51 protein-coding genes (2 of these 51 cut by a window edge) are annotated in these 57,671 nt (G+C 49.6%); 19 read left to right on the plus strand and 32 right to left on the minus strand.

Features of this window, described 5'->3' with window-relative positions; translation table 11 throughout:
- The 6 genes from astD to fabR all read right to left on the minus strand — a co-directional run.
- Nucleotides 1-512, minus strand: partial view of a succinylglutamate-semialdehyde dehydrogenase gene (gene astD / locus QNM19_RS22855; protein ID WP_049864901.1) — the 5' end (the start) only. Its footprint begins 961 nt before the window's first position; only the first 512 of its 1,473 coding nucleotides appear in the window; the start codon lies at nucleotides 510-512; its stop codon lies beyond the left edge, outside the window.
- A 13-nt stretch (nucleotides 513-525) separates the two neighbouring features.
- Nucleotides 526-1,554, minus strand: coding sequence for an arginine N-succinyltransferase (gene astA / locus QNM19_RS22860; RefSeq protein ID WP_049864902.1), 1,029 nt, complete (start codon nucleotides 1,552-1,554; stop codon nucleotides 526-528).
- A gap of 76 nt (nucleotides 1,555-1,630) precedes the next feature.
- Complete coding sequence (locus QNM19_RS22865; RefSeq protein WP_049864903.1) at nucleotides 1,631-2,842, minus strand: aspartate aminotransferase family protein; 1,212 nt, start codon at nucleotides 2,840-2,842, stop codon at nucleotides 1,631-1,633.
- Between the two features lie 322 nt (nucleotides 2,843-3,164).
- Nucleotides 3,165-4,340: an HDOD domain-containing protein gene (locus tag QNM19_RS22870; protein WP_049864904.1), complete on the minus strand. Its 1,176-nt coding sequence runs from the start codon at nucleotides 4,338-4,340 to the stop codon at nucleotides 3,165-3,167.
- A 45-nt stretch (nucleotides 4,341-4,385) separates the two neighbouring features.
- A complete protein-coding gene (locus QNM19_RS22875; protein ID WP_049864905.1) occupies nucleotides 4,386-4,967 on the minus strand; it encodes an anthranilate synthase component II in 582 nt (193 codons plus the stop codon).
- Between the two features lie 73 nt (nucleotides 4,968-5,040).
- Nucleotides 5,041-5,685, minus strand: a complete 645-nt coding sequence (fabR, locus tag QNM19_RS22880; protein WP_049864906.1) for an HTH-type transcriptional repressor FabR — start codon at nucleotides 5,683-5,685, stop codon at nucleotides 5,041-5,043.
- A gap of 114 nt (nucleotides 5,686-5,799) precedes the next feature.
- On the opposite strand from fabR, the gene QNM19_RS22885 reads away from it, so the two are divergent.
- Both QNM19_RS22885 and sthA read left to right on the plus strand, forming a co-directional pair.
- Nucleotides 5,800-6,933, plus strand: coding sequence for an acyl-CoA desaturase (locus QNM19_RS22885; RefSeq protein ID WP_049864907.1), 1,134 nt, complete (start codon nucleotides 5,800-5,802; stop codon nucleotides 6,931-6,933).
- 40 nt (nucleotides 6,934-6,973) lie between these two features.
- A complete protein-coding gene (sthA, locus tag QNM19_RS22890; protein WP_284027250.1) occupies nucleotides 6,974-8,410 on the plus strand; it encodes a Si-specific NAD(P)(+) transhydrogenase in 1,437 nt (478 codons plus the stop codon).
- 25 nt (nucleotides 8,411-8,435) lie between these two features.
- Here sthA and QNM19_RS22895 read toward each other — a convergent pair whose 3' ends face one another.
- On the minus strand, nucleotides 8,436-9,686 hold the full coding sequence (locus tag QNM19_RS22895; RefSeq protein WP_284027251.1) for a hypothetical protein: 1,251 nt from the start codon (nucleotides 9,684-9,686) through the stop codon (nucleotides 8,436-8,438).
- Nucleotides 9,679-10,344, minus strand: coding sequence for a methylamine utilization protein (locus tag QNM19_RS22900; protein ID WP_049866246.1), 666 nt, complete (start codon nucleotides 10,342-10,344; stop codon nucleotides 9,679-9,681). The genes QNM19_RS22895 and QNM19_RS22900 overlap by 8 nt, the downstream gene beginning before the upstream one ends.
- A gap of 172 nt (nucleotides 10,345-10,516) precedes the next feature.
- Here QNM19_RS22900 and QNM19_RS22905 point away from each other — a divergent pair, with 172 nt between their 5' ends.
- Nucleotides 10,517-12,574 (plus strand): glycoside hydrolase family 97 protein, encoded by a 2,058-nt coding sequence (locus tag QNM19_RS22905; protein ID WP_049866247.1) that lies wholly within the window; start codon nucleotides 10,517-10,519, stop codon nucleotides 12,572-12,574.
- Between the two features lie 53 nt (nucleotides 12,575-12,627).
- Here QNM19_RS22905 and QNM19_RS22910 read toward each other — a convergent pair whose 3' ends face one another.
- A complete protein-coding gene (locus tag QNM19_RS22910; protein ID WP_049866248.1) occupies nucleotides 12,628-13,791 on the minus strand; it encodes an MFS transporter in 1,164 nt (387 codons plus the stop codon).
- An 80-nt stretch (nucleotides 13,792-13,871) separates the two neighbouring features.
- Here QNM19_RS22910 and QNM19_RS22915 point away from each other — a divergent pair, with 80 nt between their 5' ends.
- Nucleotides 13,872-14,678, plus strand: coding sequence for an AraC family transcriptional regulator (locus QNM19_RS22915; RefSeq protein WP_049866249.1), 807 nt, complete (start codon nucleotides 13,872-13,874; stop codon nucleotides 14,676-14,678).
- Here the strand turns inward: QNM19_RS22915 and QNM19_RS22920 are convergent.
- Nucleotides 14,675-15,982, minus strand: coding sequence for a M43 family zinc metalloprotease (locus QNM19_RS22920; RefSeq protein WP_197094406.1), 1,308 nt, complete (start codon nucleotides 15,980-15,982; stop codon nucleotides 14,675-14,677). The two genes, QNM19_RS22915 and QNM19_RS22920, sit on opposite strands and share 4 nt — an antisense overlap.
- Before the next feature lie 246 nt (nucleotides 15,983-16,228).
- Between QNM19_RS22920 and QNM19_RS22925 the strand changes: the two genes are divergently transcribed.
- Nucleotides 16,229-16,882 carry an XRE family transcriptional regulator gene (locus tag QNM19_RS22925; protein WP_284027252.1) on the plus strand — a complete coding sequence of 218 codons (654 nt, stop codon included), beginning with the start codon at nucleotides 16,229-16,231 and terminating at the stop codon, nucleotides 16,880-16,882.
- 60 nt (nucleotides 16,883-16,942) lie between these two features.
- On the opposite strand, the gene trpS is transcribed toward QNM19_RS22925, so the two are convergent.
- The 3 genes from trpS to rpe are packed head-to-tail and all read right to left on the minus strand — an operon-like array spanning nucleotide 16,943 to nucleotide 19,327.
- Nucleotides 16,943-17,947 carry a tryptophan--tRNA ligase gene (gene trpS / locus QNM19_RS22930; protein ID WP_049866584.1) on the minus strand — a complete coding sequence of 335 codons (1,005 nt, stop codon included), beginning with the start codon at nucleotides 17,945-17,947 and terminating at the stop codon, nucleotides 16,943-16,945.
- Between the two features lie 25 nt (nucleotides 17,948-17,972).
- Nucleotides 17,973-18,638, minus strand: coding sequence for an HAD-IA family hydrolase (locus tag QNM19_RS22935; RefSeq protein WP_049866585.1), 666 nt, complete (start codon nucleotides 18,636-18,638; stop codon nucleotides 17,973-17,975).
- A complete protein-coding gene (gene rpe / locus QNM19_RS22940) occupies nucleotides 18,638-19,327 on the minus strand; it encodes a ribulose-phosphate 3-epimerase (RefSeq protein WP_049866586.1) in 690 nt (229 codons plus the stop codon). Before rpe ends, QNM19_RS22935 begins: the two co-directional genes overlap by 1 nt.
- 176 nt (nucleotides 19,328-19,503) lie before the next feature.
- Between rpe and QNM19_RS22945 the strand changes: the two genes are divergently transcribed.
- Nucleotides 19,504-19,803 carry a hypothetical protein gene (locus QNM19_RS22945; RefSeq protein ID WP_284027253.1) on the plus strand — a complete coding sequence of 100 codons (300 nt, stop codon included), beginning with the start codon at nucleotides 19,504-19,506 and terminating at the stop codon, nucleotides 19,801-19,803.
- A gap of 110 nt (nucleotides 19,804-19,913) precedes the next feature.
- On the plus strand, nucleotides 19,914-20,099 hold the full coding sequence (locus tag QNM19_RS22950) for a DUF2970 domain-containing protein (protein WP_058796919.1): 186 nt from the start codon (nucleotides 19,914-19,916) through the stop codon (nucleotides 20,097-20,099).
- A gap of 21 nt (nucleotides 20,100-20,120) precedes the next feature.
- Here the strand turns inward: QNM19_RS22950 and QNM19_RS22955 are convergent, their stop codons facing one another.
- The 9 genes from QNM19_RS22955 to QNM19_RS22995 form a co-directional block, all read right to left on the minus strand.
- Nucleotides 20,121-20,951: a Dam family site-specific DNA-(adenine-N6)-methyltransferase gene (locus QNM19_RS22955; protein WP_010386213.1), complete on the minus strand. Its 831-nt coding sequence runs from the start codon at nucleotides 20,949-20,951 to the stop codon at nucleotides 20,121-20,123.
- A 37-nt stretch (nucleotides 20,952-20,988) separates the two neighbouring features.
- Nucleotides 20,989-22,461 carry an SPOR domain-containing protein gene (locus QNM19_RS22960; protein WP_284027254.1) on the minus strand — a complete coding sequence of 491 codons (1,473 nt, stop codon included), beginning with the start codon at nucleotides 22,459-22,461 and terminating at the stop codon, nucleotides 20,989-20,991.
- Nucleotides 22,461-23,531 carry a 3-dehydroquinate synthase gene (aroB, locus tag QNM19_RS22965; RefSeq protein ID WP_284027255.1) on the minus strand — a complete coding sequence of 357 codons (1,071 nt, stop codon included), beginning with the start codon at nucleotides 23,529-23,531 and terminating at the stop codon, nucleotides 22,461-22,463. The genes QNM19_RS22960 and aroB overlap by 1 nt, the downstream gene beginning before the upstream one ends.
- Nucleotides 23,532-23,561: 30 nt before the next feature.
- Entirely contained in the window at nucleotides 23,562-24,080 is a 519-nt protein-coding gene (gene aroK / locus QNM19_RS22970; protein ID WP_010386209.1) for a shikimate kinase AroK, read from the minus strand.
- Nucleotides 24,081-24,231: 151 nt separating this feature from the next.
- Nucleotides 24,232-26,280, minus strand: coding sequence for a type IV pilus secretin PilQ (locus QNM19_RS22975; protein WP_284027256.1), 2,049 nt, complete (start codon nucleotides 26,278-26,280; stop codon nucleotides 24,232-24,234).
- Nucleotides 26,281-26,293: 13 nt separating this feature from the next.
- Nucleotides 26,294-26,833, minus strand: a complete 540-nt coding sequence (locus QNM19_RS22980; RefSeq protein WP_049865188.1) for a pilus assembly protein PilP — start codon at nucleotides 26,831-26,833, stop codon at nucleotides 26,294-26,296.
- Nucleotides 26,830-27,435, minus strand: a complete 606-nt coding sequence (locus QNM19_RS22985; RefSeq protein WP_049865187.1) for a type IV pilus inner membrane component PilO — start codon at nucleotides 27,433-27,435, stop codon at nucleotides 26,830-26,832. The genes QNM19_RS22980 and QNM19_RS22985 overlap by 4 nt, the downstream gene beginning before the upstream one ends.
- 3 nt (nucleotides 27,436-27,438) lie before the next feature.
- Complete coding sequence (locus QNM19_RS22990; RefSeq protein WP_049865186.1) at nucleotides 27,439-28,035, minus strand: PilN domain-containing protein; 597 nt, start codon at nucleotides 28,033-28,035, stop codon at nucleotides 27,439-27,441.
- Entirely contained in the window at nucleotides 28,023-29,102 is a 1,080-nt protein-coding gene (locus QNM19_RS22995) for a pilus assembly protein PilM (RefSeq protein ID WP_284027257.1), read from the minus strand. The genes QNM19_RS22990 and QNM19_RS22995 overlap by 13 nt, the downstream gene beginning before the upstream one ends.
- A 224-nt stretch (nucleotides 29,103-29,326) precedes the next feature.
- Between QNM19_RS22995 and QNM19_RS23000 the strand changes: the two genes are divergently transcribed.
- Nucleotides 29,327-31,774, plus strand: coding sequence for a penicillin-binding protein 1A (locus QNM19_RS23000; RefSeq protein WP_049865185.1), 2,448 nt, complete (start codon nucleotides 29,327-29,329; stop codon nucleotides 31,772-31,774).
- Between the two features lie 57 nt (nucleotides 31,775-31,831).
- On the opposite strand, the gene metL is transcribed toward QNM19_RS23000, so the two are convergent.
- Complete coding sequence (gene metL / locus QNM19_RS23005) at nucleotides 31,832-34,180, minus strand: bifunctional aspartate kinase/homoserine dehydrogenase II (protein WP_049865189.1); 2,349 nt, start codon at nucleotides 34,178-34,180, stop codon at nucleotides 31,832-31,834.
- Nucleotides 34,181-34,185: 5 nt separating this feature from the next.
- On the minus strand, nucleotides 34,186-35,409 hold the full coding sequence (gene metB, locus QNM19_RS23010; protein ID WP_010386200.1) for a cystathionine gamma-synthase: 1,224 nt from the start codon (nucleotides 35,407-35,409) through the stop codon (nucleotides 34,186-34,188).
- A gap of 300 nt (nucleotides 35,410-35,709) precedes the next feature.
- Here metB and metJ point away from each other — a divergent pair, with 300 nt between their 5' ends.
- On the plus strand, nucleotides 35,710-36,030 hold the full coding sequence (metJ, locus tag QNM19_RS23015) for a met regulon transcriptional regulator MetJ (RefSeq protein WP_010386199.1): 321 nt from the start codon (nucleotides 35,710-35,712) through the stop codon (nucleotides 36,028-36,030).
- 73 nt (nucleotides 36,031-36,103) lie between these two features.
- Here metJ and QNM19_RS23020 read toward each other — a convergent pair whose 3' ends face one another.
- Together QNM19_RS23020 and rpmE are read right to left on the minus strand one after the other, a co-directional pair.
- The gene (locus QNM19_RS23020) at nucleotides 36,104-37,345 is read right to left on the minus strand and encodes a malic enzyme-like NAD(P)-binding protein (RefSeq protein ID WP_010386198.1); all 1,242 of its coding nucleotides are present in this window, start codon (nucleotides 37,343-37,345) and stop codon (nucleotides 36,104-36,106) included.
- A 629-nt stretch (nucleotides 37,346-37,974) separates the two neighbouring features.
- A complete protein-coding gene (rpmE, locus tag QNM19_RS23025) occupies nucleotides 37,975-38,190 on the minus strand; it encodes a 50S ribosomal protein L31 (protein ID WP_010386197.1) in 216 nt (71 codons plus the stop codon).
- 309 nt (nucleotides 38,191-38,499) lie between these two features.
- On the opposite strand from rpmE, the gene priA reads away from it, so the two are divergent.
- The 5 genes from priA to QNM19_RS23050 all read left to right on the plus strand — a co-directional run bounded on the left by priA (nucleotide 38,500) and on the right by QNM19_RS23050 (nucleotide 43,552).
- Nucleotides 38,500-40,671: a primosomal protein N' gene (priA, locus tag QNM19_RS23030; protein WP_049863792.1), complete on the plus strand. Its 2,172-nt coding sequence runs from the start codon at nucleotides 38,500-38,502 to the stop codon at nucleotides 40,669-40,671.
- A 9-nt stretch (nucleotides 40,672-40,680) separates the two neighbouring features.
- Nucleotides 40,681-41,214 carry an SPOR domain-containing protein gene (locus QNM19_RS23035; protein WP_049863791.1) on the plus strand — a complete coding sequence of 178 codons (534 nt, stop codon included), beginning with the start codon at nucleotides 40,681-40,683 and terminating at the stop codon, nucleotides 41,212-41,214.
- A gap of 76 nt (nucleotides 41,215-41,290) precedes the next feature.
- Entirely contained in the window at nucleotides 41,291-41,809 is a 519-nt protein-coding gene (hslV, locus tag QNM19_RS23040) for an ATP-dependent protease subunit HslV (protein ID WP_010386191.1), read from the plus strand.
- Nucleotides 41,810-41,820: 11 nt separating this feature from the next.
- Nucleotides 41,821-43,149: an HslU--HslV peptidase ATPase subunit gene (hslU, locus tag QNM19_RS23045; RefSeq protein ID WP_049863790.1), complete on the plus strand. Its 1,329-nt coding sequence runs from the start codon at nucleotides 41,821-41,823 to the stop codon at nucleotides 43,147-43,149.
- A 40-nt stretch (nucleotides 43,150-43,189) separates the two neighbouring features.
- A complete protein-coding gene (locus tag QNM19_RS23050) occupies nucleotides 43,190-43,552 on the plus strand; it encodes a gamma-butyrobetaine hydroxylase family protein (RefSeq protein ID WP_284027258.1) in 363 nt (120 codons plus the stop codon).
- A gap of 75 nt (nucleotides 43,553-43,627) precedes the next feature.
- Here QNM19_RS23050 and QNM19_RS23055 read toward each other — a convergent pair whose 3' ends face one another.
- The 3 genes from QNM19_RS23055 to QNM19_RS23065 all read right to left on the minus strand — a co-directional run bounded on the left by QNM19_RS23055 (nucleotide 43,628) and on the right by QNM19_RS23065 (nucleotide 47,188).
- The gene (locus QNM19_RS23055) at nucleotides 43,628-45,508 is read right to left on the minus strand and encodes a methyl-accepting chemotaxis protein (RefSeq protein WP_284027259.1); all 1,881 of its coding nucleotides are present in this window, start codon (nucleotides 45,506-45,508) and stop codon (nucleotides 43,628-43,630) included.
- 109 nt (nucleotides 45,509-45,617) lie between these two features.
- A complete protein-coding gene (locus tag QNM19_RS23060) occupies nucleotides 45,618-46,670 on the minus strand; it encodes an MJ1255/VC2487 family glycosyltransferase (protein WP_284027260.1) in 1,053 nt (350 codons plus the stop codon).
- Entirely contained in the window at nucleotides 46,667-47,188 is a 522-nt protein-coding gene (locus tag QNM19_RS23065) for a phosphatase PAP2 family protein (RefSeq protein WP_049863789.1), read from the minus strand. The genes QNM19_RS23060 and QNM19_RS23065 overlap by 4 nt, the downstream gene beginning before the upstream one ends.
- Before the next feature lie 161 nt (nucleotides 47,189-47,349).
- Between QNM19_RS23065 and rraA the strand changes: the two genes are divergently transcribed.
- Together rraA and QNM19_RS23075 are read left to right on the plus strand one after the other, a co-directional pair.
- A complete protein-coding gene (gene rraA / locus QNM19_RS23070) occupies nucleotides 47,350-47,856 on the plus strand; it encodes a ribonuclease E activity regulator RraA (RefSeq protein ID WP_049863788.1) in 507 nt (168 codons plus the stop codon).
- Nucleotides 47,857-47,931: 75 nt separating this feature from the next.
- Nucleotides 47,932-48,993 (plus strand): formimidoylglutamase, encoded by a 1,062-nt coding sequence (locus QNM19_RS23075; protein WP_284027261.1) that lies wholly within the window; start codon nucleotides 47,932-47,934, stop codon nucleotides 48,991-48,993.
- On the opposite strand, the gene QNM19_RS23080 is transcribed toward QNM19_RS23075, so the two are convergent.
- Nucleotides 48,990-50,855: a GGDEF domain-containing phosphodiesterase gene (locus QNM19_RS23080; RefSeq protein ID WP_049863787.1), complete on the minus strand. Its 1,866-nt coding sequence runs from the start codon at nucleotides 50,853-50,855 to the stop codon at nucleotides 48,990-48,992. The two genes, QNM19_RS23075 and QNM19_RS23080, sit on opposite strands and share 4 nt — an antisense overlap.
- Before the next feature lie 24 nt (nucleotides 50,856-50,879).
- Nucleotides 50,880-52,100 (minus strand): imidazolonepropionase, encoded by a 1,221-nt coding sequence (gene hutI / locus QNM19_RS23085; protein WP_197094248.1) that lies wholly within the window; start codon nucleotides 52,098-52,100, stop codon nucleotides 50,880-50,882.
- 151 nt (nucleotides 52,101-52,251) lie between these two features.
- On the opposite strand from hutI, the gene hutC reads away from it, so the two are divergent.
- Nucleotides 52,252-52,962, plus strand: a complete 711-nt coding sequence (hutC, locus tag QNM19_RS23090; RefSeq protein WP_284027262.1) for a histidine utilization repressor — start codon at nucleotides 52,252-52,254, stop codon at nucleotides 52,960-52,962.
- A 6-nt stretch (nucleotides 52,963-52,968) separates the two neighbouring features.
- Here hutC and QNM19_RS23095 read toward each other — a convergent pair whose 3' ends face one another.
- Complete coding sequence (locus QNM19_RS23095; RefSeq protein WP_284027263.1) at nucleotides 52,969-53,730, minus strand: Rossmann-fold NAD(P)-binding domain-containing protein; 762 nt, start codon at nucleotides 53,728-53,730, stop codon at nucleotides 52,969-52,971.
- Nucleotides 53,731-53,986: 256 nt separating this feature from the next.
- On the opposite strand from QNM19_RS23095, the gene QNM19_RS23100 reads away from it, so the two are divergent.
- Together QNM19_RS23100 and QNM19_RS23105 are read left to right on the plus strand one after the other, a co-directional pair.
- Entirely contained in the window at nucleotides 53,987-56,017 is a 2,031-nt protein-coding gene (locus QNM19_RS23100; RefSeq protein ID WP_049863785.1) for a methyl-accepting chemotaxis protein, read from the plus strand.
- Nucleotides 56,018-56,149: 132 nt separating this feature from the next.
- Nucleotides 56,150-57,671, plus strand: partial view of a methyl-accepting chemotaxis protein gene (locus tag QNM19_RS23105; RefSeq protein WP_049863784.1) — the 5' portion only. It continues 428 nt past the right edge of the window; 1,522 of the gene's 1,950 nt are visible here — the first part of the coding sequence; the start codon lies at nucleotides 56,150-56,152; the stop codon falls past the right edge of the window.

Genomic DNA, 57,671 nt, shown 5'->3' on the forward strand with positions numbered 1-57,671 from the left:
AAGATCACTGTGTTACCTGCAAGCAATGCCGGCACGATATGGCCATTAGGCAGGTGACCCGGGAAGTTATAAGGACCAAAAACGGCAACTACACCATGGGCTTTGTGACGAATAACAGCGCGGCCCACTGGCATTGGGTTTTCAACCACACCCGTGCGCTCGTGGTAGGCTTTTTCAGAAATGGCAATTTTACCGACCATGGCACCCGCTTCAGTACGCGTTTCCCACAGTGGTTTACCCGTTTCCTGAGCAATGGCGACAGCCAGGGCTTCACTGTTTTCTTTCAATAGCTCGGCAAAGCGCTTAACTACGGCCAGGCGCTCTTCAAACGCCAGCTCGCTCCAGGTATAGAAGGCTTCACGTGCTGCTTTAACGGCACTGTCAACTTGCGCTGCCGATGCCGCGTTTGCACGCCAGATCTCTTCGTTGTTTGCCGGGTTTACCGACGCAAACGCTGCGCCTTCACCTAAGCGCCACTCACCATTGATAAACTGTGCTGCGTGTGTTGTCATAATTCTTTCCCAATTATAGAGTTGCAATACTAACGGTGTCACCGTCAGCGATCTGAAGGGCCTTAGCTACCGCACCAGGGATAGCAACTTCCGTTGCTTTTTCTGGTAACGTTAACGTCAGTGCCGTCGCACGATATCCCGCTAGTTTATCATTAGCTATCATCACGGGGGAACCTTCTGCGTCGATCTTAACCTGATCATCAATGCGGACTGTATACTTGCGCACTTCACGCACGGTACGGATATTGTCGACTTTGGCTTCTACGGTTGGGCCGGCATCGAAAATATCAACGTAGCCATTGAACGTAAAGCCTTCGCTCTTAAGTAACTCAATCGCCGGGCGGGTATTGTCATGTACTTCACCGACCACAGACTGCGCTTCTTTGCTAAGCAGATTGACGTAGATCGGGTACTTTGGCATCAACTCAGCAATGAATACTTTTTGACCAATACCAGTCAGGTAATCTGCGGTTGGAAAATCCATCGAGAAAAAGTGCTCTTCCAGCCACTGCCAAAACGGACTGTCGCCATTTTCATCAGAGACACCGCGCATCTCAGCAATCACCGTTTCTGCAAAGCGATCACGATGCTGGTTGATAAACATGAAACGTGACTTTGACAATAATTTGCCATTTAATCCGCGACGGTATTTATCGCGCAGGAATAACGTGCACAACTCAGTGGCACCGGTGTAGTCATTACACAGGGTAAGAATATCCACTGCTTTGTAAACATTCAAAGTCCGCGATGAGTGGATCACTTTACTTAAGTGGTAGTGATAGAAGGCATCATCAAGACCCACTGCGGCTTCGATGGCACTGGTGCCAACGACTTCGCCTGTTTCACTGTCTTCAAGTACAAATAAGTAGCCTTCATCAAAAGGTACATCTGTTTCTTTAGCAAATGAAGCAACTGAACGTTCGATCTTGTTTTGCAGCAATTCTTCATTGACCGGCAATGAAGTAAAGCCATGCCCCGACTCCTGGGCAATGTTCAAAAGCGCTGAATAATCGCTTTTCTGGATTGGGCGAAGGATCATCATGAGCCCGCTTACTCCTCAAAAAATGTAGATAGCTGAGTCGCACACACAGGTGCGACCCACATGTCACCAACTGAAATTAGGCGTTGTTTGCAACCACACGTGCTACAGCCACCTCAAAGCGTGCCATACCTTCACGGATATCCGCATCAGGAATAACCAAAGACGGCGTGAAACGCACTACGTTGGCACCGGCAACCAAAGACATGACGCCTTGATTAATGCCTTCAACCAGGAACTCTTTTGCTTTACCCTGATACTTGTCGTTCAGTACGCCACCCAGTAGCAAACCTTTACCACGGATCTCGCTGAATACCTGGTGCTTCTCGTTGATGTCGTTTAATAGCTCACGGAACAAGGCTTCTTTTTCTTTCACGCCATTGAGCACTTCAGGTGTATTTACTGTGTCCAGCGCAGCTTCTGCAACCGCACATGCCAGCGGGTTACCACCATAGGTCGAACCGTGCGTACCAATTTTAAGGTGCTCTGCAATCTCAGCAGTTGTGATCATTGCGCCAATAGGGAAACCACCACCCAGCGCTTTTGCCGTTGTCAGGATGTCAGGCGTTACACCTAGTCCCTGATAAGCATATAAGTCACCAGTACGGCCGACACCCGTTTGCACTTCATCAAAGATCAACAATGCGTTGTGCTTGTCACACAGTGCACGTACACCCTTCACAAAGTCTGCTTCTGGAGAAATGATACCGCCTTCACCTTGTAGTGGTTCCATCATAACGGCACATGTGTTGTCTGAGATCAGCGCTTCCAGTGCCGCCAGGTCATTGTAGTCACTGTGTACAACATCGCCCGGTTTAGGACCGAAGCCATCAGAGTACGCAGCCTGACCACCGACAGTCACAGTGAAGAAAGTGCGGCCATGGAAGCCTTTATTGAATGCGATGATTTGTGATTTTTGCTCACCGAACTTGTCCAAAGCCCAACGACGCGCCAGTTTTAATGCTGCTTCGTTTGCTTCTGCACCAGAGTTTGCAAAATAAACTTTGTCTGCGAAGGTCGCATCAGTCAGTTTTTTCGCCAGGCGAAGTGCCGGCTCATTGGTCATTACGTTAGACAGGTGCCAGATTTTCTCGCCCTGCTCTTTCAGCGCTGCAACCAGTGCCGGGTGACAGTGACCCAGACAATTTACTGCGATACCGCCCGCGAAATCGATGTATTCTTTGTCATTTTGGTCCCATACGCGCGCACCTTCACCCTTAACCGGGATTACTGCAGAAGGTGAATAGTTAGGCACCATTACCTGATCGAAAAGTTCACGATTGATAGTCATTTTGATTCCTCATTTTGGTGAGTACAGCACTCAACCGGGGCAGGCAGTGATACATGAAATCTCAGCGACAGCGATGTAAAAGACCTGAATTTTTCCCAATTGGTGCAAAATTCATACGCTCATTATTTCAAAAAAAAGCGCATTTGTCTCATATTAAACACCGTGCTAGCCCTTTATATTCAAGGGATTAGTATATAATTTCATTCTCAGTGAATAACTATTAAGGCGCTTAAAATTAACGCCCCTATAACTTCAAGGTGTTTACTGAGATCCTCCGCTTACCCGGGATGAATGAATAAGCGGGAAAAAAGTGTGGCTTTTTTTACAGGATAGTCAATTGTAGGCTTTGCAGTGCTGTTTTTGACAGCAGATCTTGCTCTTCGCGAGTGAGTTGATTGAAGGCAAGCCAATCTTTGGCTTCATCCGCTTCTAATAAATGGGTGTCTTTTAGGACCTGATACTGTGCATAGCAATACGCTTTACGCACCACCTGAGTGAGTGGTAATTGATCGGTAGCATGATTATTCGCCTTTGGCAGATAGCTTTGCGCAAACTCTTCAATCGCAGCATTAAACGGCAAATAACGAAACTCCATCCGTTCAATCAGATACTGAGACACGGTAGCGGAGTGTTCCAGCAGTAAGTTACGCAGGAACAGCGGATCCGGCTCCAGACCAACCAGAGCGGTATGCAAGTCTTTTTGTTTTTTGTCACGGGCTATCTTTACCTTACCTTGCCAGACCCGCTCAAAAGTGCGCAAATATAATCGCGTCAGGGCTATTTTGCCAACATCCAACAACATCCCCAGCGTAAACGCATGCTGCTCTTTTACGCCATACAGCGGAGCCAGGGTTTTAGCCGCAATGGAGGTTGCCATGCTCATATCACGCAACTTGCGCTTTAATAATGGAAAAGGTTCGGTTGAGTGAGGCATCCAATGACGCACGGCAAATGTGGGGATCACCATTTGCAGGTTTTCCAGTCCCAGATATCGTAATGCCAATGCTGGCGTATCCACCTTCACCGCTGTGCCTTTTACGCTCTTTTTACGATACTGAGGGAGATTCACCAAAGACACCAAATCTCTGCCCATCCAGGACAAGTCGTTAACCAATGGTTCCAAGCGCCCGACTGATGCCGACTTCACAGCCAGAATGTCTAACACCGTTGGCACGGCCTCCTGAATGCCCACCACTTCATGATAAATCGTATCCAAATCTTCCAGCTGGGTATTAATGGCAGCTTCGATAACCTGATGCAAATGAGTACTGGCTTTGGCAATATATTTATGATGACTGGTACTGCGCTCCTGACGTTTGGCGGCCGCAGCAAGCTCTACCTCAAGCATAGTGCGTTGTGGTATCCGCTCGCCAAAATTCATATCAAAGGTATGAATGTAGCCAATCTGCTGTTGCGCAAAGTTATGGCTAATTAGTACATCATGAGCACGCTCTGCCAGCGCTTGTGCGATCCTAAGTTGCCTAATGTCATCAGTCATCAATTATGTTCTTTTCCGGTATTGTCGGGGGTTACTTTTCTAAGGTTAGAAGCGACTTATAAAGTTATCAAGTAGCCGCAGACCATGCTCGGTCAGAATGGCCTCAGGGTGAAATTGGACACCTTCCAACGCCCGCTCAGTATGGCATAAGCCCATGATTTCATCTAGTTCACCCGAACTATTTTGCGTCCAGGCTGTCACCTCAAGGGAGTCTGGTAGACTCGCTTGTTGCACAACCAAAGAGTGGTACCGACAGACCTCAAAGCGTGTAGGTAACCCTTTGAATGAGCCCCGCTGATTATGCACCAGCGTTGAGGTTTTACCATGCATGACTTGCCTGGCACGTACGACGCGTGCTCCCGTTGCCTGAGCAATTGTTTGGTGCCCCAGGCAGATGCCCAGAATGGGAATTTGCCCCTGAAATGCATCAACTACCGACAGGGACACACCCGCTTCATTAGGCGAACAGGGGCCAGGAGAAATCACAATATGATCCGGGTTAAGTGCACGAATGTCAGAGATCGATAGCGCATCATTACGATGCACCACAACTTCCTGATCAAGACGTTGAAAATATTGCACCAAATTGAACGTAAAAGAATCATAATTGTCTATCATAAGTAGCATACTGCGCTATCCTTGTGATGTCGTATTAAAGCGGTTTAAATCTGATTATATCATGCCATTAAGCCGGGTCAGGCTACTGACCCGATGCTTTGGTGGTAGCCTGTATCTGACTCTCTTTTTGATAACCCGACGCCCCTTTAACGATATATCTGAGTTGCCAGATCAACCGCTCGGTCAACTCTGCTCGCTGCTGTGCATCCTGATCTAATGCCTCCGCACCGGAACTAAACACCAAGGTCACCATCGCCTCCGCCTGCATGTATGCATGATTGGCATCACAAGGCGTTTCGGTCTCCAGATAATGAGACAACTCCATGATGAAATGTTTGATCTCTCTGGCGACAGCAGCCCTGAACGCCGGAGACGTGCCAGAGCGTTCACGTAATAACAATCGAAACTGGTTGCTGGAGGTTTCTATGAATTCCATAAAGGTGAGTACTGAAGTATGGATCACGCTTCCACCCCCTTTGGCAATTCTGCGTCGAGCCTGACGCATTAGCTGACGCAAGGTCAGGCCGGCTTCATCCACCATTGTCAGGCCCAGCTCATTCATGTCTTTAAAGTGGCGATAAAAGGAAGTAGGCGCGATCCCCGCCTCACGGGCAACTTCACGTAAACTGAGGTTGGTAAAGCTATGCTCAGCACTGAGCTGATTAAACGCTGCCTCTATCAACGCCTGGCGCGTTTTTTGTTTTTGCTGGGCACGAACACCTGACATGGACGCAATTCCTATAATTTATTGGCTCAGATCGACAATAGTGGGAGTCTAATACTTGACGACGCAAGTTTGAAATACTATTTTAGCGTACAAGTGTACGCTGAGATTTAAAAAATGAAAAAACCGCCTTTGTTGTGGACTAATGTCTTGTTCTTTAGTCTGTCCTTTCTTGCTGCTATAACGCTAGTACCCTGGTATGGGTTCGAATATGGATACAGCGCAACGCACTGGATTGCGTTTGTTGGATGTATGTTTTACGCCGGTATGTCGATCACTGCAGGCTATCATCGCCTGTGGGCTCATAAAGCCTATGATGTTCATCCTGTTATTCAGGTTTTCTTTGCCCTGGGTGGCGCGTTTGCGCTGCAAAATAGCGCGTTACACTGGAGCAGTGACCACCGTATTCACCATGGTCAGGTCGACGACCCAATCAAAGATCCCTATGCCGCAACACGTGGCTTCTGGTACAGCCACATCGGCTGGATGCTCAGAGACTACCAGGGAGACAATTACGGTGACTACAGCAATGCCCGCGATTTACAACGCAACAAAATCGTGATGTGGCAACACAAGCACTACCTGAAGCTGGTGCTACTTACCAATATCGGCATCCCCTTGTTGCTGGGTCTGATGCTGGGCGACATCCTGGGTATGCTGCTATTAGCCGGCGTATTGCGGCTCGTGCTCAGTCAGCACTTTACTTTCTTTATCAATTCCCTGGCACACATCTGGGGAAAACGCCCATACACCGAGAAAAACACCGCACGAGACAACGGTTTTCTGGCGCTGCTCACCTACGGTGAAGGCTATCACAATTTCCACCACATCTTTGCCAGCGATTATCGCAACGGCATTCGCTGGTATCATTATGATCCAACCAAGTGGATGATCCGGGGTCTTTCATACCTGGGACTGGCCAGCAAGCTGAAACGAACACCGATTGAGCGGATCGAAAAAGCCAAAGCAGAAACCTTATTGAATAAGACTAAAGTTACCCTGGCGAAATTGCCTTTGGCGCAGGATAAGCTTACATTGTTACAACAAGAGTATGATTTACTGCTGAAAAAGCTTCAGCACTTCTGTGCCGTGCAAAAGCAGGTACTGGAAACGAAAAAGCATGCCATGCGCGAACAATGCGAGCAATCGGCCCTGTTAAAACAGTATCAAGAACTGGAACAGGCCTGGGAAGCGCAAAAACAGGCATGGCTGGCATTAAACTCGAGGTTGTTAAAGGGCGCCACCAGCTAACCCAGTAACGGCCTCACAAGTCATTATGTAAGGTGAGGCCGTGAGTAAAAAAACCGCCACAAAAACCCCCAGTCAAAGCGCATCATACCAATATGATGCGATCATCATTGGTACAGGCCCCGGCGGTGAAGGGGCCGCCATGAACCTCTCTAAAAGCAATCGTAAAGTCGCCGTGATTGAGCGACAAAAAGATGTCGGGGGTGGCTGCGTGCATTGGGGAACTATCCCTTCTAAAGCGCTGCGTCACTCTGTCAGTCGTTTGATTGAGTACAAATCGAACCCACTGTTTCGGTTTAGCGAACGTCCACAACGCCTGACGTTTCAGGATATTCTGCATCATGCCAGTAATGTGATCAGCAAACAGTCAAGCCTGCGCTCAAGCTTCTACGATCGCAACCGTATCCATCTCTATCAGGGCGATGCGACTTTTGTCGATGCACACACAATCCGGGTGCAACATCATGACGGGTCACAGGAACTACTGACTGCGCAGACTATCGTCATTGCGACGGGTTCTCGCCCGTATCGTCCACCAGGCGTCGATTTCGCTCATCCGCGCGTCTATGACAGTGATACGATTTTAGATTTAACACACAACCCACAACGCGTACTGGTTTACGGTGCCGGGGTCATTGGCTGTGAGTATGCGTCTATATTTAAGGGCTTAGGTGCCAAAGTCGACCTCATCAATACCCGTGATCGACTGCTATCGTTTATGGATGATGAAATCTCTGATGCACTGAGCTACCACTTCTGGAACAGTGGTATCGTGATCCGACACAATGAAGAGTTTGCCAAAGTTGAAACCCTGGACACGGGCGTTGTGCTGCACCTTCAATCAGGTAAGAAGGTTAAAGCAGACTGTATTTTATGGGCCAACGGAAGAACTGGTAATACTGATTCACTCAATCTGGATGCCATCGGCCTCAAAGCAGACAGCCGCGGCCAGCTCAAAGTCAATGAGCATTACCAGACAGAAATAGACAATGTATACGCCGTAGGTGACGTAATTGGTTACCCCAGCTTGGCCAGTGCTGCCTTTGATCAGGGCCGTATTGCGGCGCATGCAATTGTACACGGTAAGTGCGATGATCGCCTGATCACCGACATCCCAACTGGCATCTACACCATTCCGGAAATGAGTTCAGTGGGCAAAACCGAGCAACAACTGACGGCAGCTAAAATCCCATATGAAGTCGGTCGGGCACAATTCAAACACCTGGCACGCTCGCAGATCACGGGTACTGAAGTTGGTTCACTGAAACTGCTGTTTCACGCTGAAAGCAAAGAGATCCTCGGAATACACTGTTTTGGCGAGCGGGCATCCGAGATTATTCACATTGGTCAGGCCATCATGGAACAAAAAGGCAAAGGCAATAATGTTGAGTACTTCGTCAATACCACCTTTAACTACCCCACCATGGCCGAAGCATACCGGGTCGCTGCACTCAACGGATTAAACCGTTTATGTGACTAACCAGGCCGGGCTTGAGTGCTGCGCCTTAAAAGCGCAGCGCTCCGCTCACACGCCACAACTGCTCTATCTGACGCGTCGGCAAATTAAAATCAGCTCGATTTGCGACCTTAGATTCCAGATACTGAAACTCCATACCAACATGCCAGCGTTCGGAGACCTGCCAGCGACCTGTTACGGTTATCGCGCCCCCTTCGCTGGTGTTTGGATCAAAATCCCAAAAGTCGCGATCTTTCACGTCGAATTGCTCCACCCGACCACTCACTCGATAATCCTGCCATTTATGGGTTAACAGCATAAACTGGCTGCTGAAGTCGTTATCAACACCACGCCTGATACCCATTGCCGTATTGCCAGCCATCGCCTGCATGACCAAATGCGTGGCCCGGGTGATCTTAAAACGATAAGCCGCACTGTAAAACTTGGTATCCCAGGCATATTGCCCGGTCTGATAGTTCAATACACTTGGGTCACCGTTATTATCATACCAATACAGCCTCAGCGTGTGACGCTTCCGATAATCCCAGTGTGCGCCGAGGTAATACCCAAACCGGCCATCGACCTCGGTAAAAGGCTCAGTTCGCCAAGACTGCTTTGCCAGGGGCGGCGCCTGTAGTGCACTGATCGGCGCAAAAGGGATGGCTTCATTAAACACACTTTGCCTGTCGTGTATTGCCCAGCCCCGCCAGGCCAGTAAAGTGCCTGCCGGATCATTCCCTTTATACACAGCCCCCAGCAACTCCCAATTATGACCCGTGCGTTGCCGACGTGGCAGCCGGCTGTCACTGTGCTTATAGCTCACCTCCGTACCAAAAGTCCGGACCTCCTCGCCCAGCCAGGTATTTATCGCGCTATAGCTATAGTTATACGGAGACGACCAGCCAATGTCGGGATTCTCCAAAGACATACGCGGGTAAAACCCCCCAAGCCGCGCTTGCCACTGACGGGGCCCTTTGTTCAAGGTATGATACTGTGCAAATAATTCAGTAAACCCGAATTTACTATCCGGATCGGGAACATATTGGGCACTGGCGAACAAAGACCACTTGCTGCCCACTTCAGTGCGTAAATCCAACACGGCACGACTCAAGTTAAGTCGCTCAGAGTCGGCACCAAAGCGATTTACTGCCACGCCCCGGTTATACCAGGCTGCATATTCACTGTTATTTTGCCAACTTGCCTGAATTGCGCCTTTGTACTGAAAATCCTGAGCCTGTGCCGTGCTGATGGCCACAACACTCAGCCCAATCAGCCCCAACTTTTGAAGTTGTTTATTCATAATCATCAAACTCATCACTGAAATCTTCCTGGAGCATACCAAGTGACTGCTGCAACTGAATATTCAGCTGTTCACCCGACTTGACGGCCGATAATGCATGACTTTCCGGACTGTCTAAATCCATAAACCCCTCGTGCCAGACTTTTAACGTCACGTCATTGTGTCGCGCCGAAGGTATTGAAATGCGTGCAATGCCCTGAGTATCCGTCACTGCAAAATGCGTAGAATCCACAACCAGTATATAGCCCAACATCCAGTCATGAATGTTGCAACCCAACTCCACAGCCCCGGTTGCAGAAAACGTCAGGGCCTGAGGTTGATCCCGATACAGTTTAAACTCAAAGCGCTTGGCGGGAGAGAACGAATACACATGATGCAAAATAGAGTCATAGTTAGGGAATGACACTTCGGCCTGTTTTGGCACTATCAGTAAATGCGGCGTAAATGCGCGGTTTTTCTGGCCCATTTTATAACTGCGTGTGAGGACCGCCTGATCAGCAGCAAGCCCCTCTCCGGTAAGCCATACGGCCGCGCCGGGCAGTACCTTTCCCTCTTTATCCCGCACCTGAACAGTGAGCTGCTCAGCAGCCGTTGCACAGGCTGAGATCAGAGTAACGGCTGCTAAAGTGATACTAAGAATATGTTTTAATTGAGTCATTGCCTAAAAGCTCCTTGCGGTCTCGATTTAGTATAGGCCACAGATGTAGACCGGACGACCGTTAGTTTCCATTCATCGCATTTTCAAAGTGAATACGTATGCAGAGAGTTCATGCCCGGACGAAGATAACAGTAAGCTAAACATTCACTCACATTTGCAACCGAGATAGTTTATGCGATTAGTCTTCTGTGCAACAGGTGTTGCTGCCACACTCTTAACCGGTTTATTTGCCACTGCAACACAGGCTGCGACATACAGCGTCAGCTCGCCAGACGGTAAGCTCACCTTTCAAGTCAGCGATGATAATACCCAGCCCAGCTACCAGGTCACGTTTAATAACCAGGCCGTGATTGCCCCTTCAAAATTGGGGTTCGATTTTGCCCGTGCCCCCTCGCTGCGCGACGGATTGATCATCAGCAAAACGCAGCGCAATAGCGTGAATGAGCGCTGGCAGCAACCCTGGGGTGAAGCACGAGAAATACACGACCATCACAATGAGCTGGTTGTTACCCTGGCAGACAGTCAGTCAAAGCAGGCACAATATACCCTGAGAATACGGGCATTTGATGACGGCGTCGGCTTTCGCTACGAAGTAGCCCAGGACTCTGCACGCTATATCACCAGAGAGCTGACTGAATTTGCTATCGCTGACAGTGACAAAGCACAGGCCTGGTGGATCCCAGCCCGCGGCTGGAACCGCTATGAATATACCTACAACACTACTGCACTCCACGATGCGGCCCATGTCCACACCCCATTCACATTGAAAAACAAAGACGGTGTGCACATCAGCATTCACGAAGCCGCACTGGTTGATTATGCCGCTATGACTCTGAACCAGCGTCGCCCAGGTACCTTTATCAGCGATCTGACGCCCTGGTCTGACGGCATTGCCGTAAAGACCAATGGCCAGTTCAAAACCCCCTGGCGCACCATTCAGGTTGGCGCCCAGGCGACTGATTTACTGAACTCTCGCCTCATTCTAAATCTGAATGAGCCCAATAAATTAGGCGATGTATCCTGGGTAGAGCCAGGTAAATACCTCGGCATTTGGTGGGGCATGCACATCGGAAAAAACACCTGGGGCAGTGGTGAAAAACATGGCGCGACTACAGAACGCACTAAAGAATACCTGAGTTTCGCAGCCGAGCACGGCTTCGATGGTGTGCTGGTAGAAGGCTGGAATACCGGATGGGATGGCGACTGGTTTTTTAATGGTGATGTATTCAGCTTTACAGAAGCCTACCCGGATTTCGACTTGGATGCCATTGCTAAACATGGCGAACAAGTGGGTGCCCGCCTGATCGGTCACCACGAAACCTCAGGCAATGTCAGCAATTATCGCGACCAGATGGCTGATGCCTTTGCCCTGTACGAAAAAGCCGGTGTCCGTCAGGTTAAAACCGGCTATGTTGCCGATGGTGGCAATATCAAGCGCATTGATGAGCGCGGTCACGCCCGATTCGAATGGCACGACGGACAATTTATGGTCAATGAATATCTGGACAATGTGAAACTGGCGGCCAAGCATAAGATCAGCATCAATACTCATGAACCAATCAAGGATACGGGATTACGCCGCACTTACCCTAACTGGCTCACCAGAGAAGGCGCACGTGGCCAGGAGTTCAATGCCTGGGGCACACCACCCAACCCACCAGAGCATACCACCATGCTAGCCTTTACCCGCATGTTGTCTGGCCCGATGGACTTTACACCGGGTATTTTCGATATGGGCTTTAACGGCCTTGGCGATAAGACCAATCGGCCACAAACCACGCTGGCCAAACAGCTGGCCCTGTATGTGGTGCTCTATAGCCCAGTGCAAATGGCAGCAGACCTGCCGGAAAACTATTTGGCAAAACCACAAGCCTTCCAGTTTATTAAAGATGTCCCGGCGGACTGGGAACACAGTATCGCATTGGCAGGTGAAGTGGGCGACTATGTGGTCTTTGCCCGTAAAGAGCGCAAACGCGGTAAGTATTCAGGTAATGACTGGTATTTGGGTGCCATCACCGATGAACAGGCCAGAACCTTGACGGTGAAACTCGACTTCCTGGAACCTGGCCAGCAATTTGAAGCACACATTTATCAGGATGGAGCAGATGCAGAATGGAAACACACTCCCTATGATCTGAGCATCCAAAAGCAGCGTGTCACGGCAAACGACACTTTAACACTGAAACTGGCCACCAGCGGTGGCACAGCTATTCGCTTTAAAGCCCTTTAAAGCCTGCGTTATTTTGCCCTGACAAAGCCGCCCTGAGCAGGGCGGCTTTTTTATCAGGCTGCCACTTTTTTCAGATGTGGCGTAATGAACTGGCTGAGAATCAAAGAGCACCCAGCCAGGGCCGCACCAAAATAGAATACCAGCGATTGGTCATACAGCCACACCACACCAAAACTCGCCGGGATCACCACCGCTGCAATGTGATTAATAGTAAAACTCACGCCAGCTGTCGCTGCAATATCCTCCGGCTGGGCGATTTTCTGAAAGTAGGTTTTAAGCGCAATGGCCATCGCAAAGAAGATATGATCCACCAAATATAATACCGCTGCTAATTGCGCAGACTCGACCAGCGCATAGCCAATAAAGACCAAGACCAAACCTGAATACTCCAGCGTCAGGGCTTTTTGCTCGCCAATCTTGCTGATCATCTGACCAATTTTCGGGGCCACAAAAATATTTACAAGGTGGTTGAGCATATACAACGCCGTGATCTCGGCGACATCAAAGCCGAACTTTTCCACCATCAGGAAACCGGCAAACACCATAAAGATCTGACGACGGGCGCCGGAGAAAAAGGTCAGGACGTAATACAGGCTGTACTGTTTTCTTAGAATGAGTTTTTTATGCTGTGTGGCCTGCTGAACGAACTGCGGATGCGTCAGTGCCATAAACAAGGTCAGTGCAAGTCCGGCCCCACCAAAAATTAAGTATACCCACACATAATCGGTCGCCAGCCAGGTAAATGCCACCCAGATGAGCCCGAAGGTCACCAAAGAGGCCATCGATTTTATCGACAGTAAACGGCCCAATTGCTCGGGCGCCTCTTCTTTACTGAACCACTGCAAGCTCAGCGATTGATTCAGTGTTTCAAAGTAGTGGAAGCCAATGGACATCAAGACCGTTGTGGCGTACAGGCCATACACACTGGGGAAAAACCCGGTCAGTGCTACGCCGATTGATAGCAAGCATAAACTAACCAAAGCAAAGGTTTGCTCCTTCAACACCAGCAGCACAAACACGGCTGTAAAGGCCAGGAAGCCTGGTACTTCACGCAGTGATTGCAACATACCTATATGCGCGCCAGTAAACGCGGCCTGTTCAATCGCAAAGTTATTAAGCAGCGCATTCCAGGCAGAAAACGTCATTGCCATGACAATGGTCGCCAGCACCATAAAGCTCATCGGCGAAGGCACAAAAAGTCGGGTCGGGTTTTTCATTCACAGTCCTTAAGCACATTGATTGCCGTTATCGGCCCGGTTAGTATATGAGCTGTTCACGCTGGCTAATATGGGAAATCATGACACAAAGTTTATCAAATCGGACAGATGCATCCTGGCGCAGTGTTTCCAGCCGGTTCAAGCGCAAGATACTGGGCAGACCCATCTTCCCGAGGCCCACCACGATGCCTGCCAATGAACATGTACGGCCCCATAGCCATCACTGGGGTCAGATCACCTACATCAGCGATTCAGTGATGACCATTTTCACACCACAAGGCACCTTCGTTATCCCACCGCAACAGGCTTTGTGGATCCCACCTAACGTGGAGCATGAGACTTTCTGCCGTTATGGCGGACACTTTCGTAGTGTCTATATTGATGAAAAGTACGCTGCCATTTTAGGTGATCAAGCGAAGACCCTGGTAGTCGATACACTGCTGAAAGAAATGATCCTGACTATCTGTACCTGGCCTGAGGATTACCTGCTCGACGACAAGACCGAGCGCTTTATTCAGGTGTTCATTGATAGATTAGAGCTGGCACCTACCAGTGCATTTTTCATACCCAAAGCCGATGACCATCGCCTGCTGCCAATTGTCAGTGAACTGTATTCGAACCCGGGCTGCGCACTTACTCTGGAACAGTGGGGTGAGCAGGTGGGCGCATCAGCCAGAACCCTTAATCGCCTGTTTCATAAAAGCTTTGCCATGAGCTTTAGTCAATGGAAGCAAAAGCTCAGAGCGCTACGTGCGGTTGAAATGCTCACCGCGGGCGAAACCCAACAAGCCATTGCTTTGCAACTCGGGTTTGAGTCCAGCTCGGCATTCAACAGCGCATTTAAAAAGTTCTTCGGTACCACCCCTGGACAATATCTAAAGCGTTAAGGCTGGTTATTCAGATACAAGGCCTGTAATGGCCCCGATTCCAGCCAGGCACGCATCAACTGACGCTGACTCAGCGAAAACATCTTCTGCCTGTTGTCGTAGACATTGGTATTCATAAAGTTCATCGTCAGATCTGCATTCACGCAATCAGTCTGCGCTAGCCCATCACAGGTCAGGTGACGATGGGTATTTTGGTCATTCCATGGTGGATTTATATGGCCAATTAAGCCCAGAAAGTGGCCCAACTCATGCGTCAGTGTTTTACCCTGATCATAATTCGGCTCTCGAGGTGCAATGGTGCCAAACAGCCCCTGCTCTACCGACACCCCAATATAAGGCTCAGGCGCACTGCCCGGGACGTGTGCCCTGCCTCCCAACACCGGTTCATTGAACCGGGTACGTGACATACCCACCCAGATATTAATATAACGATCTGTCGGCCAGGCATCCGATCCCCCGGCATCGCTGCGGGCAAAGGGATAACCCTCCAGCGCAAAGACACTCGTTGTGGCATCGACCCGCACGATCCCCGAATGAGGCTGGCCATCCGGATCTTTGTCAGCCAGGTAAAACTGGATCCCGGTGTCTGCAACAAAAGGGGAATAAGTATCGGGGATAGTCTCAATTTCGGCGTTATTTTTGCCACGGAAATGCAAATTAGTGGCCCGTAACTGAGATAAGATCTGCGCGTCACTGAGTTCAAAATGGCCATTATTCAGTACATGTACGACGACCGGTAACCGGATCCGCGTGAGTACTTCAGGATCAGGCAGGTAAGGTAAAAATAACGCATTCACAGTACAGGGCCCTGTCACTTCAGGTAGGTGGTAAGTGTACTGCGTCAGTGTGCCATTACATCCTCCAACACGTTCCAGAATATGATCGCTGTTAGGTGTAAAGACGAACTCAGCAGCGTGGCCATGCTCAACCTGCTGCGTACTGATGTCCACATTCCCACCCTGACTGACGGTCGCATCCAGGCGATACTGAATAGGAGAAAAACGTGCCTGTATTTGACAACTTTGCTCGACCCGCTCTACCCGATAAGCAACCCCTGTGCGCTTACCCGCGCAACCACTCAGTGCCGTCAGCTCATAACCTGCGCCTGGTTTCGCGACAAACTCCGCCGTTTTGCCCTTGCCAACCTGAAGGCTTACGGGCTCCAGCACCCCATCCCCTTCGCTATGCGTTGAAATGGTCAGCAACTTTGGTGTATCGTTTGGCACCGAGCTATCATCGCTACCACCTGAGCATGCCGTTAATTGACTCAGTGCCACCCCCAGCACTAAAATCCTTCTAATCATATAATTCATCGCTCCTTCTCCTCTTTGCCTGAGTTATATGCTGTCGCAATCACGTCGACTTCGATAAGTTATTATAGGAACACGCAGCTCGCAAACTGTTATGTAACCGGTTAAAAATGTCGCAATTTGTTATTCCCTCCCCCCAGGCTGAGCAGACATTGAGCAATCAAGTGTCGGCAGCTGTACAGCATCGTAATTGGCAAGTACTCTGAGACCTTTCCTTAGTTGTAACCTGTATGGGGTGTCATGAGCACAGCATTTTCACGCCGATTTATTACTTTGATCGACCAGTTTAGCGCCGGCAACAAACGTCAGTTTGCGATCCTCACCGGCAAGTCGCCGTCACACATTTATCGTATTTGTCGTGGCCTGAGCCGGCCATCCGTTGCCTATTTGGAACATTTATACAGCTTGTTCAGCATTGATCTAAATTGGCTGCTTACCGGTGAACAGCCCACAGACCACGCGCCGATGACGGGCGGTCAGGAAATGCTGATGGTGCCTAAACTGGATGTCGAGGCCAGCGCGGGTTTTGGTAGCATAAATGGCAGTGAAGATATCACAGAGCAGTTTGCCCTGAATAAGCGCTGGCTCAGTACGCAACTGGGCGTGCACAGTGAACAATTGGCGTTTGTCACTATCCGGGGAGACAGTATGCTGCCAACCTTGCAGCATGGCGACATGGTGCTGGTTGATTTAAGCCAGCGTGACGCGAATAAACGCGGCGTTTATGTACTGCAAACCGAAGATGGTCTGATGGCTAAGCGCCTGCAACAACAACGAGATCATATTAGCGTAGTGAGTGATAACCCGGACTACCCAGCCTGGCAAATCCATGCCGAAAATGCCCAACAGCATGGTATTGCGGGCAGAATTGTCTGGTGCGGCCGCAGTATGTGATCTTCAAACAGCAAAAAGCCAGCGTATAAGCTGGCTTTTTTGTGGTTGTGACCTGGCTGATTACGGGCGTGGGATAAAGCCCAGCGCATCGTATGCCGCTTTTAGCGTTTTCTCTGCGCGAGCACCGGCTTTTTCTGCACCAGAGCGCATGATCTGATCCAGCAACGCCTGATCTTCACGGATCTCTTTGAAACGCGCCTGTATAGGCTCCAGCATAGCCACCACGGCATCGGCCGTGTCTTTTTTCAGATGACCATACATTTTATCTTCATACTCAGGTACCAGATCGGCCACATCACGCTTGGTCGCCACTGACAATAGTGTCAGCAGGTTAGATACGCCTGGCTTTTCTTCCCGGTCAAAGTAAATGCGCGCTTGTTCGTCTGAATCCGTCACCGCTTTTTTCAGTTTCTTCTCAATCTTTTTCGGCTCATCCAGCAGCATAATATAGGCATTTGGATTATCGTCCGACTTAGACATTTTCTTCAATGGATCCTGCAAGCTCATCACCCGAGCACCCAGCTCCGGGATATACGGCTCAGGAACTTTGAACACATCACCATACAGGTTATTAAAACGTGTCGCGATATCACGAGTCAGTTCAAGGTGCTGCTTCTGATCTTCACCCACCGGGACCTGATCAGCCTGATAAAGCAGAATATCTGCTGCTTGTAATACCGGATAAGCAAACAAACCCACGTTCACATTGTTGGTGTTTTTCGCTGACTTGTCTTTAAACTGGGTCATGCGGTTGAGTTCGCCCATTTGTGCATAGCAGTTCAGTACCCAGCTTAACTGCGCATGCTCTGGCACCTGTGATTGCACGAATAACGCTGACTTTTCAGGGTTAATGCCACAGGCAGCATACAAAGCAACACCATCTAAGACGCGATCACGCAGGACACTTGGCTCCTGACGTATGGTAATGGCATGCAAATCAACCAGCATAAAGAAACAATCATGATCTTCCTGTAGCTTAAGCCACTGGTTAATGGCACCCACATAATTGCCTATTGTCATACCACCGGTTGGCTGAATGCCACTTAACACTACTGGTTTAGTCATTGTGTTCCCTTACTCCTAGTTTGATTTAAGGTTGATTTAAAATGGGGATTATATCCAAGAAGCCCTCACAGAGGTACTGTGGATTAAACTGGGCCAGATCCAGTCCTTGATTGTACCCATATTTGAGTGCAATCACAGGTATTTCAGCAGCATGAGCGGCCAAAATATCGCTTTTCGAATCGCCAACCATGATGGCCGTGTGTGGCTCGATGTTAAGTTGCTGACAGGCAGACAAAAGCGGCTCCGCTGCAGGCTTTTTCTGACCGTCATCACCACACACCACAACATCGAAATGTTGGCTGAGATTGAGGTTATCGAGGAGCTGTTCTGTAAACTCACGGCTCTTGTTGGTTACGACGGCCTTGGGCACATGACTGAATGCAGCCAGTACCGTTTCAACATTGGCATAGAGCAAAGAGTATTGCCCAACCAGAGCCCGATAATGCCCAGCAAAACGGGTCTGCGCCTCAGCGACCACACGTGGCGGTAGCTCAGCGTTAACGTCATGATCACCACTTAAACCGCGCTGCACCAACACATCGATGCCGTTGCCAACCCAGGTTAGCACCTGCGCACGGCTCACCACAGGGAAAGCCACTTCAGTTAACGTCAAATTGAGCGCCATATACAAGTCATGCGCACTATCAACCAGCGTGCCATCGAGATCAAATAAAATACCTTGGTAGCGCATTAGCTCACCTTAGCGAGCTCAGAACGCATCGCATCAATGACCGTCCGGTAGTCTGGTTGATTGAAAATGGCCGAGCCAGCAACAAACATATCGGCCCCCGCGGCGGCTACCTCAGCAATATTGTCGACTTTAATGCCACCGTCCACCTCCAGGCGGATTTTACGACCACTGGCATCTATGCGCTCACGTACCTGGCGCAACTTATCCAGCGTCTGCGGGATAAAGCTCTGACCGCCAAAGCCAGGATTAACTGACATCAGTAAGATTTGATCCACTTTGTCCATCACATAATCCAAATAATGCAATGGCGTTGCCGGATTAAGTACCAATCCAGCCTCACACCCATGCTCCTTAATCAAACCCAGACTGCGATCTATATGTTCACTGGCTTCAGGGTGGAAAGTAATGATATCTGCACCCGCTTTTGCAAACTCCGGGATCAGACTATCCACGGGTTTGATCATCAGGTGCACATCAATTGGGGCAGTAATGCCATAATTGCGCAGTGCCTCACAGATCATCGGGCCAAACGTCAGATTCGGGACATAATGATTATCCATTACATCGAAGTGCACGACATCTGCGCCAGCATCTAAAACCCTGGCAACGTCTTCACCTAACCTTGCAAAATCGGCAGACAAAATAGATGGTGCAATTAAGAACTCAGAATTATTATTGTTCTGCGACATACTACCCCCTGAAACAAAATGTCAGCGGCTACTGTAACTCATCTGAACGCTAAAAACACCTGATTGTTGGGCACAGGCAATTTGCGAGCAGCTGCCATTTTTGCAGGACAAAGCGATTGTTTAATAAACATACATAGTGTACTATTTAAAGATAACTGTTCACTGGGGATATGGTTATGTTAAGTCGGCTTAAAACACGGACGCTTTTGCTTACAGCTGCTTTAGTCTTGTCTGCTGGCGTGGTTTCATTCAGCGGTGATGATGACTTGGTCGCAAAAAATGAGATGTGTCAGTGCTCCACCACTCAGGTGAGTCAGCACGCGCCATCAAATTTATGTAAGTTGGAGTCACACACTAGTTGGTATGCCTGGTTAACTGGCGGCAGTAGTAATGCGCAGTTCCACTACCTTGATCTTCTTGAGCTATTGCTTGGCTCGGGTGACGAGCAAACGTCGAGTCAATTTTCGCAATTCTAATTGATACCAACACGCTTAATTATACCTTTCATCAGGTGAGTCATTGAGGCGAGTTGGTATTCATACACTATACTGTTAGGTATCTCGTTGCACTTAGGAGCCAGGATGCCGTGACAGAACGATTCTTTATACTTATTCAAAGTGTACTTGCTGCGATGTTTGGTGTGCAAAGCCAGGCTAAATATCGTGTCGATTTCAGCCAAAAACACTTTTGGCCTTTTGCCTTGCTGGCCGTGTGTTTTGTTATCGCACTGGTTATCGCTTTAGCCTGGTTTGTAAATGCCATTGTATTATGACATGTCAGCCATTCAACGCGATTATTCGTGATATAAGGCCATCAGCTCATCAACCCGGTTGCGACCAGAGCCTTTAGGGCTAATGGTTCTTTTTACCTGGATCACATCCAAGTGGGCCTGGCTGTAGATCTTGCGCGTCAGCACCGTATCATGGTTGGATATCAGGACGGGTGTTTGCTGTTCAAAGGCGGCCTTTTCTGCCAGGTTAGCGAGTTGTGCCTGATCGTCAAAGTTAAACCCCCCTTTAGCATAGGCTGTGAATGAAGCGGTTTTACTCAGCGGCACATAGGGCGGATCACAATATACGACCGCTTTCTTAGGAATACGCCTAAAAACCTGCTCATAGCTCAAACAAGTAAAGGTTGCCTGCTGTGCTTTTTCTGAAAAAAAGTACAGCTCATTTTCCGGAAAATAAGGGCGCTTATATTTACCAAAGGGCACGTTAAAAATGCCCTTGAGGTTATAGCGACAAAGCCCATTGTAGCCATGCCGGTTCATGTACAAAAACAGAATCGCCCGCTCATAAACATCAACGCTTTCATTAAACTGCTGGCGATAGGCATAGTAGGCATCAGGATGATTATTCAGGTCAACAAACAACTTTCTGGCATCACTAATGAACTCGTCCGGAGTGCGCTGTAGCTCTTTGTACAGGTTAATCAGGTCCGCATTAATGTCATTGAGTATATAGTGCTTAAAATGACTATTGAGAAAGACAGATCCAGCCCCAACAAAGGGCTCCACCAGAGTTTCGGCCTCTTCATTTGCGGCTTGCAAGCGCTTGGTAATTTCTTCCACCAAGGCATATTTTCCACCTGCCCATTTTAAGAAAGCTCTGGTCTTTTTTTGCATGATCTGACTAGTTACCCCAAAGTAGCGCGATTCTACACTATTTTTGCGTTTGTGACTGTTGGATTTGTTGCTTAATTTGCACGATACGTTTAAAAAATGGCTGTCCTGCTAACACGGCTTCAGGTAATTCAGTCCGGGCCTGTTTCGCGTCATCTAAGGTTGCAAATGGCGCCAGGGTCACAAACCACCACGCCTTGCCTGCACGCATAACCTGAGCGGTTCGGATCTGCGACAACTTATGTTGCTCGATATATCGCCGTGCCACAGACTCATCAGTCACAGCCAGCAGTTGAATAGTCCAGGCATTACTGTCTTGCGCCAAAAACCAGGCATTGTCTGATAAGCCTGAAACCGGATCCGGCTGCACCTGAGGCTGTGTTATAATGACCGGCTCTGGCGTTTCAACCTCTTCATTGATGTCTGTACGCTCAGCGCCATCGCTTGATATATCTGGTTGCGTCAGTACTTGTGCGACCGCTGCCGACGCATTAGGTTCACCTTGTGCATCTCTGTCAGACGCGGCAGTGTGTTCAGCGTCTTCTTCATTTATTTCGACTTGATACTCGTCCCCAGCAGCCTGGCCCTGGGTTAACGCGCCGAGTATGGATTGTACATCATGCTGCAAAGGAAGCTGAGTGTCGCTGCTATCTGATCGCTCTGTTAATGCCCGGGAAACAGGCTGCGCGATTTCATCCGAGAGCGCCTCTTGCGTCGTCAGCACAGTCGGTTCAGGCAATACCTCAACCGAGGTTGCGCCAACATCCTGTTGCAGACGCAATAGATCGGCCAAATCTTTTTGATAAAGCAGTGCGACCAGAAACAAGGCCGTAATCACAACAAAGGCACCCAAAAACCCTTTCCATTGCCGGCTACTCATTGTTTGTTTGGATTTCAGCGTCAATTGATGCTGGTTTTGCTGCCATTCGAGCAAAATGCTGGGGTTACCGCCCGCTTCACTCAAGAAGGTGTTGAATATAGGATCTTCTGAAGGCGGTAACTCTGGAAAAAACATCGCCATCAGGCGGCGACTTTCCGTTAATGACAGGGACTCCAGATGAATATCCAGCGCTTCGGGCAATATCTTAGGGGCTTGTCCTGTTACCAGAATATATAAAGTGTCCGGGGCCTTTTTAGCCAGCAGCTGAAGCTCCTGGATCAGCTCATCACTCAGGTGACGTGCACCATCAATGACCCAGAGGCACGGACCACAAGGTTGCTCATTATACAGAACAAAGAAATTCTCACTTAAGGACAACTTATGGTCGACTAGCGGTGCGCGAAAGCTATTTTCTAACAGCTGCTGAACCAGCTCGGTGTCTTTGGTATGTGCACCCAACTTAACAAAAGCTTTGCTAAAGTCAGGGTACTTGTCTGTGATGAAAGACTCAGCCAGGTAACTTTTGCCTAGCCCTGAGTTACCAACCAGGCAGATCAGGTTTTGTCCATACTCAAACTGCATTGCAATCCGGTCGACCAAAGCGGCACGACTCGGTAAGATTTGCGACTGCATCAGTGCCCTATTAGCTGGCCTAAGGTGTCATCAGATACGTCATCGACCAGCTGGCACTTGCCCAGACTGGTAGGTACGATAAAGCGGATCTTACCTTGTTTATTTTTCTTATCTTTACGCATGTGAGAGATAAACTGTGCCGTTGTCATCGATGTGGGCGGTGCAACTGGCAATTGATACATTTCTAGCAAAGCTGCGATACGCGCGACTTCATGCTCAGTTAACGCGCTTCTAAGATGTGCCAGACGGGCCGCTAACATCATGCCCGCAGCGACCGCTTCACCGTGAAGCCATACGCCATAACCCATCTGCGCTTCAATGGCATGGCCAAACGTATGCCCCAGATTCAGCAGCGCACGCAATCCAGCTTCTTTCTCATCTTGTGCGACAATGTCGGCTTTGATGGCACAGCAACGATGGATCACTTGCATTAACAAGTCGGTGTCCAACTCGTGCAAAGCATTGCCATTATCTTCAAGTAGTGTCAGAAAATCTTTGTCGTAAATCAGGCCGTACTTAATCACTTCAGCCATGCCCGCTGCGAACTCGCGCGGTGGTAAACTCTTCAGTGTATTGGTATCAATAAACACCGCTTTAGGCTGATAGAAAGCACCTATCATATTTTTACCTAAAGGATGATTGACGGCTGTTTTGCCACCAACCGACGAATCTACCTGAGACAGTAAGGTTGTCGGGATCTGAATGAATGGCACACCACGCTGATAGCAGGCTGCAACAAAACCGGTCAGATCACCAACTACGCCGCCACCTAAAGCAATCAGACAGGTATCCCGACCACAGTTGTGCTCAAGCAAAAATGCGTTAATACGCTCAAACCACTCCAGAGATTTGTATTGCTCCCCATCAGGAATGCAAAAATGAAGCGGCGCTTTGCCCTCTAACTGCGTGAGTAATGTATCCAGATACAAAGGTGCAACAGTCTCGTTGCTGATGATGACGGGGCGCGCATTGCCAATATGCTGCAATAACCGCCCCTGATCGGTAAGAAGATCTTGGCCAATATAGATAGGATAGCTACGCTCGTTTAAATCTACTGTTAATTCAAGCATGTGCCGTCACCTCCTATCTAGCCTACATGTTTAGAAATCTAACTTCTCAATGATTTGATTAGCAACCACTTTGGCGCTTTGTTCATCTGTGCGTACAACGTGATCCGCCACTTCTTTATACAGTGGTTCACGTTCATCTGCCAGACGCACTAATACGTCGCGTGAATCTTCTTCTGTTTGTAGCAAAGGACGACGCTTATCGCGCTGGGTACGTGCTACTTGCTTCTCAATTGGGGTTTCAAGATAAACCACAATACCACGAGCAGATAGTTTGTTACGTACCTCTTTACTGATGACCGAGCCGCCGCCAGTAGCCAATACGATGCCTTGCTTTTCGGTAAGATCAGAAATCACGGTCTCTTCGCGACGACGAAACCCTTCTTCCCCTTCAATATCGAACACCCAGGAGATATCAGCACCAGTGCGGCGCTCGATTTCTTGATCTGAATCGAAGAACTCCAGATGTAATTGGTCCGCAATGTGACGACCAATCGTGCTCTTACCAGCCCCCATTGGGCCTACCAGAAATATATTACGTTTCTCAGCCATATCTTTTTAGTACAAACGAACTCTAAAATTTGAAATAAAACCCCGCCTAACGACCTGGCCCCAAAATTAAGGAGGGGATTATCTCAGCAATCAATGCGTGATTTCAAGTCAAAAGGCAACTTTCACGCCCATTATTGTTATTTTAGTCTGACTACAGTGAATCATGCATGATCTTAGGTGTCACAAAAATCAATAACTCTCTCTTTTCATTGATTTCTCGTGTGTTCCTAAATAGGACACCTAAGTAGGGTACATCTCCCAGTACAGGCACCTTGCTCACCGCATTGGTCATTTCCTGCTGATAAATGCCCCCTAACACAACCGTCTGACCATTTTCGACCAAGACCTGAGTCTGGATCCTTTGTGTATTTATCGCCACAGCCGGGCCATTGGCTGTTTGTACTGTATCACCCCGTGTGTCCTGGGTTATGACCAGATCCAAAATAATTTTATTATCCGGCGTTATTTGCGGTGTCACCTCTAAACTCAGCACCGCTTTTTTAAACTGAACGGTCGATGCACCACTGGAAGCCGATTCCACATAAGGGATCTCAGTACCCTGCTCAATCCGCGCCGTTTTCTGGTTTGCAGTCGTAATGCTGGGTGTTGCGATGATCTCACCCTTGTTCTCCTGCTCCAGCGCTGACAGCTCCAAGTCTATCAAAGTCCCGTCTGACAGTTTAGCAATGTGCATGCCTATACTGCCTGCCGTTGAACCTTGTACCGGCAAATTCACATTCAGACGCTCGGCTAAATCAGGGATAGTGCCTCCGGAGAGCTTATTAGTTGCCTCCAGAGAGCCCGAAATCGCATCTGTGCCTTGTTGATCACTGAACCCCCAACGGATCCCCAAGTCTTCCTGAATGTTATCTGACACCGTAACCATACGCGATTCAATACGCACCTGCTTAACCGGCACATCCAGCGTCTCAACCATACGTCTGACGTTTTCAATGCTACGCGAGGTGTCCTTAATCAGCAGGGTATTGGTCCGCTTATCCACAGAGACACTGCCACGCAGGCTGATGATGGAGTTTTCATCCGTTTTAAGTAAATCAGCGAATTCTTCTGCTTTAGCGTAATTCAGCTGAATGTATTCACTATATAAAGGCTCCAGCTCTTCAACCTGACGTTTTGCCTGCAACTCTTTTGCTTCTCTGGCGGCCAGCTCTTCAGACGGCGCCACCATCAAAATAGCTCCTTCCATGCGTTTATCAAGCCCTTTCACCCGTAACACCACATCCAGTGCCTGATCCCAGGGGACACCATCCAGGCGCAAGGTAATGTTGCCCGTAACCGAATCACTGGTGACCAGATTAAAGTTGTTAGTATCGGCGATTATCTGCAACACAGAACGGATCGGGATATCCTGAAAGTTCAATGTGATCGGCTGTCCCTGATAATTTTTCGTATCCGCATACGAAAATTCCTGATCGTCTTTTTCTACTGTCAGGGTAAAGATGTTGTCTAATTGCTGATAATTGAACTTAAAAGCGCCATTAGGTTTGATCACCAAACGACTTTTCCCCTCTTCACGGAAGGTTTCAACCGTACTCACAATGGTGCCAAAATCAACCACATCCAGCTCATATAGTAACTCATCCGGGATGGCAATATGATGAAAGTCAGCGTAAATCTGCCCGCCTCGCTCCTGCACATCGATCGCCGCCTGACTGGAATCCAGAAAGGCTAGGATCTGAGCAGCACCTTTATCTGTGCGACGGAAATCAATATTTTGGATCCGATTCATCTCGCTGTGCAGCGTATCAGGTTGCGTATCCTCGCTGGAAACTGGAATTGGCTGATCTGAAACTTTGATGTAAACCAGATTATTTTTAACCTCAGTGCGATAGAGTTTAAGTGCAGACATTTCAACACTCAGCACAAATCCGCCCTGTTCCATCCTGCTCTTGATCCGCTCAATCCCGGCTTGGTTCACTTTGAGCAGTTCCAGGCTTTCTTCGTATTCTGCATCCGGGAAAAACAACTCTATACGTGCCGGCTCATTCAGCACCTGCACTTTGGGTTCAATCGCCAGCTTTTCATCAAACACAAGCTGTAGCTCAGTTTCTCCGCTCGGCACCGGGTTATAACGCACATCGTACAGCATTGGCATTGCCTGGGCGAGCAACGCTGTGCCCATTAAAATGCCACCCATCAGAGTTTTCACAACGTGTTTGATCCCGTCGCGCGCAATCATATTTTCACCTTTTTTATTCTTCACTGGCACCGATGTCCTCGGCTTCCACCATTTCGACTTTGCTCAGGCGCTCTTTCCAACATCCCGTTCCGTCTGGGATCAGTTCCATCAGCTCCAGATGGTCGGCTTGTACGCTCACCACTTTACCGTGATACAAACCCATGTATTCATTTTTCTTTATTCTGAACAAACCTTGCTCGCCAGCTCTGATCAACGCCCATACCGTCTCACCGCGTGTGATCGTGCCTTTCATCATCAAATTATCCAGCGCGTATTTTTCTAGCGGATCTCGGGGACGATTCGGATCTGGGTGAAGACAGTTTTTAACCTGTACCAGGCGACTCTCAATGACTTCCGGTTGTGGGGCGACAAAAGGACTGCGTAGTTGAGCCGCACTATAGGGAAAGTGCTCAAACTGCGCCATTTCGGGCATAGGCTCTATGCTCGGAGTCGCATTCGCCTGCACCCGGTCAATAAACTCTTTTTGTTCTGCAGTGTTATCGTTACACCCTGTCAGTGCAATCATCGCAAACAAAACCAGCAGACGCCTCATTCTTCAGTCTCCTGTTCGTAGCGGTAGGTTTTTGCTACCACGCTAAACACCAACTGATTATTGCCTGCTCCCTCAATACGAAAATCATGCAAACTCACAATACGCGGCAACTGCGCCACTTTACTGACAAACTCACCAAACTCGTGATACGTCCCCACAACTTCAAGATTAATTGGCAGTTCCGTATAAAATTCTTTTTTAATCTCAGGCAGCCAGCCTATTTTTAGAAACGTCAGGCCACTGGATGTGCCAACATACGTTAAATCATCGAGCAACCCCGGGGTTTCATTCGAGGTTGGCAGTTTTCTTAATAATTGAGAAAACTGCGCTTCCATGTCCTGCATTTGCTGTCGATATAACTCCAGGTTATTTGCCCGACCGTATTTGACGCGGTAGCTGGTGCGCAACTCTTCTTCTTTTTTGACCGCTCGCTCAAAGCTGGCCACCGACGCAGAGACCAGCATGCTGTATCCTACGACCAGCATGATCACCACCACTACAGCGCAACAAATGGCTTTCACTGGCATCGGCCACTCGCCAATGTTATCCAGCTCAATTTCGTTCCAGTCGATCTCCTGCAGCGACTTCAAATCAAGTTTCATGGCCTAATTCTCCGCCTGCGTTGTCTGAGCTAACTCGGCGCGTTCTTTCTCCATTTGAGCGAACGTTTTAACGTAAAAATTCATCGTGAAATTACTCAGTAAACGCTCTTCGCGTTCACCAGCGACAATGCCCTGGAGTAACGGATCCCGCAATAAATAAGACGACTCGACTGCTCGCAACATTTGCGACAGGCGGTTGTTCGATTCACTGCGGCCAATCACTTTGATCATATTCTGTTGTCGTTCCAGACTCGTCAGATAGACGCCCGCTGGCACAACCCGGGTCACCTCATCAATGATCTGCGTGCCCAAATTACGGTTGCTCTGCAACTCTTCAATCAGCCGGATCCGACGCTGCAGGTTTTCTTTTTGTTGGTTCAACCCGCGGATTTCCCCGATCCGCTTATCCAGCTTTTTAATCTCACTGGACAGATACAGGTTCTTGATTTCCTGCCCTTCTTTAAGGGTGTCATAAAATGCACCAATGCCGTACATCAGCGCTAAGCTGGCAGCGACGATGATCCCCAATATGGTCAGGAATTTTTGTTGAGAAGCCTGCCGTTGCTGCTCACGCCAGGGCAGTAAATTTATATGTGGCATGACGAAAAGCTCCTCAGTGCCAACCCGGTTGCGATGGCAAACTGCGCTCTGTGATTATTCAGTACACCTCGATCCACTTTAGGCGCTATTTCCATATTCGCAAACGGATCCGCCACAATCGCATGCACACCCAGCTCATCCACAAGCAAACGGTCGAGCCCTTCCACTTGTGCAGTCCCACCGGTCAAAACAATGTAGTCGACCTGCTCCTGGCCACTGGTCGTCATAAACATTTGTAGTGCACGACGCACCTGCTGTAACAGCGAAGTCTGGAATGGTGCGAGTACTTCAAAGGTATAGTTCGGCGGCAAATCACCGGTGGTTTTTGCCAACTCGGCCTGATCAAAACTCTTGTTGTAATACGCAACAATGCTATTGGTGTACTGCTCTCCACCAAAAACCTGGTCCCGGGTATATAGCGTTTTACCGGACTGTACGACACTCACCAAAGTCACCACAGCACCAATATCAATGATCCCGACGACTTTATCGTAAGCATCAGAGGGCAGCTGACCATACAAAACCTCAGCAGAACGGGCGAGAGCGTAACTTTCAACATCCACAACTTTCGCTTTTAAGCCTGCTTCTTCCAGTGCACTTACACGCGCCTGTACACTTTCCGTCCTGGCCGCAGACAACAGCACATTGACCTTAGAAGGATCCGCCTCATTCACCGTTAGCTTTTCGAAATCCAGGCTGACTTCATCGAGTGGATAAGGGATCAGGCTATCGGCCTCAATCGCGATTTGTGATTCTAATTCAGCATCGCTTAACGACACATCCATAAAAATCATTTTGGTAATGACCGTTTGGCCAGAGACAGCAACCGCTGCAAAGTGACTGGTTTTTGGCAGGCGTTTGCGTATTTTACTGATGACTTTACCGACCGCTTCAATATCCTGAATGGCACGCTCTTTCATTGCGCCTTTGGGTAGTGGTTCAATGGCAACGGCCTCAACCCGGTACCCTGCGCTTGATTCGGCTAACATAACAGCCTTTACGCAGTGTGAGCCTATGTCTACCCCGACCATCATTGGAGCTTGTTTTTTTAAGAATTGACGCAACATGCCGTTAGCCCAAGTATCCAGAATTCTGTACAGTGTTAATTAAGAGTTTAGTCATTTAGGTACAGTTTGGCGAAAAGCGTTATACTACTTGCCAACTTTCGGCCACACTCCCATGCACCTTCATTAGGCACAAAGTAATTTACGCAAAAATTATTAATCGTTTTTTAATCAGGATATACTAACAGCGTCCGATTGTAATTGGGAGTCTCGCTAGGGATAAATTCGTGAATTTATTAAAAAGATTACTACAACTTATACTGCTTTGCACGACACTGGGCCTGCTTACCTTGTTCGGCCTTTATTACTATGTCAAATCAGACATTCCCAGTGTAAAGGTTTTAAAAGATGTACAGCTGCAAACCCCAATGCAGGTCTTTACCCGCGACGGCAAACTGATCAATCAGTTTGGCGAGAAACGCCGTATTCCGGTTAAAATTAATGACATTCCAGAGCCTTTACTCCAGGCTTTTCTGGCCACCGAAGACAACCGCTTTTATGATCATTTTGGCATCGATCCTATCGGCATTGTGCGGTCATTTATCGTCCTGGTCAGCACCGGAGAGAAAAAACAAGGTGCCAGTACCATCACCATGCAGCTGGCACGAAACTTCTTCCTGACCCGAGAAAAGGCCTATATTCGTAAAGTGAAAGAAATCTTTATCGCCTTACATATCGAACGATTACTCAATAAAGATGAAATTCTTGAGCTTTACCTCAATAAAATAGAACTGGGTCATCGAGCCTTTGGGATCGGAGCAGCTGCCCAGGTGTATTATGGCAAGGAACTACATGAGCTGAGCCTGGCGCAAATGGCGATGCTGGCCGGCCTGCCCAAAGCACCTTCAGCACTCAATCCAATCCGTAACCCGCAACGTGCCAAGTTACGCCGCAACGTCGTGTTGGGCAGGATGCTGACTGAAGGCTACATCTCTCAGGCCCAATACAACGAGGCCACTCAGGCACCGATCACGGCAAAACGACACGGCGCTGAAATAGAACTCTATGCGCCTTATATATCGGAAATGGTCCGCGCTTACATGGTGAAAACCTATGGTGAAGACCAGGCCTACAACTCCGGTTTTAAGGTTTATACCACAGTCGAATCCGACGTTCAGGCCGCTGCACAACAAGCCCTGATCGACAACCTGCACGCTTATGATATGCGACACGGCTTCCGTGGCCCGCAAGCGCAATACTGGCAACCAGAGGAAGCCCCCTGGTCGACTACTCAGATCCTGGAGAAACTGCGCAGTGTCAAAGAAATAGACCCGCTTCAAGCAGGTGTTGTGACAGCACTTGAAGAGCAAAGTGCCACGGTATTGCTCAAAGACGGCACCTCAATCACTGTGCCCTGGTCCGGGTTAAAATGGGCGCGTGCATATATCACAGAGCGCCGCCAGGGGTTACCGCCGAAACAAGCAAGTGATATTCTCGCGCCGGGTATGCAGATCTGGGTGCGTAATAAAGACCAGAATTGGCTACTCAGCCAATTTCCTCAGCCTGCCAGTGCGTTGGTGTCATTAGATCCACAAAGTGGTCGCATTAAAGCCCTGGTTGGCGGCTACAGTTTCCGTCAAAGCCAGTACAATCGGGCCGTTCAGGCTAAGCGCCAGGTTGGTTCGAACATCAAGCCATTTATCTACTCGGGTGCGCTGGAAGCTGGCTACACGTTGTCGACCATCATCAACGATGCCCCAATCAATCATTGGGATAAAAGCATGGGCGTCGCCTGGCGTCCGAAAAACAGCCCAGATGTGTACAGTGGCCCAATTCGTATTCGCCGTGCTCTGGCTCAGTCGAAAAACGTTGTGTCAGTACGCTTACTGCGGGGTATGGGGCTCAACGCAGCCGCCGACCATATTCTCAAGTTTGGTTTTAATAACGAGGACATTGTTCGCAGCGAATCGCTGGCTCTGGGCAGTGCATCACTAACGCCGCTGGAAATGGCCCGCGGTATGAGTGCCTTTGCCAATGGTGGGCACTTAGTCGAAACCTATTTTATTGAAAAACTCACCGACAGCTATGGCAATGTTCTGGGTGCCGCCCAGCCACTGAACATCTGTAGTGAAGAAGAATGGGAAGTCGACCAGTACACCTGTGCACCGCGGATCATTTCCGAGCGCAATGCATTTTTAATCGCCGACGCAATGAAAAGCGCGATCTGGGGTGGCGGCAGCTGGAAACACAAAACCGGCTGGACTGGCACCGGCTGGCGTGCACAGGCGCTGAAGCGCAAAGACTTGGCCGGCAAAACCGGTACCACCAACAGCTCGGTCGATACCTGGTTTACGGGGTTTAATCGCAACGTACTCACCACCGTTTGGGTCGGATTTGACGATCCGGGTAAGTCACTGGGCCGCGCAGCGTATAACGCCAATCTGGGTAAGCAACAGGTCGTCGGTGCCGAAGCCGGTGCCACATCAGCACTGCCGGGCTGGGTGCAGTTTATGCGTGCAGCATTGAAAGATGAGCCACTTGCACCAATTGACCCGCCTCCGGGCCTGGTGTCTGTGCGCATCGATTTAAAAACCGGGTTATTGAGTGAGCGTAACGATCACACCAGCCGTTTCGAATATTTTGAACGTGGCACCACCCCAACAAAATACGTACTTGAAACAGGCTCCAGTACGCCGTTTGAAGAGCAACTCCCGGATACAGAAGAGCTGTTCTAATAGCCTTAACGCAAAAAGGCCGGTGACAGTCACCGGCCTTTTTTGTCTTTCTTTCGGTTATCTCAGCTGCTGCGTTAACCAGTACAGGTCGGAGTGGATCCCCGCTGCGGTTACTTCTTTACCCGCACCTGGCCCTTGAATAACCAAGGGGTTTTGTTCATACCACTGGGTGGTTATCACAAAAATATTGTCCCCCGGGGTTAAATTGGCAATCGCGCTCCCCTGAGCAACTTGCGCAATGCCCACTTTGGCACGGACTGTTCCTGATGCGTCAATCTCCAGGGCACCGGTATACCTCAGCACTTTGTCAGCAGCCTGAGCTGCTTCCTGACGTTGCTGATAAAACGCATCTAACTCATCTTTGCGTGCCAAAAAGGCTTCCCAACTGCCTTCAGCCAATGTCTCAGGCATCAGCGCCTCTAAGGCAATGTCGTCCAGCTCGAGCTGTAAACCCAGTTCACGTGCCAGGATCAATAGCTTGCGTTGCATATCGCGACCGGATAAATCTTCTCTGGGATCCGGCTCGGTATACCCCATTTCTTGTGCCGCCAATACCAGCTCAGAGAAAGGACGAGTGCCATCAAAACTGCTACACAACCAGGATAAAGTGCCCGAAAACACCCCTTCAATGCGCACGACTCTGTCGCCGCTATTTTGCAGATCGGCCAGCGCGAAATTGACAGGCAGCCCGGCGCCAACACTGGTGTTATAGCGCCACAGCAAATTACGCTCTTGCAACTGAGTACGCAATGCCTGATACCAGTCATGTTGCGCAGTTCCAGCATACTTGTTCGCACTGATCAGATGGCAATCGTGGGCCGCAAAATCCGGGTAAAGCTGGCTAAATGCCTCACTGGCAGTGATATCAATCACCACCTTGTGTTCATAATCCAGCTCGCTAATGCGATCCAGCAGTTCTTCATGCGAGTAATCCTGCGCCTCACTGTGCCACTGCTGTTGCCATTGCGACAACGTTAAGCCGCTCGGGCAGAACACCATTTTCTGTGAGCGTAACAGTGCCACCACTTTCAAATCAAACTGGCTCTGAAGGCGCGCAATTTGTTGCTGACACTGGCTCAGGAAGACCTCGCCAACGTTGCCCAGACCGGCGATGATCACCGCCAGTTCACGCCCTTTGTTCACCAGTTTGTCGTGCAAGATAGCCAATACATCACTGTCAATAGCCTGATCTGTAAGGAATAAAGCATAATCTGTGGCACTGTGAGTAAAGCGCACCACCACGGCCTGTTCATCCAGTACCGCCTGTGCCTGGCGCACTAACGGTGCAATGTCCGGGCTAGGTGCAACCACAGCAAAACCACGCAGGTGAGATTCAACGATAGTGACCCGGCCGCTCAGGCGCAAAACAACCTGATGTGTGAATTCACTGGGCACCAGCAGGTAATCTTCGCCGTTTTGGTTGAAGTGGTGGATGCCATGCTGGATCAGCTGACTCAGGGCCCCGACTTCGCCAGAAACCAGTGTATCAACGCGCAATAAGTCCAGATCGCCAAAGGTGGTCACAAAGCGCTTTTCTTTGCTGTAGCCTTGCTTGACCACTTCGGTGCCCTGCACGTCGGGGTCAAAACTGCTGCGTACCTGAAGCTTAATGGCGGTCTCTTTAAGTGGAGACAGTGTTTTTGCGTGCAAAACCGGGTTGCCAAGTCGTGCCAGCAAATTAGCTTGCGCGCGGCACACTTTGCTGTACTTGATTGCATTACCCACTTTACGTGGATCGGTGCTGAAAACGCCTGGCGTGTCGGTCCAGATAGACACAGACGCTGCATCTAAATAGTTGGCTAATAATGTGGCGCTGTAGTCACTGCCGTTACGCCCCAATGTGACCGTATTGCCTGCACTATCAGCGGCAATAAAACCGGTCACAACATATATTTTGTCCTGATCAAGTGCCTGATGGCAGGCACTGCGGTTTTGACTGTGCATCAGTTGTCCCTGATGCTGGGTAAACAAAGTACGCGCATCAACATCCTGCGCAGCAATATTCAGGGTGTTCAACAAAGCTGCCAGTAAACGCGCTGACCAAATCTCACCAAACGCCAACAACGGGGCTTCGAGCAACTGGCGTGACTGTGCCTGACGACCGATGCTACTCAGCTCATCCCGTAATTCAGCGACCAGCGAGGATTGCTGCGGTGCGTTAAACAATTCATCAATTAGCTGCAACTGATGGTTTTCCACTTGCAACAAGATGTCACTAAAAGCCCGTTCGTCCTGCTGCTGATAACTCTGCCACAAGGCAACCAAAGTATTGGTCGTTTTACCTGCAGCCGATACCACGATACAGTCACCGCTCTGGCACTGCCCAATGATGATATTGGCAACCGCCTGATAACGAGCAGCCGAGCTCAGGCTCGACCCGCCGAATTTATGTACTGCTTTTGTCATTTCTTCTACCACAATGCCGTATGTGCTGGCGAGAGCTTAAATGCTTTCGCATTGTCACTGGAGTTGCCTTGCGCGGCCTTCACCGCAGCAAATGCCTGCTCAAAGTCTGCTAATAAATCGTCGATTTCCTCAATCCCCACTGAAATACGGATCAGTGTGTCACCAACACCCGCCTCAAGCCGTGCAGCCGGGTCCATGCCGGCATGTGTCATAGTTGCCGGGTGACAGATCAAACTTTCAACGCCCCCCAGGGATTCTGCCAGGGAGAATTGCTTCACACTGGTCAGGAACTTAGCAGCATCCGCCAGTTCCCCTTTAATATCAAAACTCACCATGCCGCCGAAACCTTGCTGCTGCTGTTTCGCCAGTGCGTGCTGAGGGTGGCTTTCCAGCCCGGGATAATAAACCTGGCTAACAAACTCTGATTGCTCAAGGTAACGTGCAATCGCCAGCGCATTCTCCTGATGCTGTTTAAGGCGAACATTGAGTGTACGCAATCCACGTAAAGTCAGGTAGCTGTCAAACGGCGCACCCGTGATGCCGATATTGTTGGCCCACCAGGCCAGTTCATCACCCAGCTCTTCGGTTTTGGCAATCACAGCCCCACCCACAACATCAGAGTGACCATTGATATATTTAGTGGTGGAATGCACCACTATATCGACCCCAAATGCGATGGGGTTTTGCAGTGCCGGCGACAAGAAAGTATTGTCAGCAGCAACCAGCGCACCGCACTGCGCGGCGACATCCACAACAGCCTGGATATCCGTTAAGCGTAAAATGGGGTTACTTGGTGTTTCAATCCAGACCAGTTTAGGTTTAATGGCCAGAATTTCCTGCAAACTGTCACTGCGTGTCAGATCCAGTACTTTTACCTTGAGCAAACCACGCTTTTCCAGCGAGGTAAACAAGCGGTAGCTGCCCCCATAACAGTCGTGTGGGATCACTAAGGTATCATCAGCATTCAGTAACTGAGTCACCAGGTGAACCGCGGCCATACCCGTTGCGGTAATGATCCCCTTAGCGCCACCTTCCAGCTCCGCCAGTGTTTGCGCAAGAATATCGCGATTCGGGTTACCACTGCGGCCATAATCGTAATCGCGCTTTTTATCAAAATCCGCGAAAGAATAGGTGGTCGACAGATAAAGCGGCGGCACCACCGCACCATGATGCTTGTCAGCATCTATGCCTGTACGTACCGCTATGGTTGACTTGTTGCTTTGGCTCATAGGTCACCTGGATGAATTAGATGTTTAGACGTCTAAAAGGTTAGATGAACAAAAGTTAGAAGTCAAAACATTTATACCGCTAAATGGCTAAATAACTAGTATTTGACTATCTTTTTTAAACCGATAAAATTTCGCCACTCAACGCGAACTCTATGCTAATAAGACTGAGTATTTGAGCTTAAACTATGGCAAATGACGTGCAACATTGCCAACAGAGAGCCTACGTGTCACGGTTGGATCCATACACAGTACACAGTCTTATTCGCATTGCATCTACAACACTGAGGCAAGTACATCACTATGGCTAAATGGAACGGTGAATATATTCACCCTTATGCAGAACACGGTAAGAAATCAGAACAGGTAAAAAAGATTACTGTTTCTATCCCGCTCAACGTACTGAAAGTGCTGACCGATGAGCGCACCCGTCGCCAGGTCAATAACCTGCGCCACGCGACGAACAGTGAGTTACTGTGTGAGGCATTTCTGCATGCCTTTACCGGCCAGCCACTCCCTGGTGACGAAGATCTGCGCAAAGACAACCCGGAAAAAATCCCGGCAGAAGTCCGTCAGATCATGACGGAAATGGGTCTGGAGATCCCAGAGATTAATGAAGAATAATCTTTGCAGTGCCAGTGAAAAACAGCAATAAAAAAAGCCTCACATTGTGAGGCTTTTTTTTGCTCAGGCTGGCTTATGCCATGTAGTTTTCTGGCATCTCAATTTGTGCAACACCCGACTCTACCGCGGCCTCAGCAACGGCTCTGGCGATACGTGGCAACAAACGTGGGTCCATCGGCTTAGGGATGATGTAATGTTCACCAAACTCCAGGCTGTCCACATCCGCCGCTTTAAGTACTTCAGCTGGCACTGGCTCTTTGGCAATGCTGCGGATTGCTTCTACCGCTGCAATCTTCATTTCATCGTTAATGGCCGTGGCACGCACGTCCAGCGCACCCCGGAAGATAAACGGGAAGCACAGTACATTGTTCACCTGGTTAGGGTAATCAGAGCGACCCGTTGCCATGATCAGATCATCACGCGCGCCATGTGCCACTTCCGGGCTGATCTCAGGGTCCGGGTTAGAACAGGCAAATACCACTGGCTTATCAGCCATTAATTTCAGATCTTCCGGTGACAACAGATCCGGGCCAGAGACACCCACAAACACGTCGGCATCTTCGATCACGTCCTGTAACGTGCGCTTGTCCGTGTTATTGGCAAACAACTTCTTGTATTCGTTGAGATCATCACGACGAGTGTGAATAACCCCTTTGCGGTCAAGCATATAAATGTGTTCACGTTGTGCGCCACACTTAATCAAAAGCTCCATACACGCGATGGCAGCTGCACCCGCTCCCAGACAAACGATAATGGCGTCATGAATGTTCTTGCCCTGGATCTCCAGCGCATTCAACATACCCGCAGCGGTGACAATCGCGGTGCCGTGCTGATCATCATGGAATACCGGCACATCACATCGCTCGATCAGCGCACGCTCAATCTCAAAACACTCAGGTGCTTTGATGTCTTCCAGGTTAATACCGCCAAAAGTATCGGCAATATTTGCAACTGTATTGATAAAGTCTTCAGTTGTACGGTGCTTAACTTCAATATCAATTGAATCCAGGCCAGCAAAGCGCTTAAACAGCAGGGCTTTACCTTCCATCACTGGCTTGGACGCCAACGGACCCAGGTTACCTAATCCCAAAATAGCAGTACCATTACTGATCACAGCCACCATGTTACCTTTACCTGTGTAACGGTATGCATTGCTGGGATCGGCTGCAATTTCACGAACCGGCTCCGCAACACCCGGGCTGTATGCCAGGGCTAAGTCTTTGACGGTTTCTGCAGGCTTGGTCAACTCTACGCTGATTTTTCCTGGAACGGGGTGGGCATGGTAATGTAACGCTTGTTCACGAAAGTCTGACATGACGCGATTTTTTCCTACGAAGAAGTTGAAAGTGAGAGTGAGATAAAAATTCGCTAACTGTGTTAAACCATACCTTTTTTAAAAATTAATTCAAGCCATATCAGGTCTATCCTGTTAAAGCAAAGATAGTTGGCAGTTAGCAATATTTAGCGACTTTTTTGCTACTTTTCGGCAATCTTAACTCACAATAAATGATCCGATAAGTGTCACTTTCAGTTCAAAATAGCGTCATTTTTATGCGGAATATAAATCAGATGAATAAAACAACGAGAAAAAACAAATTTCCGACACTTAACTACCAAGTTAAGCATTTTAACAACACTTAGATGACATTAAATAAAAAGAAATGAGGCATTTACAGGGATAGGTATGCATATTAATCAGGTGAATATGGTCATTCAGGAGGAATTTACGCTGTGATATGACTGTCACAAGAATGCGTTTTTACAAGCACAACAGCACGCCGGCTTACAGACAATAACCTCGCATTACTGGAAACTTTACTGACCAAACGGCACTGATCCGTCCACTTTGCATAATAAAATGCAGCATACGAAAAAACCAAAAATGACAGGGTACAGAAACGAAAAAAGCACCCGAAGGTGCTTTTTCTACAGCAAAAGTAAAACTTACTTCTTGCTGCTAAGCGCACCAAAGCGCTTGTTGAAGCGATCAACACGACCACCTGTGTCTAGGATCTTCTGCTTACCTGTGTAGAACGGGTGACATGCAGAACATACGTCCAGGTGAATGTCTTTACATAGTGTTGAACGAGTCTCGAATTTGTTACCGCACGAACAAGTAGCTGTAATTGTTTCGTACGTAGGATGAATACCTTCTTTCATAGGACACCTCTAGTTAAGGCCGTATCGCTCTCCAAACCCGAAGTCTGGCACCATACGTAGTTATACAAAAATTGTGGACGCGTATTTTAGGGTCAATCGGGACGATCCACAAGCAATAAATACAATTTAACTGTTATTTTTTGCGCAATTTCGAAATGTGGCCGAAAAATATGCCATGCACACCAAACTCCCTCACGACTGGCATGCATTTTTGCCTTGTTACGGTATACTGAGCCCGTGTTCTGTTAGCACCTTATATGACTATCAGGCACCTGTCCTTAACTTTGATATTCAGATGCCGGAGTCTCCATGCGCTTCGCCGAAGTCGCTTTAAAAGTGCCTTTACATAGAACCTTTGATTACCGCCTCGAACCACAACAACAGCCCTGTGTGGGAGGCCGAGTCAGAGTAAAATTTGCCAATCGAGCCTGTGTTGCCATTGTCGTGGCGTTAAAGTCTCACAGCGATGTGCCCGCAGAGAAAATAAAAGCCGTTGAGTCTGTGTTGGATACCACCCCCGTGCTGTCACCAGAGCACCTAGGGTTTTTACGCTTCGGTGCCCAGTATTATTGCCATCCTCTGGGCGAAACCTTGTTTACTGCCCTGCCTGGCGCACTGCGCGAAGGCGAGCAAGTTGATAAAACCCAGGTGCCGGTACTGACGCTGACACCAGCCGGGCGTGAAACCACTCAGCTCCGAGCAAAAAAACAATTGGCATTGCTTGAGCAACTGCGCAGCGCCGGAGATGCCACCGCCAGTGAACTCAAAACGCTGGGCTTCTCACAGGCACAGATCAAAGCCTTATTAGAAAAAGCACTGATCAAGGAAGAGCTGCGCACCGATACGCACTGGCAATCCAGGCCGTTACAGCTGGGCAGTAAGCCCAGGCTCAATCCGGAACAGGCTACCGCCTGCAGTGCAATCAACAGTGAGACCGGGTTTCGTACCTTTTTACTTGAAGGGGTGACAGGCAGTGGTAAGACCGAAGTGTACCTGCAAAGCCTCGAAGCCATCTTAGCCAGTGGTAAACAGGCGCTTGTGCTGGTACCAGAAATAGGGCTAACGCCACAAACAGTTAACCGTTTTAAACGCCGCTTCGAGGGATTACCCATTGATCTTTGGCACTCGAATCTGACCGACAATGAACGCTTACACACCTGGCGTCGCGCCGAGCTGGGAGAGTCGGCTCTGGTGATTGGTACCCGCTCAGCGATCTTTTTGCCCTTTCAGACACTGGGTATGATAGTGGTCGATGAAGAACACGACGGTTCGTTCAAACAACAAGACGGGTTGCGCTACCATGCCCGTGATCTGGCGGCCTACCGTGCTGCACAAGGTCGCTTTCCTTTAATCCTCGGCACTGCCACCCCGGCACTGGAAACTCTGCAAAAAGCGCTGCAAAACCGCTATCAACTACTGCCGCTCACCAAACGAGCACAAACCCAACAAGATAACCGCTTCATGTTGGTTGATATGAAAGGTCAGGCGGAGCAATCCGGATTTGCCAAAACCAGTCTGGATACCATGGCTGCCACACTGGCACGCGGACAACAAGTTATGGTATTTCTCAATCGGCGTGGCTTTGCCCCGACACTTATCTGTCATGAATGTGGCTGGCTGAGCAATTGCACCCGCTGCAGTACCAGCGCCACCTATCATAAATCCCTTAGCCGGCTGATCTGCCATCATTGCTCTGAACAGGCGTTTGTGCCCGTGCAATGCCCTGACTGTGGCAGCACTCAGATCATGCCCACGGGATATGGCACAGAACAACTGGAAGAGTTTTTATCCCAGCAATTTGCTGATTTTCCAGTGCACCGTATAGACCGGGATTCAACCCGGCGTAAAGGCAGCCTCGAAACCGTGCTGGATGAAATTAACCAGGGCGGTGCGCGACTGCTCATTGGCACTCAGATGCTCGCCAAGGGGCACCACTTCGCAGACGTCAATCTGGTGGTGATCCTCGACGTGGACAGCGGATTGTATTCGTGCGATTTTCGCGCCACGGAGCACATGGCGCAGCTCATTACCCAAGTCGCTGGCCGGGCCGGACGCAGTGGTGAAGCCGGCACAGTGCTGTTGCAAACTCACTTCCCGGAGCATCCTTTATTACAGGATCTGGTCAACAACGGCTATCAGGATTTTGCCCGCTATGCATTGCGCGAACGCGAGGAAACCCAGATGCCTCCCTACAGCCACCTGGCTTTGATCCGTGCGGAAGCCACCAACGCACAACTGGTTATGGCGTTTTTATCAGATCTGGTTCCAGCCACCCCCTACCCTGGTATACAATTACTCGGACCGATCCCCGCGCCGATGGAACGCCTGGCCGGAAAGTACCGATATCAATTGCATATTCAGGCAGCGCAACGCAAAGTACTGCATCAATACCTGGCGCAACTGGCTGATTATATTGGCCAGCATAAACTCGCCAACCGGGTGCGCTGGAGTATTGACGTTGACCCTATGGATACCTATTAAAAAAACGTTATGGCACAACACGACTATATAAATAAAAAGCCGGGCGGCAAAAAAGCTGCCAAAGGAAAGACCGCCAAACCCTTTCCGAAATATTTTGCTGCGCTGACACTGGTGTTGATCGGTGCCTTTGGTTATGGCCTGTGGTACATCAAACAGCATGGCGAACCAGAGGCACAGCCTGTCAGCCCTGCGCCCGCAAAGACAACTGCGCAACCGAAAGCCGAAAAAGACCTGCCACGCCCGCCTGATTTCATCAAAGACATTAAAGATCATGAGGTGAAAGTCGAGGTCAAGAAAATTGAGAGCCAGGGCCCCTATCAGATGCAATGTGGTTCATTCCGAACCTATAAGCAGGCAGAACAAATGAAAGCCAAGATGGCGTTTGCCGGCCTGATCGCTGAGATCCGTCGCACAGAAGGCTCCAATGGTGTCTGGTACCGGGTGCGCCTGGGCCCCTATGATACCAAACGGGGCGCTGAGAGCGACAAAAATAAGCTGGAGCGGATAAACATCGTCAGCTGCGGGATCTGGAAGTGGACTTGATCTTAGTGAAATCGTCCCTATCTCTACCCTAATTGATTTTATACTTGAGGCATGTGCCTCCTGATTAAGGAATACTATGACAACTATCGTGAGTGTTCGCCGAGGCGACAAAGTCGTAATTGGCGGAGATGGCCAGGTATCACTTGGCAATACGGTAATGAAAGGCAACGCTAAAAAAGTGCGTCGCCTCTACAACGGTAAGGTACTTGCAGGCTTTGCCGGTGGCACTGCCGACGCCTTCACCCTGTTTGAACGCTTTGAAACCAAACTGGAAATGCACCAGGGTCACCTCACCCGTGCGGCCGTTGAAATGGCAAAAGACTGGCGAACCGACAGAGCACTGCGCAAACTGGAAGCTTTGCTGGCCGTTGCCGATGAGACCGCATCATTGATCATCACAGGTAATGGTGACGTTGTTCAGCCAGAGCACGATCTAATCGCCATCGGTAGTGGTGGTAACTTTGCTCAGGCAGCAGCCACTGCGCTGATTGAGAACACTGACCTGAGTGCCCGAGAAATTGTGGAAAAGAGCCTTAAAATCGCAGGCGATATCTGCGTCTTTACCAACAATTTCCAAACCATCGAAGAATTGTAATAGGAATTGCCATGACAGCAATGACCCCAAGAGAAATCGTCCATGAGCTGGACCAGCATATTATTGGTCAGGACAAAGCGAAGAAAGCCGTCGCCATCGCGCTCAGAAACCGCTGGCGTCGCATGCAGCTTCCTGAAGAGCTGCGTACTGAAGTCACCCCCAAAAATATTCTGATGATTGGTCCAACGGGTGTGGGTAAGACCGAAATCGCCCGCCGCCTGGCTAAGCTGGCAAACGCACCATTCATCAAAGTTGAAGCGACTAAATTCACCGAAGTCGGTTATGTGGGTAAAGAAGTCGAAACCATCATCCGCGATTTGGTTGAAGTGTCTTTCAAAATGACGCGCGAGCAACAAACCAAGAAGCACAAACACCGCGCAGAAGAAGCCGCTGAAGAACGCATTTTAGATGCACTGCTGCCACCAGCCAAAGATGCCTGGGGCGAAACCCAGCAAAGTGATAACAGCTCTACGCGTCAGGTATTCCGTAAGAAACTGCGTGAAGGTCAGCTGGATGACAAAGAGATCGACATTGAAGTGGCAGAAACCTCCCCTCAGGTTGAGATCATGGCACCGCCAGGCATGGAAGAAATGACCAATCAGTTGCAGGGCATGTTCCAGAACCTGTCAGGCGACAAAAAGAAAAGCCGCAAGCTAAAAATCAAAGAAGCCTTCAAGCTGTTGATTGAAGAAGAAGCCGCGAAGCTAGTCAACCCGGAAGAGCTAAAAGAGCAGGCGATTTTTGCCGTTGAGCAAAATGGTATCGTGTTCATTGATGAAATCGACAAAATCTGTAAGCGTGGCGAAGCCTCTGGACCCGATGTTAGTCGTGAAGGCGTGCAACGTGACCTGCTGCCACTTATTGAAGGCTCTACCGTCAGCACCAAACATGGCATGGTCAAAACGGACCACATTCTGTTTATTGCTTCAGGGGCATTCCAGATGGCGAAGCCTTCTGATCTTATCCCAGAGCTGCAAGGTCGCTTACCGATCCGTGTTGAGCTCGAAGCACTTACAGCAAAAGATTTCAAACGCATTCTGACTGAGCCTCATGCGTCACTCACGGAGCAACAACAAGCCCTGATGGACACCGAAAGTGTCAGCATCGCATTCAGTGATGATGCCATTGAGCGCATAGCACAGGCTGCCTGGCAGGTGAATGAGAAAACAGAAAACATTGGTGCCCGTCGTCTGCACACTGTGATGGAAAAGCTAATGGAAGAGATCTCTTTCGATGCCTCCGATAAAGCCGGTGAGTCACTAACAATAGATGCAGCCTATGTCGACAAGCATTTAGATATGCTGGTACAGGACGAAGATCTGAGCCGCTTTATTCTTTAACGGAATCCCGCCCGATCACTGATCGGGCTTTTTTATACCTATGTATCAAGTTACCAAACTGCATTACCACACCCGACAAAGTCGGCTTGATGTGTACTTTGATGATGGTCTGACGCACACACTCAGCGCCGAATTTTTGCGGGTCCACTCCCCGTCAGCTGAGGTCCAGGGACATGGTCCCGGTCAACAGCAGCTGGTCCTCAATAAGCAGGATGTGACCATCAGCCAGATTGAGCCGGTCGGCCATTATGCAGTCAGACTGGTATTCGATGACGGCCATAACTCGGGGCTGTTCAGCTGGCAATACCTGCGAAAGCTCAGTGAGCAAGAAGATGAGCTATGGCAACTTTATCAGCAGCGTGTGTCTGCACGCCACGATGTGCCCATTAAGTTTACGCCCTGATCCGCGGTGATACACACAAAAAAGGCGACCTGTAGTCGCCTTTTCTTTTACCCAACCCGGTGAACCGGGTCGGCACTAGACTTGGTATTTTTCCACCGACTCGTATAAATTACGTGCCTGCTCTGACAGTTCCTCACTGCTTTGTGCATTACTGCTGGCATGATCTGACGCCACCTGGGCAATGTCACGGATCTTCACAACATTTTTGTTCACTTCAGAGGCCACCTGTTTTTGCTCATCTATCGCGGTGGCAATGTGGGTGCTCATTTCCATAATGGTTTGCACATCTTCAGTGATCATACCGAGCAGATCGCCTGCGCGTTCGGCCTGTGCCACACTTTCATTACCCTGCTCACGACACTGCTCCATGATATTAACCACTTCACGTGTACGCTGTTGCAAGGTTGAAATGATGCTTTCGATTTCCTGCGTCGAGTCCTGAGTACGTTGCGCCAGCGAGCGCACTTCATCCGCGACCACAGCAAAGCCACGACCTTGCTCACCGGCACGGGCCGCTTCAATCGCTGCATTCAGTGCCAACAGGTTAGTTTGCTCTGCGATACCGCGGATCACATCCAGTACCGAGCCTATCGTTTCACCATCGCGCTCTAACTGGCCCACCACGTCGGATGCACCACCCAGCGATTCAGACAGCTGCATAATATGCTCGATCGTTGCAGTCACCTCAGAGCGCCCTAACTGTGCATTCTTGTTGGTTGATTCCGCTTTATCTGCAGCCGCTTCGGTATTATGTGAAATATCCTGGATCGTGGCCTGCATCTCAGTGGCCGCCGTTGCCACCATATCGGCCTCGTGCAACTGCTCGGTCATGCCTGCACTGGTCTGTGCTGTGGTATCCGATAAATGGTGGGTTGCATCATTGATGATCGCAAGCGCACTGTTTACGTCGCCAATCAACTCTTTAAAGTCGCCAATCAGACTATTGAAGTCTTTGGTCATCAGGGTAATTTCATCGTTACCCGTCTGTTCGATAGGGATGCGTAAATTATTCTCACGACGGATCCGCTCTATGGTCTGATAAACCCGCTCAACCGGACGAATAATTGACTGGCTGGTCGACAGCACCAGCAACATCACCACGACAGAGGCCACAACAAAAATGATCAGGGCAGCCATTTGCGCCATTTGCGTATTCTCTGTGACAGCTTGCTTTGCCTGCTCGACAATTCGTGCAACGACAGCATCACTTTGCTCAACGCTTTTCTTCATGCTGCCCAGAGCGCCACTTTGAAGGTCCAGGCCAAGCTTGGTCTGTGCATCAACTAAATTTCTGAAGCGCGTTTGATATTGCTTTATCAGGGCCTGGATCTGACGCTCATACTGCGCATCAAAGCCAGCCGCTTTGACCTGTGCCTCAAATTTGCTGATTTGATCGTCAAACTTTTTGAGGTATTTCAGATCCAGTCGCAGCATAAAGTCTTTTTCTGCGCGTCTGAGCATCAACATACTGACCAGCAGGTCATCACGTGATTGCTGTTTGAGCATGGTCTCTACTTCGTGGACCGCGCTACGAAGCGCGCCATAGAGACCATCCTTTGGATGCAGTCCTATGGTTTGTTGTAACTCAACAACGTGATTGAAATCATCTACGTAGGTTTGCGCAAGACGTTCGAACTCTCGTAAATTGCCGTCGTCGATACCGAACTCAGCAAATATCTCGTCCAGTAGGCCAGCTTTACGTTGCAGCTCGCTGTAGTCCTTGGCATATAAATCCAGTGCCTCAGTATCTTTATAGAACAAAAAGTTCTTTTCATGTTTGCGCATTGAGAGCTCATGAATATCAAGCTCTTCAGCATACTGAATGGTTTCATTCAGTTTACGCATGGTACTGGCTTCGATCATGATCACTGCCAGCATAACGACTAAAGCCACACCCACCACCAGCGCATTTAACTGCAAGCGCCGCTTGATGGTCAGATTTTCCAGAAATGCCATACGGTTACCCAATTATTACAAGACCTGCAATAGAGTATAGATTATTCCGTCAGCAACGCCGCGCACTATTTGCTATTTTTGCACGACTTTATTACTAAATGCACATTAATTAAGCGGCCTTTGGTGCTTTATTGAGCACCGCTTGCCAAAGCGTATCATGTAACTCATTGACATTATGCCATTGTCCCTTAGTCAGCCACAGCGCCAACGGCGTCGCATCACTGGGGAAATTAATTTGCTGTCCACCCGGTGATTCTAACCATTCGTCCAGCGCCTCTGAATTTAGGTAATTCATTACCTGGGCTAATCCCAGCGACTGTAAGGTCATGGCATTACTTTGCTGTTCAAACTGCCCCTGCAATGGCTTTAACAGTAGCTTTTTACCAAACTTCAGCGCTTCACTGGACAATTCAAACCCGGCATTAGCCACCACTCCGGACGCATTGGCTAAGTCAGCAATGAACCCATCTCGCGACGGCGCGCGCAGATGAATGTGATTCAGTGACGTGTCGTGCGCATCCGGGTGATAGCAGTAAAACTCCCGGTCAGGAAAGTCCTTAAGCAACTCGACGATATGTGACAGATCTTCAAAGGGCAAATACACCAGTACTTTATTAGCAATGGACTGATTGCCAAAATCCCCCAACTGATAGGGAATAAAAGGCGGCACGATGTTTTGGGCAAAAGGTTGCCAGTGTACACCCAGATGAATGTCTGCCGGCGCGAACCAGCGAATTAACGAACGCAGCATAAAGTTGCCACCAAAAATGGGCACTTTGGGTGATAAGAAAGCACTTTGATGACTCATAGCAACCACAGGCACCTTGGCTCGGCGTGCCGCCCAGGCCGTCACTGGCTCAAAATCGTTAAAGACCATATCGTAGCCACGCATATCAAAGCGCTGCACATCCTTCACAAAGCGCCCGACACGTAATTGCTGAAGCGTCCCCTGGTAATTCAATCGGCCATGACGGGTCGCAAAGCTGATCCCGCGACGAGTTTGATAGTCTCCAAACACCGACATATCAAAGTAACGCTCGTCGGGACGACCAGAAAACACATAATCGACATCAATGCCCAAACGCGTAAAACACTCTGCCATTACCCGGGCGCGGGTAATATGACCATTACCAGTCCCTTGTACGCCATATAAAATTCTCATAATTCCCCTACAACTCCTATCGCCAACACAGCACATCCACTCCCTATCACTGCACCCAGAATGACATCAATCGGATAATGCACCCCAACCACAATTCTCGATAAAGACACGCCCGATGCCCACATCATCAACGGCAGCGCCAATGCCGGAAAGTGTTCTATCAGACACGTGGCATAAAGCCAGGCACCGGCACTGTGGCCAGAAGGCATACTAAATTTATCACTTGGTGTAAGCATGGCTTTTACAGCCAGGCAATCACAAGGGCGGATCCGCGCAATGCGGTTTTTCAGATAGAGATAAAGCGGCCGCTCAATGGCAAATGCCACCACGGCACACAAGGCAAACTGCTGCCCGACCGAGCCCATAAACAGTGCACTCAGGATACCCAGTATCACATAGAGCCCGCCGTTTCCGCTTTTTGACAGTGCCAACATCACCATTTTGAACCAGGGCTTACACTCGGGTTTATAAAGGGCGAAATAGAGCGCCGTATCGAGTTTGATGATCTGTGCTTTCATAGCTCATGCTTACATTTGTTCACAAATTCAGCATAGAAGAGCTAAATAACACTGCCACGACATTTTTGTGACACAATTATGTATGTTGATTCAAAGCATTGCGCCCCTACATAATGGGAGTATACTGGATTGTGAATTCAGTTATTTTCGAGGACGCCCGTATGGATTACAGCACTTCCGACTTATGTGACCATTTTGCCGATGCGGTTGATGTATTAGAGCCGATGTTTATCAACTTTGGCGGTCAAAGCGCCTTCAGTGGCCGTATCAAAACACTCAAGTGCTTTGAGAATAATGAACTGATCAACCAGGCTTTACAGCAAGATGGTACTGGCCAAATCTTATTGGTCGATGGCGGAGGTTCCACACGCCGGGCACTCATCGATATTGAGCTTGCAGAGCTGGCAATGGAAAATAACTGGCAGGGTATTGTGGTCTATGGTGCTGTGCGCCATGTCGAGGAACTGGAAGAGTGTGATCTCGGTATCCAGGCAATCGCCTCAATACCCGTCGCTGCCGACAGCCAAGGCGGTGGTGAGCAAGGTATCCCGGTCAATTTTGCCGGCGTATCTTTCTATGATGATGACTACCTGTATGCGGATGCCACCGGCATCATTATTTCTGCCGAAGAGCTACAGTTAGAAGTCGACGACGAACAGAGCGAATAACACCGCTAGCGCATTCTAATCTCCCTGGGCAAAGCCCGCCTTTGCCCGGCACAACCCCATAGATCGACCTGAATTATGAGTAACCACTGGCTTCATATTTACACCGAAGCGGACATTACCGCATATTGTCACAGCCGTGAAAATGAACAACGCTTCTGGCAAACCCTGGCTTTCCTGCAACCCAAAAACGATTTAACCCAGGCGCTGCGCGATGCTGCGCAGTTTGGTATTAAGTATGTGTTGGTTGCTATCAACGAGGATTTGGGACCTCGGGCTAATTGTGGCCGGGGCGGCGCCCACCTGGGCTGGCAAGCTTTTTTACAACGCTTCTTAAACCTGCCTTGTAATCGCTTTTTAACCCCGGATGATGTCTTACTATTAGGCGAAGTCCGATGCGATGATTTGCAACAGCAAGGTGCCGATCTGGATAACCGAGACCCGCAGCAGCTCGCTCAGTTGCGCGAGCTAAACGGTCAACTTGATGAACGCGTCAGCACTGTCATGAAGGCCATCTTTGATGCAGGCCTGACCCCCATTGTGATTGGTGGTGGCCATAATAACTGCTTTGGTCTGCTACAGGCGTTGTCCCAGAGTACTCAGCAGGCTTGCCATGCCATAAACTTCGACCCGCATGCCGATTTTCGCGCGCTGGAAGGCCGTCATTCTGGTAATGGCTTCAGTTATGCTCACAATCAGCGCTATCTGTCTGATTATCACGTGGTTGGCATGCATGAACAGAAAAACAACCACACCATTATCTCAGCACTGGATAATGCGGGATTCAGTTACGCCAGTTATCAGGATATTCTGGTACGCCGCACACTGACACTGACTGAAGCCTGCCAGATCGGGCTGAATCGCTTTGCCGGACAAGCACCTCTGGGTGTTGAAGTCGATGTCGATGCGATATCTCAAATGCCAGTGAGCGCTTATACCAACTGTGGTTTCAGCGTGAATGATGCCGAGCACTTCGTCCACTTAGCGGCGAGTCAGGAGCGCGCACGTTACCTGCACTTGTGCGAAGCGGCCCCCGAGCATCACCCGCAAGGTGTACAACAAGGGATCAGCGATGCCGGTCAGGTCCTGGCTTCCCTAGTCTGCAGCTATTTGCAGGCTGCGCCTAAACCCGGCACTTAATTTGAATCTGGCTGAAAGGTTTCTGGGGTGTCTTCCGGATGCTCCCAGCGCCATTGTTTCAGCCAACTGATCATGCCCACGCTGCTCAGGGGTCTGGCAAAATAATACCCCTGCGCCGCGAACGTGTTGAGGCTTTTCACGAACTGAAGCTGCTCCGGTGACTCTACCCCTTCACAAATCACTTTGCATTCCTGGATCTGCTGCATTTCCACAATCCCACGAACCACACTCTTGAAGGTGCCCTGATGGCCATGATCTGAGGTCAGCGAACGGCCCAGCTTGACATAATCTACGGTCAGCTGAGGCAATTTAGACAAAGTGACCGGGGTTTCACCAAAGCTGTCGATACATAAACGCAGTCCCATGGAACGCAACCGCGATACCATGGCAATGCCCTGAGGCTCGAGGCTGGTAAACAAACTGGCAGGGCACTCTATGATTAAGTCACCCGGCTTCAGCTGATGCTCCAGCAACACGTGGTCGATAAACTCGATAAATTCCTCGTGCAGCATTTCTGGTCCAAACAGGTTCAGACTCAATGGCATAGCTATGCCTTCCATACGCAATGCCAGTGCGATCTCTGCCGCGCGCTCAATCACATATTGTGCGACGGGCAATGCCAGGCCTGCAATGCGGATATCTTCGATAAATTTACCAGCCGCCAGGATCCCCTGCTTGGGGTGTTGCCAGCGCAACAGCAACTCAAGAAACTCAATATCACCATCTTCGTTGCGTACCACAGGCTGAAAATACAACTCCAGTTCCTGGCGAAAATCAATGTGTGCCAACTCAGCCAGACGCGCCTGTTGCTCCAGCCGGTTGATTTGCATCTGCTGCTGATAAGGCGCTATCGGGCTGTCAGGCTGACTATCCAACGCCAAAAAGGCACAGGTTAATAAGTTCTCGAACAGCCCCTGCTCTTCGTCACAGTTCACATAACTGGCGCGCGCCTTGACTTCAATGGTGCAGTTGCCCACGTTAAAAGGTTTCAGGGTGCTTTCAATGATTTCACCGACCATCTGTTCATGCAGGTGATGCTGATTAACCAGGCTACACACAAACACAAAATGCAAACCGCCAAGATGGGCCAGCCGGGATACTTCATTGCCAAGCGGAATTGGCATCACATCCGGATGCTGCAAATGCTGTTTAATTCGATTGGCAGACTGGGCTAACAAGAGATCGCCAAACTCCCGACCGAGATGAAAGTTCACCTGCTGGAAGCCTTCAAGGCGGATCATGACGAGCATGGCTTCACTGGGGTCACGCTGACGAAACTCATAAAACGCACTGCGAAACCCAGCTCTGTCCGGCAACTCGAGAATGTCCGCCGTTTTGCTTTCCTCACTGCCCGCGGGGAGTGGCGGTACCAGAGAAGCTCTGGATAATGTTAACTCGGCCAAAAACATCGGTAACAGCGCCAGCACCAGTAAACCAGGGGACAGCTGCCAGAACAATATGCCGGCCAGTGCGAAAGCAGCAGCACAGGCACTAAAACAGGTGACGACCTGGTACCTTAGTTGCTCAGAGCGGATCGCAAGCCAGATATGCAATACCAATAGAGGTGCCAGTAAATAACTAAAAAGATGTGCGGTGTCAGCCAGGAAAGCCAGCGCCACCGCCGTTGTGGTTGCATACACAATGCGATGCAATGGCTGCTGACTCACCATAATCGCACCGATGCTGGCACTGAGCAGCGCACCGGCTACAAAGGCCATCAGCATTGGGGAGTGTTGACCAGCCCCTTGCCAGAAAGAGTCCACCGACACACCCCCAACAGCAGCCATTACAGCAGCGGGGAACACAGCCAGAAGTAAGATAATGCTTTTGTTACAATGTTTTAGCAGCGCTTTTTTCGTCATCGGCGGACCATTGTGAAATTCTTACTATTGCACAAGTTTACCCGAAATCCAGGTATTTAACAGGTCATTTACGCCAAACTGATAACTGAGCTCAGCCGGATGACCGACCTGCCACAGTACCATATCGGCGCGCATGCCGACTTTCAGCATCCCCCGATCCGACAAACCCAGCGCTTTAGCACCATGGCGCGTAACGCCCAGCAAGGCTTCTTCCGGTGTCATGCGGAACAGGGTGCATGCCATATTCAACATCAGGCGTAGTGAGCACAATGGCGCAGTTCCCGGGTTAAAGTCACTGGCTAGTGCAATCGGTACATTATGCTGGCGCAGTAGCTCAATCGGGGGTAATTGGGTTTCACGAAGAAAATAAAATGCGCCCGGCAGCACCACACCGACAGTGCCCGCTTTGGCCATCGCTTTAACACCCACTTCATCCAAATACTCAATGTGATCGGCGGACAACCCATTAAACTCAGCCACCAGCTCACTGCCGTGCTGGTTCGACAGCTGCTCAGCATGACATTTCACTTTTAAACCCAGCTCTGTGGCTTTGGCGAATACCCGGCGCGTTTGCGCATTGCTGAAACCGACATTTTCACAAAACGCATCGACCGCATCGGCCAGAGATTGTTCGGCTACCTGAGGTAGCATTTGCTCGCACACCAGATCGATATAACCATCGGCGTCTTCACGATACTCCGGCGGAAGCGCATGAGCGCCCAGGAACGTACTTTGTACACTGATCGGGTGGTGCTCATCCAGCATACGGTTGACTTCCAGCAACTTAATTTCGCTCTCACAATCCAGGCCATAACCCGATTTGCTTTCCACTGTGGTGACGCCTTCACTCAGCAAGGCATTCAGTCGCGTTTTGCCGGCCACAAACAAGTGTTCATGATCCGCAGCACGGGTTGCCTTCATGGTCGTTGCAATGCCGCCGCCCTGCTGTGCGATTTGCTGATAAGACACGCCATTAAGGCGTTGTTCAAATTCCTGAGCGCGTGAACCGGCGAACAGAATGTGGGTATGACAATCAATCAGGCCTGGCGTCATCCAGGCCCCTTTTGCCGAGATAGTCGGTGTGGTCACCGGATCAAACTCCGGTAGCTCAGTTTGTGCCCCAAGCCAACAGATTAACCCATCTTTGACCATCATCGCCCCATGCTCAATGGCACCATAAGGGCGTTCAATATCCGGGTCCATGGTCGCCAGATTGACGTCCAGAACCACTAAATCAACTTCCATCACCACTCAATTCCTCATCTCTAACTTGCTGCTTTGAGTGTAGCAAGATTACTTGTATATACAATAGAGGTGTGCCATGTTTATCAGTGAGCTATGTCCGCTCAGCCTGACGCGACAGTTGGGTTTACTTTACTAACCATGGCATGAGATTGTGACAACGCAACCCAAATTTGCACAAATAAAACAACATATCATCACGCAGATCCGCAGTGGTATCTGGCAGGAAGATCAACAAGTTCCGTCTGAAAACGCCTTGTCCGCGCAATTCAGGGTAAGCCGCATGACCGCCAGACGCGCACTCAGTGAACTGACCGACGCCGGGATCCTAACCCGCAGCCAGGGCCTGGGTACCTTTGTCGCCAGATTCAAATCCCAGTCTTCACTGTTGGAAATTCGTAATATCGCCGACGAGGTCAAAGAACGCGGTGGTGACTACACCTGTGTGGTCCTGTCTCTTGAATCTATGGCGGCCATCGCCCCAATCGCCATTGCACTGGGTGTTGAAGTCGACACACAGGTGTACCGCAGTGTGCTGGTACATCATGACAATGAACAACCTCTGCAAGTTGAAGAGCGCTTCGTTAACCCCCAATTGGCACCTGACTACCTGCAACAGGACTTCACGCAAATCACCCCCCATGAGTACCTGGTCCAGATAGCGCCCCTGACAGAGGCACGCCATACCGTTGAGGCCATCATGCCCGGCCCGGATATTTGCCAGTGGCTAAATATGTTTCATGAGGAGCCCTGCTTACAGCTGATCCGTAGAACCTGGTCTGAAGGCGGCATTGTCAGTTTTGCCCGGTTAATTTCACCGGGCAGTAAGTATCGCCTGGGTGGTCATCTGACCTTTAAGAAGTGAACTTGCTCAGATGGCGTGCTGATAGCTAAACCCCAATTCGCTGATGGCCGCACCGTCAATGATCCGCGCTTTGCTGACATCGCTGGCAAAGCTTGGGGGTTGTGTGCCCGCCTGCGCACAATGCGCCTGATAGTAATCCTGCTTAAAAGGATGTGAAGGTGCACACACATTATAAACCGACCTTGCCTGTGGCCAGTGAGTCAGTACTGACATAACGGCTGAAACCACATCATCACGGTGTACCATATTAACCCGCTCCTGGCTGCTACTGCGTAAGGCCTTACCAGCGATAAATTGTCCTGGTTCCCGCCCTGGCCCGACCAAGCCTGCCAGCCTGAGCACCTTACCACCATAAGACAACACCAGTTGTTCTGCCTGCTGCAAAATGCGTTGACGCTGTGAGTCGGTTGCAGCCAGTGTGCCCTGCTCGTTGTATACCCCATCAGCGTCGGCATAAACTCCGGTGCTCGAGCACAGTAAAAAGCCCTGCATTTGCAGCTCTGTCGCCAACGCCAGCGTCGCTTCTAACGTCACCAAATAATTACTGTCTTCGCGACGCGCACCCGGCGGCATCGCACAGAGCCAAAAAGCGTGCTGTAACGATACGTTATGCACCAGTCCTGTCCCATCATGAACCAGTTGTCGAGACAGGGGGCTGCTGTGCGGCTGTCGTCGGGTTGCCTGTACCTGCCACCCTTGTTCTGCCGCGGCTTCGGCCGCAGGCATTCCCAGCCAGCCCGCACCGGCAACAACGAGTTTTTTGTGCATATCTTTATCCTGTAGTTTGATCAGCTCTACACATCATGCAACAGCACACTGGGTACTGGCAAAAATCTGCGATGACATAGGAAGTAATAAAAACGACTGATTTATTGCTAAAAGTTAAAGTATCTGTCCCTATTGCCGATTAGGGATGTAAAGATTATTCGTCAAGTGTTATCAATCAACCGCCGTAATTTGTAGCCTTCTTGCATGAGATATGGTTTGATTGAAGCTTGCCTGATCCCAAGAAAAAGAAAAACGCATGCTTGAAAATTTATCCCTTAGAAAAAAAATTCTCTTTTTGATTGGCGGTACCATTTCTGTTTTATTGGTTGCTGCGTCAGGGTATTTCGTTAACCACATTGCCCAACTTTCCCGAGAGGGCATAGAGAGAGAAGCAGAAAGTCACTTATATGCCGAGAAGCTCTCCATGGAATCCTTCTTTACGCGTTACGGTGCCATTGTCGAAACTTTTGTTACCAATCCACATAATGTTAATTGGTTTGATGACTACACCCAGCGAGAAAAGCCGCTGAGTGCCGACTACGGCTATCAGGAAGTGAATCAGGACTTTATCCGCATCTCAGCCAGCGATGAGAACATCCTGTCCGCTTTCATGGCATCGGCACGCACAGGTGAGTACTTCAAAGAAAATGAGCGTACCTCAAACTACTCTGATGGTCGCCCTTACTACTCGTACAAACGCCCCTGGTGGCAGGATGCGCTCAGTCATGGTGGTCTGTATGTCGGTGCAGTGTCTGTTGATATCAACACGGGTGCCGTCTCTGCTGTCGTTCAGCAACCTGTCTACAATGCCCAACGCGAGTTGGTTGCGGTAGGTGGTGTTGACCTGCAAATTAACAAGATCAGTGAGCTGGTTGAGCAGATCCAGTTTGATGGTCAGGGTTATGGCTTCTTACTCGACCACGATTATAAAGTGGTCCATCTGTCCAAACGAACCGGGCATAAACTCTCTATTACAGATGAGGGCGCGAACGGCAAAGAAGGCCTGGAAGCGCTGGAAAGACAATTTGCAGATACCGAAGGATTTACTGAGCTCAATCGCGCAATGCGCTCAGAGGGCGCTGGTGCCACCATGGTTACCCTCAAAGGCGTTGATTACTATGTGGTATTCAACAACGTTAAACTCGACAAACCAATCCTGGATTGGCACCTGGGATTGCTGATCCCGGTCAGCCTGATTGAAGAGCCTGTCAATGATGCTGTAATGAGCACAGTGACCGCTGTGATCATCATTCTGGCCATTATTGTTGCCATGATTTTATGGGCCACACAAATGATTGCTGCGCCAATCACCACCCTGACCAATACCATGCGAGATATTGCCTCAGGTGAAGGTGACCTGACACGTCGTATCGATATTAACAGTCAGGATGAAGTCGGCCAGCTGGCTCACCACATGAACACCTTTATCGACAAGCTGCGCAGTATGATGCTCGACACCGCAGCACAAGCACAGCAACTCAGTGGTGCTGCCGCACAATTGCAGGATGTGTCGACCAACACCAACAACGAGATCCAGCAGGAGAAAGAGCAAGTTGACAGTGTGAGTGCAGCAGTCACAGAGATGGCAGCCACAGTCACTGAAATTTCCCGTAATGCCCATGAAACAAACCGGGCTGCTGATCTGGTTCAGAGCATGACCAATGACGGTGCTGCGCGCTCTGGTCAGGCGCAGGAAGTCATGACTCAGCTAGCTGGTCACATTGGGGAGGCAGCCAAAGTGGTTGCCGGTCTGGAACAGGAAACCAGCAACATTGGGGCCGTGATTGACGTGATCAATGGCATCGCAGAGCAAACCAACCTGCTGGCACTCAACGCCGCCATTGAAGCTGCCCGCGCGGGTGAGCAAGGTCGCGGTTTTGCCGTGGTCGCTGATGAAGTACGCAGCCTGGCCAGTCGTACCCAGGAGTCGACAGATGATATCCGTAATATGATTTCTCGCCTGCAACAGATTGCTCAGCAAGCCTCTGTGATGATGCAACAAGGTCAGGAACGTGCAGAAGGGTCTGTAGGACAAACGCAGGAAGTGCTGGATGCACTGCGTAATATCACGGAGTCGGTCAGTACGGTACAAGATCAAAGTCACCAGATTGCGACCTCAACGGAAGAACAAACAGTCGTTGCTGAGGATATCAATAATAGTCTTAATGCCATTAATGACCTGGTCAATAGCACAGCGAACCACGCACACTTGCTGGCCGATGAAGCCCGTGACCTGAATAGTCTGGCAAAAGCACTCAATAACACCGTAAATCAATTTAAACTGTAACGTCTGAGTGGCCCGGGCTCCCGGGCCACCTGAAAACACATTCCCCACTATTTCTGTCTTGCCAAAACTTGACTAATGCACAGTTGCAGACGATCACTTATAAGGTGACTCTTTGCGGATCAGTGCTTAATTATGTTTAAAAACCTCAAACTGGCGCAGATGCTTGCGTACTCCTTTGGCGCCCTCATCGCTCTGATGACGGTAATTTCTATCTCTGCCTACCTTGGGCTTAATACCGGTTATAACAACTTCGTCGAATATCGTACATTGGCACGCAATGCCAATTTAAGCGGCCGTCTGCAGGCGAATTTACTGATGGTGCGCCTCAATGCACTCAAATACCTGAAAGAGCAGAGCACAACCAACATTAATGAATTTAATGAGCGTTTTGATTTGCTCAAGGAACTCATGGATCAGGCCCAGGCAAGTATCTCGGATACCAGTTACCAGAGCCAACTCAATAACAGTGCGAGCGACATTGAAGAATATCGGCGGGCATTCGAGCAAATTGTCCAGTTATACGCTAAACGCAATGACATAGTAACCAACCAGCTGGATGTCAAAGGCGTGCAAATGCGCACCATACTCAGCGATGTGATCAACAATGCACATCAACAAAATAATAATGAAGCCTTGTTCGCAGCGGCCCGGTTGCAAGAAACGCTGTTGCTCGGCCGTTTATACGTGGTCAAATTCCTGGTGACAAACACAGACAAGGATTACCAACGCGCCATTGAGGAGTTTAGCCAACTGGCTGCCCTGCTGGACGAACAGGCCGGGGCATTTGCATGGCAACCGGTTCAGGGCATGCTTGTTGAGTTCTTACAGCACAAACTTGATTACATTACTGCCGTCAAAGCCGTGAACCAGACTATATTGCAGCGTAACCAGCTCATCTCACAAAAACTCAATGTCATTGGCCCTCAGGTAGCTAACACACTGGAAGAGATTAAACTGGATGTTAAAGCCCGTCAGGACGAGCTTGGCCCTCAAGCGCAAAGCACCAGTGAGCAGGCGGTGATGCTGGTCACCACAGTATCGGTGTTTGTGGTGTTCGCAGGCGCATTCCTGAGCTGGTATGTCAGCAATTTACTACGCGAGCCCATTGGCGGTGAGCCAAGAGAAATCGAAGCTCTGGCCAAAGCCATCGCCAAAGGCGATCTCAGTTACCAATTTGCGACCACGAATACCACAGGCATATATCGGGCGATGTCCGAAATGACAACCACACTGCGGGACATAGTGAGTAAAATCAAATCTGCTACCACCACATTAAATGATACGACCGGTGCAATGATTTCAATCACTGAGAAAACCAAAAGTGAAACCGATCAACAGCAAGATCAACTGACCCAAAGTGCCACAGCGATGCAACAAATGAGTGCGACCGTACATGAGATCACGCAGAGTGCGCAACTGGCTGCCGACGCGGCCACAGAAGCTGACCAACAATCCCAGACTGGGATCCAGGTGGTACAAACGTCCCGTGAAGCCATGAGTGAACTGGTCGGCAGTATTCAGCAAGTTAGTGAGGCCATTACCCAGTTAGAAAACGAGACGGAGTCGGTTGGCTCCATTTTAGATGTGATCCGCAGTATTGCAGACCAAACCAACCTGCTGGCACTCAATGCGGCAATTGAAGCCGCGCGAGCTG

It is taken from the genome of Pseudoalteromonas ardens, from assembly GCF_030125445.1.
Lineage (GTDB): Bacteria > Pseudomonadota > Gammaproteobacteria > Enterobacterales > Alteromonadaceae > Pseudoalteromonas > Pseudoalteromonas ardens.

Coding starts and splice junctions, on each gene's coding strand:
- astA (WP_049864902.1), bottom strand. CDS start 1,554: ATGATGATCCTTCGCCCAATCCAGAAAAGCGATTATTCAGCGCTTTTG.
- QNM19_RS22865 (WP_049864903.1), bottom strand. CDS start 2,842: ATGACTATCAATCGTGAACTTTTCGATCAGGTAATGGTGCCTAACTAT.
- QNM19_RS22870 (WP_049864904.1), bottom strand. CDS start 4,340: ATGACTGATGACATTAGGCAACTTAGGATCGCACAAGCGCTGGCAGAG.
- QNM19_RS22875 (WP_049864905.1), bottom strand. CDS start 4,967: ATGCTACTTATGATAGACAATTATGATTCTTTTACGTTCAATTTGGTG.
- fabR (WP_049864906.1), bottom strand. CDS start 5,685: ATGTCAGGTGTTCGTGCCCAGCAAAAACAAAAAACGCGCCAGGCGTTG.
- QNM19_RS22885 (WP_049864907.1), top strand. CDS start 5,800: ATGAAAAAACCGCCTTTGTTGTGGACTAATGTCTTGTTCTTTAGTCTG.
- QNM19_RS22895 (WP_284027251.1), bottom strand. CDS start 9,686: ATGAATAAACAACTTCAAAAGTTGGGGCTGATTGGGCTGAGTGTTGTG.
- QNM19_RS22900 (WP_049866246.1), bottom strand. CDS start 10,344: ATGACTCAATTAAAACATATTCTTAGTATCACTTTAGCAGCCGTTACT.
- QNM19_RS22905 (WP_049866247.1), top strand. CDS start 10,517: ATGCGATTAGTCTTCTGTGCAACAGGTGTTGCTGCCACACTCTTAACC.
- QNM19_RS22910 (WP_049866248.1), bottom strand. CDS start 13,791: ATGAAAAACCCGACCCGACTTTTTGTGCCTTCGCCGATGAGCTTTATG.
- QNM19_RS22915 (WP_049866249.1), top strand. CDS start 13,872: ATGACACAAAGTTTATCAAATCGGACAGATGCATCCTGGCGCAGTGTT.
- QNM19_RS22920 (WP_197094406.1), bottom strand. CDS start 15,982: ATGATTAGAAGGATTTTAGTGCTGGGGGTGGCACTGAGTCAATTAACG.
- QNM19_RS22925 (WP_284027252.1), top strand. CDS start 16,229: ATGAGCACAGCATTTTCACGCCGATTTATTACTTTGATCGACCAGTTT.
- trpS (WP_049866584.1), bottom strand. CDS start 17,947: ATGACTAAACCAGTAGTGTTAAGTGGCATTCAGCCAACCGGTGGTATG.
- QNM19_RS22935 (WP_049866585.1), bottom strand. CDS start 18,638: ATGCGCTACCAAGGTATTTTATTTGATCTCGATGGCACGCTGGTTGAT.
- rpe (WP_049866586.1), bottom strand. CDS start 19,327: ATGTCGCAGAACAATAATAATTCTGAGTTCTTAATTGCACCATCTATT.
- QNM19_RS22945 (WP_284027253.1), top strand. CDS start 19,504: ATGTTAAGTCGGCTTAAAACACGGACGCTTTTGCTTACAGCTGCTTTA.
- QNM19_RS22955 (WP_010386213.1), bottom strand. CDS start 20,951: ATGCAAAAAAAGACCAGAGCTTTCTTAAAATGGGCAGGTGGAAAATAT.
- QNM19_RS22960 (WP_284027254.1), bottom strand. CDS start 22,461: ATGCAGTCGCAAATCTTACCGAGTCGTGCCGCTTTGGTCGACCGGATT.
- aroB (WP_284027255.1), bottom strand. CDS start 23,531: ATGCTTGAATTAACAGTAGATTTAAACGAGCGTAGCTATCCTATCTAT.
- aroK (WP_010386209.1), bottom strand. CDS start 24,080: ATGGCTGAGAAACGTAATATATTTCTGGTAGGCCCAATGGGGGCTGGT.
- QNM19_RS22975 (WP_284027256.1), bottom strand. CDS start 26,280: ATGATTGCGCGCGACGGGATCAAACACGTTGTGAAAACTCTGATGGGT.
- QNM19_RS22980 (WP_049865188.1), bottom strand. CDS start 26,833: ATGAGGCGTCTGCTGGTTTTGTTTGCGATGATTGCACTGACAGGGTGT.
- QNM19_RS22985 (WP_049865187.1), bottom strand. CDS start 27,435: ATGAAACTTGATTTGAAGTCGCTGCAGGAGATCGACTGGAACGAAATT.
- QNM19_RS22990 (WP_049865186.1), bottom strand. CDS start 28,035: ATGCCACATATAAATTTACTGCCCTGGCGTGAGCAGCAACGGCAGGCT.
- QNM19_RS22995 (WP_284027257.1), bottom strand. CDS start 29,102: ATGTTGCGTCAATTCTTAAAAAAACAAGCTCCAATGATGGTCGGGGTA.
- metL (WP_049865189.1), bottom strand. CDS start 34,180: ATGACAAAAGCAGTACATAAATTCGGCGGGTCGAGCCTGAGCTCGGCT.
- metB (WP_010386200.1), bottom strand. CDS start 35,409: ATGAGCCAAAGCAACAAGTCAACCATAGCGGTACGTACAGGCATAGAT.
- metJ (WP_010386199.1), top strand. CDS start 35,710: ATGGCTAAATGGAACGGTGAATATATTCACCCTTATGCAGAACACGGT.
- QNM19_RS23020 (WP_010386198.1), bottom strand. CDS start 37,345: ATGTCAGACTTTCGTGAACAAGCGTTACATTACCATGCCCACCCCGTT.
- rpmE (WP_010386197.1), bottom strand. CDS start 38,190: ATGAAAGAAGGTATTCATCCTACGTACGAAACAATTACAGCTACTTGT.
- priA (WP_049863792.1), top strand. CDS start 38,500: ATGCGCTTCGCCGAAGTCGCTTTAAAAGTGCCTTTACATAGAACCTTT.
- QNM19_RS23035 (WP_049863791.1), top strand. CDS start 40,681: ATGGCACAACACGACTATATAAATAAAAAGCCGGGCGGCAAAAAAGCT.
- hslV (WP_010386191.1), top strand. CDS start 41,291: ATGACAACTATCGTGAGTGTTCGCCGAGGCGACAAAGTCGTAATTGGC.
- hslU (WP_049863790.1), top strand. CDS start 41,821: ATGACAGCAATGACCCCAAGAGAAATCGTCCATGAGCTGGACCAGCAT.
- QNM19_RS23050 (WP_284027258.1), top strand. CDS start 43,190: ATGTATCAAGTTACCAAACTGCATTACCACACCCGACAAAGTCGGCTT.
- QNM19_RS23055 (WP_284027259.1), bottom strand. CDS start 45,508: ATGGCATTTCTGGAAAATCTGACCATCAAGCGGCGCTTGCAGTTAAAT.
- QNM19_RS23060 (WP_284027260.1), bottom strand. CDS start 46,670: ATGAGAATTTTATATGGCGTACAAGGGACTGGTAATGGTCATATTACC.
- QNM19_RS23065 (WP_049863789.1), bottom strand. CDS start 47,188: ATGAAAGCACAGATCATCAAACTCGATACGGCGCTCTATTTCGCCCTT.
- rraA (WP_049863788.1), top strand. CDS start 47,350: ATGGATTACAGCACTTCCGACTTATGTGACCATTTTGCCGATGCGGTT.
- QNM19_RS23075 (WP_284027261.1), top strand. CDS start 47,932: ATGAGTAACCACTGGCTTCATATTTACACCGAAGCGGACATTACCGCA.
- QNM19_RS23080 (WP_049863787.1), bottom strand. CDS start 50,855: ATGACGAAAAAAGCGCTGCTAAAACATTGTAACAAAAGCATTATCTTA.
- hutI (WP_197094248.1), bottom strand. CDS start 52,100: ATGGAAGTTGATTTAGTGGTTCTGGACGTCAATCTGGCGACCATGGAC.
- QNM19_RS23095 (WP_284027263.1), bottom strand. CDS start 53,730: ATGCACAAAAAACTCGTTGTTGCCGGTGCGGGCTGGCTGGGAATGCCT.
- QNM19_RS23100 (WP_049863785.1), top strand. CDS start 53,987: ATGCTTGAAAATTTATCCCTTAGAAAAAAAATTCTCTTTTTGATTGGC.